General features: G+C 46.3%; 54 protein-coding genes and 2 tRNA genes (2 of these 56 cut by a window edge). 26 read left to right on the top strand and 30 right to left on the bottom strand.

Annotation, left to right across the window (positions count from 1 at the left end):
* The 9 genes from C943_RS14215 to C943_RS14155 all read left to right on the top strand — a co-directional run.
* On the top strand, nucleotides 1-459 hold the end of the coding sequence (locus tag C943_RS14215; protein ID WP_008629070.1) for a DUF1254 domain-containing protein. 966 nt of this gene lie to the left of the window's left edge; 459 of the gene's 1,425 nt are visible here — the last part of the coding sequence; its start codon lies off the left edge, out of view; its stop codon occupies nucleotides 457-459.
* A 190-nt stretch (nucleotides 460-649) separates the two neighbouring features.
* A complete protein-coding gene (locus C943_RS14210; protein WP_008629067.1) occupies nucleotides 650-1,900 on the top strand; it encodes a DUF1254 domain-containing protein in 1,251 nt (416 codons plus the stop codon).
* 996 nt (nucleotides 1,901-2,896) lie between these two features.
* The gene (locus tag C943_RS14205; protein WP_157198550.1) at nucleotides 2,897-3,934 is read left to right on the top strand and encodes an alpha/beta hydrolase family protein; all 1,038 of its coding nucleotides are present in this window, start codon (nucleotides 2,897-2,899) and stop codon (nucleotides 3,932-3,934) included.
* A 449-nt stretch (nucleotides 3,935-4,383) separates the two neighbouring features.
* Nucleotides 4,384-5,475 (top strand): endo-1,4-beta-xylanase, encoded by a 1,092-nt coding sequence (locus tag C943_RS14195; RefSeq protein WP_008629061.1) that lies wholly within the window; start codon nucleotides 4,384-4,386, stop codon nucleotides 5,473-5,475.
* 227 nt (nucleotides 5,476-5,702) lie between these two features.
* Nucleotides 5,703-5,963: a BrnT family toxin gene (locus C943_RS22645; protein ID WP_008629059.1), complete on the top strand. Its 261-nt coding sequence runs from the start codon at nucleotides 5,703-5,705 to the stop codon at nucleotides 5,961-5,963.
* The gene (gene brnA, locus C943_RS14185; RefSeq protein ID WP_008629058.1) at nucleotides 5,935-6,171 is read left to right on the top strand and encodes a type II toxin-antitoxin system BrnA family antitoxin; all 237 of its coding nucleotides are present in this window, start codon (nucleotides 5,935-5,937) and stop codon (nucleotides 6,169-6,171) included. Before C943_RS22645 ends, brnA begins: the two co-directional genes overlap by 29 nt.
* A gap of 1,421 nt (nucleotides 6,172-7,592) precedes the next feature.
* A complete protein-coding gene (locus C943_RS14170; protein WP_040480768.1) occupies nucleotides 7,593-8,267 on the top strand; it encodes a hypothetical protein in 675 nt (224 codons plus the stop codon).
* Between the two features lie 34 nt (nucleotides 8,268-8,301).
* Entirely contained in the window at nucleotides 8,302-8,925 is a 624-nt protein-coding gene (locus C943_RS21495; RefSeq protein ID WP_008629054.1) for a hypothetical protein, read from the top strand.
* A gap of 945 nt (nucleotides 8,926-9,870) precedes the next feature.
* Complete coding sequence (locus tag C943_RS14155; RefSeq protein WP_040480711.1) at nucleotides 9,871-10,314, top strand: D-Ala-D-Ala carboxypeptidase family metallohydrolase; 444 nt, start codon at nucleotides 9,871-9,873, stop codon at nucleotides 10,312-10,314.
* Nucleotides 10,315-10,609: 295 nt separating this feature from the next.
* Here C943_RS14155 and C943_RS14150 read toward each other — a convergent pair whose 3' ends face one another.
* From C943_RS14150 to C943_RS14135, 4 genes are all read right to left on the bottom strand, one after another.
* Nucleotides 10,610-10,903 (bottom strand): Bor family protein, encoded by a 294-nt coding sequence (locus C943_RS14150; RefSeq protein ID WP_008629049.1) that lies wholly within the window; start codon nucleotides 10,901-10,903, stop codon nucleotides 10,610-10,612.
* Nucleotides 10,904-11,077: 174 nt separating this feature from the next.
* Nucleotides 11,078-11,656 (bottom strand): hypothetical protein, encoded by a 579-nt coding sequence (locus C943_RS14145; RefSeq protein ID WP_040480709.1) that lies wholly within the window; start codon nucleotides 11,654-11,656, stop codon nucleotides 11,078-11,080.
* A 93-nt stretch (nucleotides 11,657-11,749) separates the two neighbouring features.
* Complete coding sequence (locus C943_RS14140; protein ID WP_008629038.1) at nucleotides 11,750-12,313, bottom strand: Crp/Fnr family transcriptional regulator; 564 nt, start codon at nucleotides 12,311-12,313, stop codon at nucleotides 11,750-11,752.
* 700 nt (nucleotides 12,314-13,013) lie between these two features.
* The gene (locus C943_RS14135; protein WP_040480765.1) at nucleotides 13,014-13,823 is read right to left on the bottom strand and encodes a phytanoyl-CoA dioxygenase family protein; all 810 of its coding nucleotides are present in this window, start codon (nucleotides 13,821-13,823) and stop codon (nucleotides 13,014-13,016) included.
* Nucleotides 13,824-13,959: 136 nt separating this feature from the next.
* Between C943_RS14135 and C943_RS14130 the strand changes: the two genes are divergently transcribed.
* Nucleotides 13,960-14,796 carry an AraC family transcriptional regulator gene (locus C943_RS14130; RefSeq protein WP_008629033.1) on the top strand — a complete coding sequence of 279 codons (837 nt, stop codon included), beginning with the start codon at nucleotides 13,960-13,962 and terminating at the stop codon, nucleotides 14,794-14,796.
* 321 nt (nucleotides 14,797-15,117) lie between these two features.
* Here the strand turns inward: C943_RS14130 and C943_RS14125 are convergent, their stop codons facing one another.
* The 3 genes from C943_RS14125 to C943_RS14110 all read right to left on the bottom strand — a co-directional run bounded on the left by C943_RS14125 (nucleotide 15,118) and on the right by C943_RS14110 (nucleotide 20,941).
* Nucleotides 15,118-16,842 carry a sodium:solute symporter family protein gene (locus C943_RS14125; protein WP_008629025.1) on the bottom strand — a complete coding sequence of 575 codons (1,725 nt, stop codon included), beginning with the start codon at nucleotides 16,840-16,842 and terminating at the stop codon, nucleotides 15,118-15,120.
* Between the two features lie 87 nt (nucleotides 16,843-16,929).
* A complete protein-coding gene (locus C943_RS14120) occupies nucleotides 16,930-19,392 on the bottom strand; it encodes a PIG-L family deacetylase (protein WP_008629023.1) in 2,463 nt (820 codons plus the stop codon).
* Between the two features lie 583 nt (nucleotides 19,393-19,975).
* Complete coding sequence (locus C943_RS14110) at nucleotides 19,976-20,941, bottom strand: tryptophan 2,3-dioxygenase family protein (protein WP_008629020.1); 966 nt, start codon at nucleotides 20,939-20,941, stop codon at nucleotides 19,976-19,978.
* Nucleotides 20,942-21,057: 116 nt separating this feature from the next.
* On the opposite strand from C943_RS14110, the gene C943_RS14105 reads away from it, so the two are divergent.
* Nucleotides 21,058-22,266, top strand: a complete 1,209-nt coding sequence (locus C943_RS14105) for an acyl-CoA dehydrogenase family protein (RefSeq protein ID WP_008629018.1) — start codon at nucleotides 21,058-21,060, stop codon at nucleotides 22,264-22,266.
* 253 nt (nucleotides 22,267-22,519) lie between these two features.
* Here C943_RS14105 and C943_RS14100 read toward each other — a convergent pair whose 3' ends face one another.
* The 6 genes from C943_RS14100 to C943_RS14080 all read right to left on the bottom strand — a co-directional run bounded on the left by C943_RS14100 (nucleotide 22,520) and on the right by C943_RS14080 (nucleotide 27,922).
* A complete protein-coding gene (locus C943_RS14100; protein ID WP_008629015.1) occupies nucleotides 22,520-24,310 on the bottom strand; it encodes an adenylate/guanylate cyclase domain-containing protein in 1,791 nt (596 codons plus the stop codon).
* A gap of 1 nt (nucleotide 24,311) precedes the next feature.
* Nucleotides 24,312-24,644 carry a hypothetical protein gene (locus tag C943_RS14095; RefSeq protein WP_008629013.1) on the bottom strand — a complete coding sequence of 111 codons (333 nt, stop codon included), beginning with the start codon at nucleotides 24,642-24,644 and terminating at the stop codon, nucleotides 24,312-24,314.
* Between the two features lie 406 nt (nucleotides 24,645-25,050).
* The gene (locus C943_RS21775) at nucleotides 25,051-25,200 is read right to left on the bottom strand and encodes a GIY-YIG nuclease family protein (protein WP_081610493.1); all 150 of its coding nucleotides are present in this window, start codon (nucleotides 25,198-25,200) and stop codon (nucleotides 25,051-25,053) included.
* A 42-nt stretch (nucleotides 25,201-25,242) separates the two neighbouring features.
* A tRNA-Thr gene (locus C943_RS14090) sits at nucleotides 25,243-25,315 on the bottom strand.
* A gap of 133 nt (nucleotides 25,316-25,448) precedes the next feature.
* On the bottom strand, nucleotides 25,449-27,296 hold the full coding sequence (locus C943_RS14085) for a DUF349 domain-containing protein (RefSeq protein WP_040480706.1): 1,848 nt from the start codon (nucleotides 27,294-27,296) through the stop codon (nucleotides 25,449-25,451).
* A 56-nt stretch (nucleotides 27,297-27,352) separates the two neighbouring features.
* Nucleotides 27,353-27,922 carry a YqgE/AlgH family protein gene (locus C943_RS14080; protein WP_008629009.1) on the bottom strand — a complete coding sequence of 190 codons (570 nt, stop codon included), beginning with the start codon at nucleotides 27,920-27,922 and terminating at the stop codon, nucleotides 27,353-27,355.
* A gap of 87 nt (nucleotides 27,923-28,009) precedes the next feature.
* Here C943_RS14080 and pdxH point away from each other — a divergent pair, with 87 nt between their 5' ends.
* On the top strand, nucleotides 28,010-28,642 hold the full coding sequence (gene pdxH / locus C943_RS14075) for a pyridoxamine 5'-phosphate oxidase (RefSeq protein ID WP_008628997.1): 633 nt from the start codon (nucleotides 28,010-28,012) through the stop codon (nucleotides 28,640-28,642).
* 2 nt (nucleotides 28,643-28,644) lie between these two features.
* On the opposite strand, the gene bshB1 is transcribed toward pdxH, so the two are convergent.
* The 8 genes from bshB1 to C943_RS14035 all read right to left on the bottom strand — a co-directional run bounded on the left by bshB1 (nucleotide 28,645) and on the right by C943_RS14035 (nucleotide 37,459).
* Nucleotides 28,645-29,370 carry a bacillithiol biosynthesis deacetylase BshB1 gene (gene bshB1, locus C943_RS14070; RefSeq protein ID WP_008628996.1) on the bottom strand — a complete coding sequence of 242 codons (726 nt, stop codon included), beginning with the start codon at nucleotides 29,368-29,370 and terminating at the stop codon, nucleotides 28,645-28,647.
* 31 nt (nucleotides 29,371-29,401) lie between these two features.
* Nucleotides 29,402-30,442, bottom strand: coding sequence for a M23 family metallopeptidase (locus C943_RS14065; RefSeq protein ID WP_008628995.1), 1,041 nt, complete (start codon nucleotides 30,440-30,442; stop codon nucleotides 29,402-29,404).
* A 9-nt stretch (nucleotides 30,443-30,451) separates the two neighbouring features.
* On the bottom strand, nucleotides 30,452-31,396 hold the full coding sequence (gene trxB, locus C943_RS14060; protein ID WP_008628994.1) for a thioredoxin-disulfide reductase: 945 nt from the start codon (nucleotides 31,394-31,396) through the stop codon (nucleotides 30,452-30,454).
* 199 nt (nucleotides 31,397-31,595) lie between these two features.
* Nucleotides 31,596-32,459, bottom strand: coding sequence for a sigma-70 family RNA polymerase sigma factor (locus C943_RS14055; protein WP_008628993.1), 864 nt, complete (start codon nucleotides 32,457-32,459; stop codon nucleotides 31,596-31,598).
* An 88-nt stretch (nucleotides 32,460-32,547) separates the two neighbouring features.
* Nucleotides 32,548-34,689 (bottom strand): polyribonucleotide nucleotidyltransferase, encoded by a 2,142-nt coding sequence (gene pnp / locus C943_RS14050; protein WP_008628992.1) that lies wholly within the window; start codon nucleotides 34,687-34,689, stop codon nucleotides 32,548-32,550.
* A 108-nt stretch (nucleotides 34,690-34,797) separates the two neighbouring features.
* Nucleotides 34,798-35,073, bottom strand: a complete 276-nt coding sequence (rpsO, locus tag C943_RS14045) for a 30S ribosomal protein S15 (RefSeq protein ID WP_008628991.1) — start codon at nucleotides 35,071-35,073, stop codon at nucleotides 34,798-34,800.
* Between the two features lie 64 nt (nucleotides 35,074-35,137).
* A complete protein-coding gene (locus C943_RS14040) occupies nucleotides 35,138-36,991 on the bottom strand; it encodes an LptF/LptG family permease (RefSeq protein ID WP_008628989.1) in 1,854 nt (617 codons plus the stop codon).
* Nucleotides 36,992-37,063: 72 nt separating this feature from the next.
* Nucleotides 37,064-37,459, bottom strand: a complete 396-nt coding sequence (locus C943_RS14035) for an START-like domain-containing protein (protein ID WP_008628987.1) — start codon at nucleotides 37,457-37,459, stop codon at nucleotides 37,064-37,066.
* Between the two features lie 92 nt (nucleotides 37,460-37,551).
* Here C943_RS14035 and C943_RS14030 point away from each other — a divergent pair.
* Nucleotides 37,552-37,625, top strand: a tRNA-Met gene (locus C943_RS14030).
* Between the two features lie 336 nt (nucleotides 37,626-37,961).
* Here C943_RS14030 and rplT read toward each other — a convergent pair.
* From rplT to C943_RS14010, 4 genes are all read right to left on the bottom strand, one after another.
* Nucleotides 37,962-38,306: a 50S ribosomal protein L20 gene (rplT, locus tag C943_RS14025; protein WP_008628985.1), complete on the bottom strand. Its 345-nt coding sequence runs from the start codon at nucleotides 38,304-38,306 to the stop codon at nucleotides 37,962-37,964.
* Nucleotides 38,307-38,410: 104 nt separating this feature from the next.
* Nucleotides 38,411-38,605 carry a 50S ribosomal protein L35 gene (gene rpmI, locus C943_RS14020; RefSeq protein WP_008628983.1) on the bottom strand — a complete coding sequence of 65 codons (195 nt, stop codon included), beginning with the start codon at nucleotides 38,603-38,605 and terminating at the stop codon, nucleotides 38,411-38,413.
* 21 nt (nucleotides 38,606-38,626) lie between these two features.
* Complete coding sequence (gene infC / locus C943_RS14015; protein WP_008628981.1) at nucleotides 38,627-39,184, bottom strand: translation initiation factor IF-3; 558 nt, start codon at nucleotides 39,182-39,184, stop codon at nucleotides 38,627-38,629.
* Nucleotides 39,185-39,516: 332 nt separating this feature from the next.
* Nucleotides 39,517-39,972, bottom strand: a complete 456-nt coding sequence (locus tag C943_RS14010; protein ID WP_040480702.1) for a cold-shock protein — start codon at nucleotides 39,970-39,972, stop codon at nucleotides 39,517-39,519.
* 197 nt (nucleotides 39,973-40,169) lie between these two features.
* Between C943_RS14010 and C943_RS14005 the strand changes: the two genes are divergently transcribed.
* On the top strand, nucleotides 40,170-41,282 hold the full coding sequence (locus tag C943_RS14005; RefSeq protein WP_008628974.1) for an XdhC family protein: 1,113 nt from the start codon (nucleotides 40,170-40,172) through the stop codon (nucleotides 41,280-41,282).
* Nucleotides 41,275-41,886 carry a nucleotidyltransferase family protein gene (locus C943_RS14000; RefSeq protein WP_040480700.1) on the top strand — a complete coding sequence of 204 codons (612 nt, stop codon included), beginning with the start codon at nucleotides 41,275-41,277 and terminating at the stop codon, nucleotides 41,884-41,886. Before C943_RS14005 ends, C943_RS14000 begins: the two co-directional genes overlap by 8 nt.
* Before the next feature lie 75 nt (nucleotides 41,887-41,961).
* Here C943_RS14000 and C943_RS13995 read toward each other — a convergent pair whose 3' ends face one another.
* From C943_RS13995 to C943_RS13985, 3 genes are read right to left on the bottom strand one after another with little or no spacing between them, the layout of a single operon-like run.
* Complete coding sequence (locus tag C943_RS13995) at nucleotides 41,962-42,570, bottom strand: Uma2 family endonuclease (RefSeq protein WP_008628968.1); 609 nt, start codon at nucleotides 42,568-42,570, stop codon at nucleotides 41,962-41,964.
* Between the two features lie 60 nt (nucleotides 42,571-42,630).
* The gene (locus C943_RS13990; RefSeq protein ID WP_008628966.1) at nucleotides 42,631-43,782 is read right to left on the bottom strand and encodes a cysteine desulfurase family protein; all 1,152 of its coding nucleotides are present in this window, start codon (nucleotides 43,780-43,782) and stop codon (nucleotides 42,631-42,633) included.
* A 9-nt stretch (nucleotides 43,783-43,791) separates the two neighbouring features.
* The gene (locus C943_RS13985; RefSeq protein WP_008628963.1) at nucleotides 43,792-44,139 is read right to left on the bottom strand and encodes a winged helix-turn-helix transcriptional regulator; all 348 of its coding nucleotides are present in this window, start codon (nucleotides 44,137-44,139) and stop codon (nucleotides 43,792-43,794) included.
* 119 nt (nucleotides 44,140-44,258) lie between these two features.
* Here C943_RS13985 and C943_RS13980 point away from each other — a divergent pair, with 119 nt between their 5' ends.
* The 7 genes from C943_RS13980 to C943_RS13950 all read left to right on the top strand — a co-directional run bounded on the left by C943_RS13980 (nucleotide 44,259) and on the right by C943_RS13950 (nucleotide 50,807).
* On the top strand, nucleotides 44,259-45,023 hold the full coding sequence (locus tag C943_RS13980) for a type 1 glutamine amidotransferase domain-containing protein (protein WP_008628960.1): 765 nt from the start codon (nucleotides 44,259-44,261) through the stop codon (nucleotides 45,021-45,023).
* Between the two features lie 13 nt (nucleotides 45,024-45,036).
* On the top strand, nucleotides 45,037-45,837 hold the full coding sequence (locus C943_RS13975; RefSeq protein WP_157198559.1) for a DUF481 domain-containing protein: 801 nt from the start codon (nucleotides 45,037-45,039) through the stop codon (nucleotides 45,835-45,837).
* Between the two features lie 4 nt (nucleotides 45,838-45,841).
* Nucleotides 45,842-46,777, top strand: a complete 936-nt coding sequence (locus tag C943_RS13970; RefSeq protein ID WP_008628946.1) for a bestrophin family protein — start codon at nucleotides 45,842-45,844, stop codon at nucleotides 46,775-46,777.
* A gap of 27 nt (nucleotides 46,778-46,804) precedes the next feature.
* On the top strand, nucleotides 46,805-47,422 hold the full coding sequence (locus tag C943_RS13965) for an NADPH-dependent F420 reductase (protein ID WP_008628945.1): 618 nt from the start codon (nucleotides 46,805-46,807) through the stop codon (nucleotides 47,420-47,422).
* Nucleotides 47,419-48,150: an SDR family oxidoreductase gene (locus tag C943_RS13960; RefSeq protein WP_040480698.1), complete on the top strand. Its 732-nt coding sequence runs from the start codon at nucleotides 47,419-47,421 to the stop codon at nucleotides 48,148-48,150. The genes C943_RS13965 and C943_RS13960 overlap by 4 nt, the downstream gene beginning before the upstream one ends.
* A 157-nt stretch (nucleotides 48,151-48,307) precedes the next feature.
* Nucleotides 48,308-48,655 carry a hypothetical protein gene (locus C943_RS13955; RefSeq protein ID WP_008628942.1) on the top strand — a complete coding sequence of 116 codons (348 nt, stop codon included), beginning with the start codon at nucleotides 48,308-48,310 and terminating at the stop codon, nucleotides 48,653-48,655.
* Nucleotides 48,656-48,770: 115 nt separating this feature from the next.
* Nucleotides 48,771-50,807: a glutamine--tRNA ligase/YqeY domain fusion protein gene (locus C943_RS13950; protein WP_008628941.1), complete on the top strand. Its 2,037-nt coding sequence runs from the start codon at nucleotides 48,771-48,773 to the stop codon at nucleotides 50,805-50,807.
* Between the two features lie 184 nt (nucleotides 50,808-50,991).
* Here the strand turns inward: C943_RS13950 and C943_RS13945 are convergent, their stop codons facing one another.
* Together C943_RS13945 and C943_RS13940 are read right to left on the bottom strand one after the other, a co-directional pair.
* Nucleotides 50,992-53,154, bottom strand: a complete 2,163-nt coding sequence (locus C943_RS13945) for a xanthine dehydrogenase family protein molybdopterin-binding subunit (protein WP_008628936.1) — start codon at nucleotides 53,152-53,154, stop codon at nucleotides 50,992-50,994.
* Between the two features lie 2 nt (nucleotides 53,155-53,156).
* The gene (locus tag C943_RS13940) at nucleotides 53,157-53,615 is read right to left on the bottom strand and encodes a (2Fe-2S)-binding protein (protein ID WP_008628933.1); all 459 of its coding nucleotides are present in this window, start codon (nucleotides 53,613-53,615) and stop codon (nucleotides 53,157-53,159) included.
* A gap of 381 nt (nucleotides 53,616-53,996) precedes the next feature.
* Here C943_RS13940 and C943_RS13935 point away from each other — a divergent pair, with 381 nt between their 5' ends.
* The 4 genes in view from C943_RS13935 to C943_RS13920 are tightly spaced (each overlapping or abutting the next) and all read left to right on the top strand, a layout consistent with a single transcriptional unit that may run on beyond the window.
* Complete coding sequence (locus tag C943_RS13935) at nucleotides 53,997-54,830, top strand: DUF5675 family protein (protein WP_040480696.1); 834 nt, start codon at nucleotides 53,997-53,999, stop codon at nucleotides 54,828-54,830.
* Complete coding sequence (locus C943_RS13930) at nucleotides 54,827-56,608, top strand: N-acetylmuramidase family protein (RefSeq protein WP_008628931.1); 1,782 nt, start codon at nucleotides 54,827-54,829, stop codon at nucleotides 56,606-56,608. The genes C943_RS13935 and C943_RS13930 overlap by 4 nt, the downstream gene beginning before the upstream one ends.
* Nucleotides 56,605-57,240, top strand: a complete 636-nt coding sequence (locus tag C943_RS13925) for a DUF4230 domain-containing protein (protein WP_008628930.1) — start codon at nucleotides 56,605-56,607, stop codon at nucleotides 57,238-57,240. Before C943_RS13930 ends, C943_RS13925 begins: the two co-directional genes overlap by 4 nt.
* Nucleotides 57,237-57,671 carry the 5' portion of a DUF4230 domain-containing protein gene (locus C943_RS13920; protein WP_008628929.1) on the top strand. Its footprint extends 1,725 nt past the window's final position, so only the first 435 of its 2,160 coding nucleotides appear in the window; it begins with the start codon at nucleotides 57,237-57,239; the stop codon falls past the right edge of the window. Before C943_RS13925 ends, C943_RS13920 begins: the two co-directional genes overlap by 4 nt.

The raw sequence follows: 57,671 nt of genomic DNA, 5'->3' as shown, positions 1-57,671 counted from the left end.
GGTTTCGACAATGCCCATTTAATTAGAGCCGTAGGGGCTTATTTGGGAATTTACGGCAACTCTGCAGGAGAGGCTGCATACCCCATGTATTTAACCGATGGCGAGGGACAGCCACTTGATGCCTCAAAGAATAAGTACACCCTTACTTTTGACTCTGGACAGATGCCACCTGTCAGGGCGTTTTGGTCTCTTACTATGTACGATGGTAAGACCCAACTGTTGGTTGACAACAAACTGGACAAATACTTGGTAAACTCCACGTCAATGAGTGATTTGGTGAAAAACCGAGACGGTTCCATTACCATTTTTATTCAAAAAGAATCACCGGGAAAAAATTTGGAGCCTAATTGGCTTCCGGCGCCCGACGGACCATTCTATTGTGTAATGAGACTTTATGGACCTGAGGAATCCGTATTGAAAGGAGCCTGGAAAAATCCTCCTATGATTAAATCCAACTAAAAATTAACCAGATATGAAACCTCTTTTTTATTTACTCGCAGCATGTTTGCATTTACTGATTTTCTCTTGCAGCTCAAAAAAACATTCTCAGATTACATCTGACCCAGACGAAGCAAAAAATATAGCCAAAGAGGCCTATATCTTTTCTTATCCGCTCCTAATGGGCTATCAGGCCCAATATTTTACCACTATGCCTGGAAGCCCGGGATACCGGGGTCCTTTGAATAAGATCACGAATGATACCGTACCTGCTGACCATACCAGAAAAGATGTGGTGTCTATGAATGGAGACACACCGTATTCTGCATTTGGCTTGGATTTAAGGGCGGAACCTATGGTGTTGTCTGTCCCAGAGATAAATGACCGGTACTATGTTTTTCAATGTATAGATCTGTTTACCCATAATTTTGCTTTCATCGGAACCCGCAGCACGGGAACCGAAGCGGGAGATTATCTTTTTGTGGGTCCAGGGTATGAAGGTGAGATACCAGAACAAAAGTTCAAAAAGGTTTTTCGCAGCGAAAGTCAATTTGTGACCATTGTGGGAAGAACCCAGCTAAAAGGAAAAGCTGACCTGCCCAATGTCCTTGCTGTTCAGAAAAAATACAAACTACAGCCTTTGAGTGAATTTATTGGTGAAAATCCTAAATCAGCTCCAAAACTCAATTGGATTCCTCTGAATCCCGAAGAATTTGGAGACGCCCGATTCATAAAATACACCAATTTTTACCTGTCTATGAGTGAGCCTTTTCACCCACAAGATACGGCAGCACTGAAGAAGTTCGAGAAAATTGGTATTGTGTCTGGTGGAAGTTTTGATTCCGCGAGCTATTCCCCGGACGTTTTGAATGCCATCAATGAAGGTATCAAGGAGGCTCAAATGGAAATTAAAAACAAGGCCGAAAACATTGCAGAGCGGGTGAATGGCTGGAATATGCTCAATGCTTTTGGCACACGAGAGTTTTACAAGGAGGATTGGCTTCTCAGAGCAGCCGCAGTGATGGTGGGCATTTATGGCAACGATAAGGTGGAAGCTTTTTACCCGGTTGCCTATGTAGATTTGGATGATGAAGTGTTGGATGGAAGCAAGCACCGGTACAAGATTAAGTTTACCAAAGATGAAATCCCTCCAGCCAAATATTTTTGGTCCATCACCCTGTACAATAAACGTGCTGACGGGGTTGGGGGATATATGATTGAGAATGAAATCAACCGGTATTTGATAAACTCAACAACAGATGGATTAAAATACGATGTGGATGGTGGATTTACGGTATACATCCAACATGAAAAACCTTCCAATGAAGATGAAAAATCGAATTGGTTGCCAGCACCCGATGAACCATTTTACCTGGTGTTGAGAGTATATGGCCCAGAACCATCGGCTTTGGATGGGTCTTGGGAACCGCCTGGTATTGTCAAAAATGACGCAAAGAAATAATCGTGATAGTCACCACGCTCCTTGCAATCTGCATCAGGAATGGCAGGGCGAGTGCTTAATTTCAAGGTCTATCGTCTAGTCGACCTGCGGGGTTGCTTGCCAAAAAACAATCACATTATCTGTCGCCATCTTGGCCAGAGTCGTTTTTGTCTGCGTTCTCCACCATGGTCTGTGTCGCCATAGACCATTTGAATATTCCAGAGCATATTGCCTCCGTTTTTTTCTTCGTGACTTGGCATGTAATTCGTTTCAAGCAAAGACACAGAGCGTGCAAAGATCAGGGGGCATTGGACTAGCCGCTCGTGAAAAAAGAAGGTGCGAAGAGCGCGAAAAAAGCCGCTCTCGCAATGAACGGGAAGTTGAAAAGAACACGAAAGGAGTTTTATTGCCATAAAGGGACCAAGACACTAGGTTGAACGTGATTACTGCCCCTGCACTGAGACTGCTCCCTGATCTCTGCTACTGCCAACTGCGACGGGCTACTGACCCCTGTACCAAAGCCAAAGTATCCTCGTATCAAAGTAGATGATGTCCTGATGATAAGCTAGGAATGACCCTACCATGACCCGATGGTGAGGGGATACTTCTCCAGTCCAACTCCTGTCCAACTCCTGTCGGAGACTGTGCATACAATGTCCCAACACACTTCGAAACCTGTGTCAATCGGTATTCCCATGGTCTATGTCCGCCGTGGCCTGTGTCCTCACGGATCATTTTGGAAAAAACATGTTGAACACTCGTAATTCCTTCTCCAAGACTCAATGGAGAGTCTTTTTTCCTCGATAAAGCATATTGGACTTTCGCAAAGATCTCCGAAACGCCCGAACAGTTATTTTTTTGTTTTATTGCTTGTGTTTCGGCGGGGTACTTAGGATTTTCCATGGGCCGTCGGAATAAAACCTGACCCTCCCTTTAAGAGTAGAAGGAATTGGGCTTGGGAAAAAAGAGTCCTTTCCCGTCATAAAGCTTCCCATGATTTTCTTACTGTAACACACCATGATGCGCGTACTTTTTATCTGTATCCTACTTTTGATCGGCATCCCTTCGGCCGCCAACAGCAAACAGGAGGTCTTTGAATTTGAGTTCGAAGGAGTCAGGCTGAATGGGATCTTGAATTTCCCAACCGATAGCATCCCCAAAGGAATTGTACTGATCGTACATGGTTCAGGCCAAACCAATGCCGTGGCACAGAACTGGTACAGCGATGTCCGGGAATCCATCCTCCTATCGGGATATGCTACCTATATGTGGGACAAGATGGGCTGTGGCGCAAGTGGCGGCAGGTTCGACTACAACCAAACTGTGTACAACAGTGCCTTGGAGGTCATCGCGGCAATCATGGCCCTGAAGGAAAACAAGGTCGCCGGATCATCCGCTATTGGCCTTTGGGGCATCAGCAGGGCCGGTTGGATCAATCCCATCGTCATCAGGGAATACAAGGACATCAAATTTTGGATTTCCGTAAGTGGTGTGGATGGACAGGAGAACTTCAAATACCTGCTTGCCGAAAACCTGAAAATCAATGGACATCCTCCCGACAGTGTAGACTTACTGGTAAATGAGTGGTTGATGGGCACCAAAATCACCCACGCTGGGGGCAGTTTTGAAGCCTACCGGCAGGCTACAACCCATCTCGCCAAGAACCCATTTTGGCTAAGGTTTACCAATGGTGGAATTTCCGAACAGGGATTCTATACCTACCAACAGACTTTCAAAAAAGAGGTCCTGGATCCCGAGACCGGCCTACAGGTGTACATTGAAGATTTCGGCTCCATCCTTTCCGGCATTACCTGCCCGGTATTGGCAGTGTTTGGAGAAAATGACCGAAATGTGGACTGGACCAAAACCAAGCGCCTTTATGAAAATACCTTGGGTAAAAATACCGACTTGAGCGTGGTTTCTTTTCCAAACTGCAACCATAACCTTTTCCAAGGCCAAACGGGCGGGTTCTATGAAATGGAGGATGGAAATTTACCCTATACGCGGTGTATTGATTTCCTGGATGCAATGGAAGCCTGGTTAGCAAAAATCTGATTTTCTCCTACCGTGGTCTGTTTCATTCTAGACCATTTTTCATATCCTACCTCTCCCCGACCCTCTCCTTTAGGAGAGGGAGAACACCGCAGTCGAAGGAATATTTGATCAGAATAAGGTCCGTGAGCCCCAACGGGGCGTCATCCCACAGCGAAGGGTGCAGCCCTTCGCGAATTGGCAGGATCACAAAACAATGGGGATCCTGGGTTCGGAAACGTGGGATAACGGGGTAAACAAAAAAAGAAAAAGATTCCTCGTGCCTCGGAATGACAAAGAAAAGCCTTGGTGCGCGGGCGGACTTTCATTCCCAAACAGGATGAGGAAGACCAATTCAAACGAAGCGGGGGAAAGGGTTGAGTCCCTAAACAATTGATAATCTATTCATTGGGGCAGATTGCCTCTTCTGGAAAACCTGCTCGACTTTTGGGCAGGTTTGGTTATTTTTCAACATGAGATTTTCCCTGCTACTGCTCCTGATTCTTGGCTTTTTGTTTCCCAATCCGATTCCTTCCGAACCGGGACTGAAGGACCACTTTAAGAATGAGTTTCTCATTGGGGCCGCGGTAAACCTGCGGCAGGTTAATGGGACTGAAAAGGGTGCAGACTCCTTGCTTTTGCTTCATTTCAATTCGATCACCTCCGAAAATGGACTTAAATGGGGTCCGGTACAACCCAAAGCCGGAGAATACCGCTTTGATTTTGGGGATGCTTTTGTGGAAATGGGAGAAAAGATGGGTGCCTATATTGTCGGTCATACCCTAGTTTGGCATCAGCAGACTCCGGATTGGGTGTTTCAGGATGGTGAAGGGAAATTTTTGGATAGGGAAAACCTCATCCATCGGATGGAGAATCATATTTCAACCTTGGTGGGAAGGTACAAAGGAAGAATCCATGCCTGGGATGTAGTCAATGAGGCTTTTGAAGACAATGGCAACTGGAGAAAAACCCACTGGTACAATTTGATCGGGGAAGACTTTGTCGAACGGGCGTTTCGCAAAGCCAATGAAATCGACCCTAAGGCCGAATTGATTTACAATGATTACAATGTCTGGAAGCCGGAAAAGAGAAAGGCTATTCTGGAAATGGCCAAAAGGCTTAAAGCAAAGGGAGTTCGGATAGACGGAATCGGTATGCAGGGCCACTACCGACTGAATTCGCCCTCCCTAGATCAGATTGAGCAGGCCATTTTGGATATCCATGAGGCGGGCTTTGAGGTCCATATCACCGAGTTGGATGTGGATGTGTTGCCGAGGCCAACGGATGTCGAGGGGGCCGATTTATCATTCAATTTTGCGGAATCAGCCGAATGGAATCCCTATAAGGATGGAATATCTCCTCAAGTGGAGAAAGAGTTGGTCGCGCGTTATGCCTCCTTATTTGCCCTGTTCAAAAAGCATGGAGACAAGGTTGCAAGGGTTACTTTTTGGGGACTTCATGATGGAAGCAGCTGGCTAAACAATTGGCCCGTACGGGGCAGGACTAATTATCCCCTGCTTTTTGATCGGGAGAAGAGCTTGAAAAAGGGATTTATCGAGGATTAAGGTGGTGATGGGAATTAAGTGGGTTCAGATGTCACGGGTTGATGGGGAAATCCGCCTTGGAGCGGGTGGAACATTGAATCGTCCCGGGGTAGTGGCAGTGGGCAGTAGCAGGATTCAACTTGGCGGATTGGTGCTTTTGTGGCAAACCGACGCCCATAAGCCAACTTACAAGTAAAAAAAGCGTAAAAATTAAGCAATTTCCACTTGCCTATTTGTAAAATTGTATTGTGTTCGAGTTTGACTCTACAAAAAGCGAGTCCAATAAACTGAAGCATGGAATTGACTTCGTCCAGGCCCAGGAATTGTGGGAGGATGCGAATAGGGTGTTGATCGCCGCAAGGACAATAGATGAGAAAAGGTATTTACTGATAGCCGAATACAAACAAAGTCTTTGGTCTGCGATATTTACGTTAAGGAGTGGAACAATACGGATTATTTCTGTAAGAAAATCGAGGGAAAATGAAAAAGCAATCTATAACGGCTTCTGAGTTTGATCAAAAGTTTGAGGAAAATGAGGATTTGACCGATTTTCTCGTGAAGGAGTCAATATCCAAACCTGGCCTAAAGCCAAAACGTGTGAGTGTAGACTTTCCAGAGTGGATGGTACATCGCTTGGACATGGCAGCCCAAAAACTGGGAATTACCCGACAAAGCTTGATCAAGGTTTTTATTTCCGAGAAATTGAAGGAAAGCTGAAGTAAACTGGCTTTTCTTATCACGTTTTTTTCTCGCGAAGACGGCGAAGATCAGTTGGCAGTGGTCGGTTGGCAGAAGCAGTAAGAAGCTTTATTCGTGCATTCGTGGCTTTTAGATGCTTTTTTCACCACATAGTTCACAGGGCACACATAGTTCGTCGCGGATCAAAAGCTATGTCGACCCGGGGGAAAAAAGGCAGCCACGTTTCGGATTTTTGGGAGCGGGAAGTTTGAGATTGAATTTTGGTTTCCACCAAAAACTAGGAAGAGTTGTAGGGGACTGTTTTGGTCATTCTCAATGCTCAAAAAGTACCTTGATCTCTTTTTCACTGTTACTTTTTTCTTGATAAAAAAGTAACCAAAAAATCAAGAAAGTCCGATCCTATCAGCCCGCAAGGCCCTGGCCGGCCCGGCGGACTTTCATTCCCCCGCGCGATCGAATAAAGTACTTTGTGCAGATCAAGGTACGAAAATGGACTGGCCTCTTGCTCACATTCGGAAACGCGGGATAACGCCGCATTTTTTATTCTTGGCGGCTTGGCGTCCTGGCTTGCGTTTCTTTATTCTCCAGCTTTGCGAGAGCCGCTTTTTACCGGCAGGGTGGACTTTCATTCCCCTCGCGCGATCGAATAAAGTACTTTGCGCAGATCAAGGTACGAAAATAGACTGTCCGCTTGCTCAAATTCGGAAACGCGGGATAATGCCGCATTTTTTATTCTTGGTGTCTTGGCGTCCTGGCGTGCGAGATTTATTCGCGAGCTTTGCACCTTTATTTCCTTTGCGAGAACCGCTCTTTCTCGGCCCGGCGGACTTTCATTCCCATCGCGCGACCTAACCAAATGCCTTGTTCAGTTTAAGGTTAGAGAGTCCCGCGAAATCTATGACAAGGTCATTTGTTTACAACAGGATTAAACTTAATGCCCTTACGGCTATTTGGTGCTTATCTTACCACATAGTTCACAGAGCACACATAGTTCGTCGCGGATTAAAAGCTATGTCGTTTTGTGGGCTATGTTGTAGAACAATCATCCTCAGCTCGTCTATGGGCTGTATCATCACAGACCATTTCTTGTTACCCCACCTCACCCAGACCCTCTCCTTCAGGAGAGGGCGACAGCACAACCATGAGGAATGATGTTCAGGTTTTGTTTGACGAAGCCCCTCCGTGGCACTTTGGTTGAAGCAGAAGGTGTTTTTTCGGGATATCGAGCCACCGCGGCCGCGGGGCAGTGGGCATTTTTTTAAGGCAATGAAAAAAATAGATTTTACATGCAAAATCAGTATTTTGGTATACATCGTTGAGACCAAGTTGACAAGGCCGCCATCGTCGCAGGTGACGCCAGGGCCAATTGGTACAAAGGAGTCCAGTTGATTTTGGTATATGTTATCATTTGCTATGATGATCTGTTTTGTGCCATCACCATGAAAAATAACGAATATTGGAAACAAGTAATCAAACAAACAGCGGTTCTGAGTCCCGTTGATAGAGTTGCGGAGGTATTGTTTGGGTTGATTATGGTCTTGACATTTACAGGGGCAATCAGTGCCAGTACAGACAGCGAAGAAGATGTCAGGCAGTTGTTGTGGGCTGCACTGGGCTGCAATGTGGCTTGGGGATTGGTAGATGCCATCATGTACCTGATGAATTTGGCGGTGGAACGTGGCCACGCCATTTCAGTTATCCGAAAAATAAGCAAATCAGAAAATCAAAAAGTCATGGGCGATATCTTAAGAGCAGAATTGCCACCCGGTATTGCTGGATTGATGAAACCTGAGGAATTGTCAAAACTTGGGGAAAGATTCAAGGAAATACCAGAACCCAATGGCCGCAATCTCATCACCAAGTACGACCTTTTTGTGGGGCTACAGATTTTCCTCTTGGTGTTCCTTTGCACCTTTCCGGTCGCACTACCATTCGCCTGGATTGACGAACTGAAGCTGGCGATGCGGATTTCAAATGGGATAGCTTTGATCATGCTTGGAGTCGGAGGCTATCTGTTGGCAAAATATGCAAATTTCAGACCTTGGCTCACTGCTTTGATTTACTCCTTGATTGGGGTATTGTTGGTAGCATTGACCATGGCCTTGGGCGGATAGACTCAGAAGTGATGGATATGAGAAAATTGAACACATGAAATCCCGAATATTGGCCCTTCTTTTCTTTGCTGCTGTAAGCATGCCTTCATTTTGTCAGGAAGAGGGCACTGGGCCTGATAAAAAATGGAACTACAATGTTGCGTCAAATTTCTACATCTTTTCCGATGATTTTTTTGTGCTTCCGGTATTCAAAGCCGATGAAAACCGATTGCATTTTGAGGCGCGTTACAATTATGAAGACCGAGAGACTTTCTCCGCCTGGGCTGGATATAACTTTTTCGGTGGCGATGCATTCACTTATGCCGTTACCCCGATGGTCGGCGCTGCCGTAGGTCGCACCAAGGGACTGATCACCGGGGCAGAGTTTGAGTTTGGATGGAAGCGGTTTGAATTGTATTCAGAACTTGAGTATTTGTTTGATGCCGAAACCAATGAAAACAACTTCTTTTATGGCTGGACAGACCTCACCTTTTTGCCGGCTGATTGGTGGTGGCTTGGAGTAAGTGGGCAAAGAACGAGGCTTTTTGAAACGAGCGTTGAAATTGAACATGGGATGCTGGTGGGTGCGGCTTGGAAAAGCCTGGAGATATCCACTTATGTATACAATTTCACCGTCGGTGAGCCTTTTGTGCTGGTGTCACTTGCTGCGAATTTTTAACAAAGGAGCTGTTTTGCAGCAATTGATAAAGTTGGCAGTAGCAGAGATCAGTTGGCAGGCAGCAGGTGTATTCGAGGCTATCTGATGCTTGTTTCAACACATAGTTCACAGAGCACACATAGTTGGTCGCCGATCAAAAGCTATGTCGCTATGTGCGCTATGTTGTTCAACATTGGTCCTCACAGACTATTTGCAACACGATCCCCTCGCGCGATTGATTGAGGTAATTTGTGCAGTTTGAAGAATTGACCACCTCAGCGCCAGTTAGGCCTCAAGTTAAAAAAAGGCCTCAATTTGTCACCCTAGTGCCGATAGCTATCGGCAGAGGGGTCAATTATCCGGGCCAAATTAGATTCCTCGTGCCTCGGAATGACAAGGAAAGGCCTACGCGAAGTCACACGATTGAACGGATAATCATCGTTCAATGGGTGTCCAGCCATTGGAAACGCAGGATAGCGAGGAAAACTGGGCATACAAAAAAAAGATTCCTCGTACCTCGGAATGACAAATTGAAGCATTGTTACTGTTTAAGTTACGGCGTATTGAAAGGCTTTACATTGTGACCCGCACGACGGAACCAAGTGCTTTTTACAAATCAACATTAAAGAGCCCTGAAGGGGCGGCATCCCACAGCGAAGGGTGTAGCCCTTCGCGAATCGGCAGGATCACAATACAATAGGGATTCTGGGTTCGAAACGCGGGATGGCGCGGCATTTTTTTTCTTTGCGACTTGGCGTCCTGGCGTGCGATTCTTTATTCGCATTTTTTGCACCTTTGCGTTCCTTGTGAGAGCCGCTTTTCCCAAGCTTTGCATCTTCCTTTTCTCTCCGGAAGATCCGAAAATTATCCCTTCCAAATCATTGCAAATGGCGGAAAGTGCTACTACCTTTAGGTAATTGATTTTTAGTACTTTATCGTTTTTCACATTAACTCTTCTTTTAAAAAATGGACTTAACAAAAAACTTCCCCCTTCGTGAAATGCTCCGCAGCCAAACAGCGACCCGATTGGGTTTTGATGAGCAGTTTGCGCCGTCCCAGGACGTCATCAACAACCTCCGCCTGCTATGCGAAAATGTCCTGCAGCCCCTGCGGGAAAGCCTCGGTCGTGGCGTCTTTGTCAACAGTGGCTATCGTGCCCCCCGCACCAATGAGGCGGTGGGCGGTTCCAGGACCAGTCAACACCTCACCGGTCAAGCCGCGGATATTGAGGTCGGGCACCTAACCATCGAGCAGCTGTACCAAAGGATCAAGAACTCAGGCCTACCATTCGACCAGCTGATCCAGGAGTTTGACCAATGGGTCCATGTCTCTTACACCGCCGCCGGTGGGCGCAAGCAGTGCCTAAGAGCCGTAAGGGAGAATGGAAAAGTGAAATATATTCCGGATTGAAAAGAGACATGAGATGTGAGACCTAAGATTTGAGACTTGATCCCGAACACTGTATGGATGGGTTTCAAATCTGGTGCTCGCAGAGAACGCTGAGGGGCAAAGAGCGCGGGGATTAGTCGGCAGTAGCCAGAAGCAGTGGGCAGAGGTCAGTTGGCAGTTGCAGTTGGCAGGTTTGTTCGCGTACCTTGTGCTTCTTCGGAGATTGGTCGGTTTCCTTCAATTAGGGTATTTTGGAAAAAAAGAGCCCGCCGCAGGATTGGTTTTCCTGGGCGGGCTTTTTGTTGGCTGGGGTTGGCTATTTGGTCACTTTGGTAGTCGTGGGATTATAGATCCCGAGTGTCAGCATGGAAACCAGGCCATCCACAAAACTGTGGGAAATGTTGACCTCGTAATCCACCGCATCTCCAGCCATCTTGACGGGATCGGACGTTTTGCCTTTGGCGAGGCCGTAGACGAAGAAGTGGTTTTTCTCCTTGACTTCAATGCCCCGCTGTGGGCCTTCGCCGACCGCATAGGTGAGGGAGTAACAGGAACTCATCCCGGATGCAAGGCTTAGCCATAGTCCGAGGTACAAAACGGTTTTTTTCATGGAAATTGATTTGGGGGTTTAGGATTGGGAAAATCATTGTAGAAGGAGTATCGACTGCTGGGATTACCCATGCATGCGCGGGCATGCAACTCTGCGGGATATGGCTTTGGGAAATGCCGATGCGGGGAGGATGCCGGAGAAGTACACCAAGGGTCGACTGCCGGGCTGCTGGAATCAAAATCTCAGACCGAAGTTCAGCGTGCCGACATAGAATGGCGACTCACCCGTTGAGTTTTTGATAGGATGGGGATTGCTTTGGGCAGCGAGGTAGTAAAAGCCCTGTTGTGTGCTGATATAGGGACTGTAGCGCATACGGTCCCTTTTCTCTTTGGAAAAAAGTTCAAGTCTGTATCCCAACAAGAGGCCGACTTCATAATCCCAGCTTTCATAGTCCTGGCCAGTGATAACGTTGTTTCGATTAAAACCAGGCCCAATGGCCTGATAGATTTCCGCGTGAAGACCTTTCCAGAAAAACTGCCGGTAACCGAAAGTGAGGGCATAGTTGGCGAAATCGCCCTCGTCCTCCCGGAATTCAAAGGGTCGGATGTGGAAGCCGGCGTAGACCTCACCTGCATAGTGGCCTTTTCGCCAGGTTTCGTAGGTGACTTGTCCCTTGTAAATGTTTCCGGGGAAAATCGGCCAAAGGATGTTGATTTCAGCGCCCCACCGTTTGGGGGGGCGTGTTTCCTGCTGCGCAATGGCGGTGCCAACAAGGCAACAGAAAAGGGCAAGGATCATTGTGGTTTTTTTCATCGTACCAATACTTTTGATGTTGAACTTGGTACGAAATTGGGGTGCCGATCATGGTTTTTCATTGACCAAAGTCAATAAAGCCAAGAGCTGGCCTTATTTTCTGGCGCGGATGCGGCTGAGTGTTTCGGGCTTGATGCCCAAGTAGGATGCCAACATGTATTGGGGAACTTCCTGGAGGAGCTTGGAGTTGCGCTGCACCAACTCCTGGTATCGGTTTTCGGGGCTGTCATGCAAAAAGGAATCAAGGCGGCCGGCAACGGTCAGATAGAGATTTTCGGCGATAAACCTTCCCAACCGCTCAAAGTTCTTGTGCCTATCATACAGCGCAAGGAGGTCATTTTTATAAATCTTGTAGATGACCGAAGGCTTGAGCGATTCTATGTAATGTTCGGAGGGGTTGCCGCGGAGGAAGCTGCGGTAGTTGGTGACAAAATCCCCAGGAAAAAAGAATGCGGTGACGTGCTCCTCCCCTTCCTGTACATAGTAAAACCGAAAAATCCCCTCACCGATAAAGGCAATATAATCGCAAACTTCCCCCTGCCGGAGGATGAATTCCTTTTTGGGAACAGGCTCTTTGTGGCAACAGGCGACGAAATCGGCCCATTCGCTGTCGTTGAGTGCCAGAAAGCGGTTAAAATAACTCCTGATTTGATCCATGTTCAAAAATCGGGGAAAGTATACCCAAGGATGAAGGTACAAAAAAAGGTGGGAAACAATGGGTAGTGGCAGTTGCCTGCTTGGCTATTCGATGCTCGCAAAGACGGCGACGGCGCGAAGAGCGCAAAGATCAGTTGGCAGTGGCAGTGGGCGGTTGCAGAGGTCAGTAGCAGTTTGCAGTAGCAGGAAAAAACCATTCGTGCAGGCGTGGCTATTTGATGCTTTTTTCACCACATAGTTCAGATAGCACACATAGTTGGTAGCGGATCAAAAGCTATGTCGCTATGTGCGACCTCCTATCACTGCCGATTTGTAATTGGCTCAACACCATTCCCGACTCTCCGAGCTGGACGGGATTACTATTCTCTCTTTCTCTTGTCACTTTTTTCTTGATAAAAAAGTGACCAAAAAATCAAGAAAGTCCGATCCTATCAGCGCGCAAAGCCCTGGCCGGCCCGGCGGACTTTCATTCCCCTCGCGCGATCGAATAAAGTACTTTCTGCAGATCAAGGTACGAAAATAGACTGTCCGCTTGCTCACATTTGGAAACGCGGGATGGCGCGGCATTTTTTTCTTTGCGTCCTAGCATCCTGGTGTGCGATTCTTTATTCGCGTTCTTTGCACCTTCCTTTCCTTTGCGAGAGGTGCTTTTTCCGTCTTGGCGAGCATTTGTTTCCTTTGCGAATGGCTTGCTTTTGGTTCAGGCCAACTCGACCAGCACCGGATTGAGGGGGGTGTCGATAATTTCCCCAACTTTGGCACCGGGGCACCAGGTTTCCCAATCCCTGATTTGGTTTTCATTGTCCGGATTTTTCAGCACCATGTCTTTGTCCATGTAGATCACGGTCATGACCTTGCGTGTTTGATCACTGCGGTTGGCACCGGCGCGATGGAAAACCCATCCCGAATGGAAACTTACCTCCCCGAGTTCAAAGGGCTCTACCACATGCCGAAAGTCGGTCACCCGTAGACGTTGTTGGATTTTTTGCTCACTTTCGTCGCTGATCGAAAGATCCCTGCCATCCACGATGACATGGCTGCCGGCACTGAACTCCAAGGGGCCCATCTCCAAGTCGATTTCCTGAAGCGGAATCCAGGCGGTTATGGTCTTGTCCGAGCTCAGGGGCCAATAGTATTGGTCCGCATGCCAAGGCGTGATGCCCCCTCCCGCCTCCTTGTAAAGGGCTTGGTCGTGGTAGATCCTGACGCCTTCGGTTTGCATCAGGCCGGCTGCAATGCCCGCGAGGCGCTTGCTGAAGACAAAATCCTTGATGTCCTCACTTTCCCGCCATAGGTTGAAAATCTGCAGGAAGGCTTTGCCGTAGGTATCCCTTTTGTCCAGGGGATCAGACTGTCGGTTGAGTTCGGAGACCTTCTCGGAGATCAGTTTATCATAATGGGCCAAAGTGTCGGCATCGAAGACATTCTTGAGTTTGATGTAGCGGTTGCGCTGGTAAAAGGCAATCGCCTCCTGCGTCAGTGGATAGGCTTGGTCGAGTGGGTATTTCATAGCTTGTTGGTTGAATGGAAAATACTTTGCAAAGGAGCAACAATAATCCCCGCCTGTCTTGGACTTGGTTTTCAAGAAATTGTCTTATTTTATCAAAATGATTTATTAGTGGTAATTATTGAGATAATATGAAGCAATGAAAGCCGTATTTGAACAAGTTTCGGCCGGGCCAAGGACCTCCTTTATCCACAAATACTTGGACTTGCCCGCCTTTGACGCACCCTACCATTTCCATCCTGCCTATGAGTTGACCTGGATATGCCGAGGGAAAGGCATGCGCTACGTGGGGCGCGGATCGGAGGCTTTTTCGGATGGGGATTTGGTTTTTTTGGGCTCCAACCTGCCCCATTGCTGGATCAATCAGGATACGATGGAGGGCGTTTCGGCACATGTCATCCAATTTGAGGAAGACTTCCTGGGGAGGGATTTCTTTTCCCTGCCGGAGATGGAAGTCGTGAAAAGGCTTTTTGAGAAGTCCAAGGCGGGCTTGTCGGTAACTGGGACGACAAGGCTTGCCGTGCAGGAAAGAATCGGGAAATTTCCCGGCGCAAACCCCATTGAAAGGATTGCGGGGTTGTTGGAGATCTTGGGGATACTAGGCCAATCGGATGAATTGCTGCCCTTGGACGGTGTTTTTGTACAGCTTCGCGGGGATATGCCGGAGACCGTTCGGTTCAACACGGTGATGTCTTACCTGATTGCCCATTTTAGGGAGGACATCAGGCTCGAGCAGATCGCCGATATTGCGCACCTGTCACCGACCTCTTTTTGCAGGTATTTCAAAGGCATGATGCAAAAGACACTCTCGGAAGTGGTATTGGAATTTCGGATCCGTCATGCCTGCCAATTGCTCGCCAATACGCAGTTGCCCATCTCCCAGGTCGCGTTTGAAAGCGGCTTCCAGGACCTGCCCTATTTCAACCGGAAGTTCAAGCAAATGCTGGGTGTCAATCCGAAGGCGTTCAGGAAGTAAGGGCGGGAAGGGATGGCTTGGGCTTAGATTCGTGGAAGTAGATTTATTTCACGCAAAGACAGCAAAGGCGCAGAGAACGCAAAGACCAGTGGGCGGAAGGCAGTCGCAATAAACAGGAAAATTCGTGCATTCGTGGGTATATGGTGCTCGCAAAGAACGCTGAGGTGCAAAGGGCGCAAAGATTAGTAGGCAGACTTACGTCCAATCTTCATGGCTTGCCCAGCGCTTTTTCATTTGCGTGCTTTGCACCTTTATTTTCTTTGCGAGAGAACGCTTTTTTCTCTTAAAGTGAGGTTGTCTTGTTTTTTATTGGCCTTGCGATCACTTCGTGGTTACACGCTCGCTATTCCTTGCTCCCATTTGTACCAAGGCCGCTATCCCCATCACCAAAATACAACCGATGGCATTGTACCAAAGGAATCCGATGTTGATCGGGATGCCGAGGAGGCTGCTGCCATTGTTCCAGTGGATCAGTAGGATGATGGCTTGCGTGATAAAGGCTGCGATGAACACCGCATTTCCTTTGACCCACTTCATGTAAAATCCTACCATAAAGATCCCCAAGATCGTACCGTAAAACAGGGAACCGAGGAGATTGACGGCTTGGATGAGGTTTTCGAACAAGGAAGCGTAGATCGCAAACAGGATTGCGAAACCGCCCCAAACTGCTGTGAAAAGCTTTGACGAAACCAAATAATGGTATTGGGAGGCTTTCTTTACCAACGAGCGCCGGTAGATATCAATCGTCGTGGTACTTCCGAGTGCATTGAACTCGGAAGCGGAACTCGACATGGCAGCGGAAAAGATCACCGCAAACAACAAACCCACAATGCCCTTGGGCAGATAATCCATTACAAAGCGCATGAAGATGTAGTCCGTATCCCGGGTTTCGGCCTTGGGATCGTTCATTTTGATCAGCTCCTTGGCTTCCTTGCGGATGCTTTCCTGGTATTGGGTTTTCTTTTGGATCCCGTCCTGGGCTTGGGCAACCGCCGCTTCGTCGCCAGCGTTCACGGCAGTTAGAAGTTCTTGGATATCCTTGTTTTTCTCCTGAAAAACCTGTTTGTATTCATCCTCGAGAAATGCATAATCCTGCCTAAAGGCAGACTGCTGCAATTGGTCGGTCTGCACCTTGTTGAACACGACGGGTGGCTGCACAAATTGGTAAAACACAAATACCATCACGCCGATAAAAAGGATGATAAACTGCATGGGCACTTTGAGCAGTCCGTTCATCATCAGGCCCATGCGGCTTTGGTTGAGGGAGCTTCCAGCCAGGTAGCGCTGCACTTGGGATTGGTCAGTACCGAAATAGGAAAGGAAAAGGAAAAGTGCGGCGGTCATACCCGACCAGAAATTGTAGCGGTCAGCCCAGTCAAATTCAAAGTTGACCACATTCATGCGGCCCATCTTCCCGGCCACGTGGAGCGCTTCGGTAAACCGAATGGGCAGCATATAGATCACGAGGATGCCCGCTAAAATCATCCCGCCCATCATGACGGCCATCTGTTGCTTTTGGGTGATGGAAACGGCCTTGGTTCCTCCCGATACCGTGTAGATAATCACCAAGACTCCGATGAAAATGCAGGTAAACGTCAGGTTCCAACCCAGCAAGGTCGACAGGATAATTGCAGGTGCGTAAATGGTGATCCCGGCTGCCAAACCCCTTTGCACCAAAAACAAAAGTGCTGCGAGGGTACGTGTCTTCAGGTCAAAACGGTTTTCGAGGAATTCGTATGCCGTGTAAACCTTCAACTTGTAAAACATCGGCAAAAAGGTCACCGACAGGATGATCATGGCCAAGGGAAGACCGAAATAAAACTGCACAAAGCGCATCCCGTCCTCGTATGCCTGTCCCGGCGTACTCAGAAAGGTGATGGCAGAAGCCTGCGTGGCCATGATGGACAGACCAATCGTCCACCAGTTCATATCCCCACTTCCGCGGATATAGGATTCCATGTCCCGGACCCCGTAGGTCCTGTAGATTCCGTACCCCGCTATCAGCAGCAGGGTGCCGAACATCACGATCCAATCCCAGCCGCTCATGAGAAGTGGACGGTTAGCCAGTAGAAAAACAGGACCGTGACGCCCAAGGCAATCATCAATCCCCAATACCAGCGGTTCCAGTTTACCTTATTTTCCACCGCCTTGCTCGATTAGGTTGACGAATATCTTCACTGCGCCAGGTACTCCGGCGGGCAAATGCCTGAACCAGGAAATGCCGCTATAAGTATAAGTGCCATTTCCATACTTCGTATGCAACAGTGAACCGCGGAGAAAGCTTTCACCGGGATCTTGGAAGGCGATGGGCGTCGCGTAGTTTTTATCCCAATCCGAGGTAAAATAGAGTCCCCGCTCCTGCACCCAGCCTTCAAAATCTTTGGCAGTTACAGGGTTTGGTCCCTTCAGGATGGGATGGTTGAAATCCGCTTCGAAAGGGGAATTCTCCACCGTTACCCTTTCCCGGGAAATGCCGAATGGATAGGGGCCCAATTCACGCGTCAGCAGCGGCGAGCCCGTATTGTATTGGATAATGAGGTTGCCCCCTTCCTTCACATATTCCATCAACTGGTCCACATGCGATGCCAACTCCTGGTTGATGTTGAAGGCACGAATGCCGACGACGACTGTTTGGAACTGTTTGAGGCGATCTTTGCGGATGTCTGCGTTTTCGATGAAGCTCACTTGGTAACCCAGGTTTTTAAGTACATCGGCGACCTCGTCCCCTGCCCCATTGATATAGCCTACCTTTTGGTTACTAAGCTTCAGGTCCATTTTCACCAGGCCAAAGCTTGTATTGGTGAAATAGGTCAGGTTGGGAATATGTTTGTAAATGATCCTTTTGGTGTCCTGGTTGAACTTCCGGCCGTCTGCCGTTTGGAATGATACGAGCACTTCCTTTTTCATTGCATCAGACTCGAGGATTTCAACCACGTAAATGCTGCGCTTGCGGCGTTCGTCATTTTCCTGGGAAAGAATTCGGTATTGGTTAGGCTTCAGACCATCCATGGCAAGTTTGCCCTCGAGAATGGCATTCCTGAAAGTCACCTCGACGCGAAGTTTGTTGTCGGCACCCTTGATCAGGAAAAGGTTGCCTTTGTCAAGATTTACATTGACTTCAGGCACCAAGGTAAATGGCTGCTTCACCTCCCCGTCGACTTGGTCGTTGTATTTGTATTGCAAAGGCAGGTCGAGTCCAATTTTTTGTCCACCCAAAGTCAGGGTAACGGTACCTGCGATGCTGGAACCGTTGACAGGTTTCCCGATTTTGGCAGGATCAGAAATACCGAACAAGCTACCATCCAAGGAATTTTCCAACCAAAAAGGTTGGGATACAGGATAGTCTTGGGGGATTTTGATTTCGATGTTTTGGGTCAATGGAACATTTCCTTTCAGTTCACGGCCGGGTGCAATCTTGAACAAAGGACCCTCGAAGCTTTCCACTTTGAGCGCCCGCGAAGACGCATTGTTCAATACCAAATCTGCCGTGATAGTCTCGCCAGGATATCCGATTTCCTTTTTGATCACAAACTCGCCCTTGAAACCCATGGATTGGAGGATGAGGCGGTCGATGGCCTGGACTTTCTCCAAAAACCAACGCTCCGTGGACTTTTCCTTGGAAAGCAGGGATTTGATGGCGAGTAGGTTGTCAATGTTTTTGTCTGGATGGATAAAGTCAAATTCCTTCAGCGCCTTATCGATAGCGGCTTGGATTTGTGCTCCGCCTGTAAGCTTGTTCCAGCGGTTTTCGATGCCTTCAAAAGGTGAACTAGAGAAAGACGGCCCTTTCACCAACTCCACGAAATCCACTCCTTGACCAATTTGGGAAGTCGATCCGAAGCCTTGGGACTTGTGCATGGTGCGGCTGTCGGCAGCGATCTGGGAATAGGTCGTACCCAAGAGCGGGTTGAATTCTCCGACAGGGAAACGAAAGTAGGTTTTCCCCTCTTGGGGCTCGTATTGTCCGCCCCAGTTGTAGGCATTCCAAAACAATCGCTTGGGTTGCCAAGGTTTGGTTTTTGACAGTTGCTCGGGGAAGGAAGTTTGACTGGCAGCGAGGTCAAAAGCCTCCGTAGACAGAATTGCCGAGCTGGTATGATGTCCGTGTGTGGTGCCGGGAATTGTATTGAAGCGGTTGATAATGACGTCGGGTTGGAAATTGCGGATGATCCACACCACGTCGGACAGCAGTTTTTGACGGTCCCAGTTATTGAAGGTTTCGTCAGGATTTTTGCTGAAGCCAAAGTCCAGTGCCCGGGTAAAAAGTTGCTGGCCTCCGTCCGTCTCGCGTGCCCTGAGGAGTTCATGGGTACGGATATAACCCAACTCGATGCCGAGTTCCTTGCCGATGAGGTTTTGGCCTCCGTCGCCCCGGGTGAGGGACATGTAGGCCACCTCTGCATGTTCGGCATTGGCCAAATAAGCAATCAGGCGGGTATTTTCATCGTCCGGGTGTGCCGCGACAAAGAGCACGCGCTTAGTCTCCTTAAAGCGAAGGAGTTGGTGGTACAATTGGGAAGATGGGTGTGGATTGGCAAAAAGCGGGGAAACAAGCAGGCAGAAAACGTAAATGAGCCAGTGTTTTTTTGTGGTCATATGTCGTTGGATTTGGGTCAAAAGGTAGAGGAAGGCAGCAATATTTGAAACTGAAATTTATACCAATGGGTTTGGGGGATTGTTAAAGATGGTTAAAAGAAAATACGCACTGTAGATTGAGCCAGGGCAGGTCATTGGAGTATTTCAGCCGTTTTTTCGGGCATTTCAAGCGATGCAGTAAATTGTGGGTTTTGACCCGAATTTATGCGGGGAGTTTAATGCTGGGATTCAAATTTATGGGAAAAAGAGGCTCGGTGCGACTTTTAGCGACTCAGCCTAGAAATCCAATTGCCTCTACGGGTCATCAATTTTCGTCTATATCGAAGGGGAATGAGAAAAGTGGGTTCACGCAGCGGCGCCGCGATGTCGCAGCGATCGCCGCGAGAATCATAATTTCTTTATCGGCAAGCCAAAACGCAACTTGGATATTGTATGCAAGGATCAAACCGACTTTCTGAAATTAGGAAGCTGTAATAAATAGAAATAGCATTCATCAATTCAATTCCCCAGAATACTGCCAACAAAAAGGGAATCGAAGGCATTCATCATCGTAAATTGATCATTCTGAATTCTTCATTCAAAATCACTCCCCTTCTTCCCCAAAAATCTCCTTCACGACCCAACCTTTGCCCCACTCTTCCATTTCAGTTGGGGTCCACAGGTCGGGGAAAAAGATCACCTTTTGGAATCTTGGGGGCAGGTATTTCTGCCAGTTGGTGCCGCCCGTTGCGGCGATATCCTGGGGACTTCTGTGGAGGTATCGCACGGCCGACTTGTAATGTGCCAAAGGCCAAAACACGTTGGCTTTCAGGTCATAATCCCGCATCATCTTTTGCAGGGCTTCATCCTTATCCATGCAGGATTGATATTTTTTCCAAATATTCTGATCCCTGTAATTTTCGATAAAATCCGAAAGTGGCTTTTTGTATTTTTTTTCGAATGTCTTCAAGGTGAGTGTCTTCTCCCCTGTCGCCAATTCCACCGCACCCTGTTGCCAATACAGGTTGTCAAACAAGAGGTCTGGATTGGGTTCGTTTTTCAATTTTCCCCGCACATCGATGTGTATCAATTGATGTACATCCGTGGACAGGATTTCGATCACGCGGTATTGTGCGCTTTGGAATCCGCTCGAGGGTAGCAGTGACATCCTGAACTTGAGGAACTGGTCCTTTTCCATCCCTTTCCACATCACTGCAAAGGAAGATATCAATTGGTCAAAGTACATGTTGACCCTGGCCAACCTTGCTTTGAAAAACTCCGCGTCCAGGGGATTTTTTTCCGCAATCTGTTCCAATTCCCAAATGATTAGCTTGAAGTACAGTTCGGTGATTTGGTGGTAGATGATGAATATCTTCTCATCCTTGAAGGAAGTCTTGGGTTGCTGCAGGGACAGGAGTATATCCAAATTAATATAGTCCCAATAGGTCAAATAGTCGGCATACAAAAGGCCTTCGAGGTATGAAGAAAGGTCTTGGCCGGATGCTTTAAACTTCTGCTGGAGCAATTCGATTTTTTCCAACACTTCCGGGGAATATTGGGATGGGCTCATCGGCGAATTTTTTGCTGGGTTAGGTAGTATTTTCGCTGCCTTCTTATTTATTTCAGCCTGGATTTGCAGAAGGTGAAGCAAAAATCCGTTTAAATTACCAATAAACCAAAATACCCATGGAGCAGGCAGCGACAGTGCACAAATCCGCCAAACAAGATCAGTTCGAGGGCGTGGATTTTTACCAAATAGACGATTTATTGACAGAGGAGCACAAGCTGATTCGCTCGTCGATCCGTGATTTTGTCAAGCGGGAAATCAGTCCTTACATTGAGGATTGGGCGCAACGGGCGCATTTTCCTTATGAAATTGTCAAAAAGTTTGGCGATGTGGGAGCATTTGGACCTCAGATTCCCGAAACCTACGGCGGGGGTGGATTGGATTATATCGCCTACGGTCTCATCATGCAGGAAATTGAGCGGGGCGATTCAGGGATGCGCTCTACCGCTTCCGTGCAGGGCTCACTCGTGATGTACCCGATTTACAAGTTTGGCTCCGAAGCCCAAAAGAAAAAATACCTGCCCAAGCTCGCATCTGGAGAGATGCTTGGATGCTTTGGCTTGACAGAACCTGACCACGGGTCAAACCCAAGCGGGATGAAGACCAACTTCAGGGATATGGGTGACCATTACCTGCTCAATGGTGCGAAGATGTGGATTTCAAACTCACCGAAAGCAGATATTGCCGTCGTGTGGGCCAAAAACGAGGATGGAAGGATACATGGGCTGATCGTGGAACGCGGGATGGAGGGATTTTCTACCCCCGAAACCCATAACAAATGGTCCCTGCGCGCCTCGGCGACCGGCGAATTGGTATTTGACAACGTGAAAGTCCCGAAGGAAAACCTCCTTCCCGGAAAATCAGGTTTGGGAGCGCCTTTGATGTGTTTGGACTCCGCGCGGTATGGGATCGCATGGGGTGCTATCGGTGCCGCCATGGATTGCTTTGATTCTGCGAGACGATATGCCTTGGAGCGGATTCAGTTTGATAAGCCTATTGCTTCCTTCCAACTGGTACAAAAGAAACTATCCGAGATGCTCACAGAGATCACCAAGGCCCAGCTTTTGGCTTGGAAGCTTGGAAAGATGATGGACGAAGGAAAAGCCACCACATCCCATATCTCATTGGCAAAAAGGAACAACGTGGCCATGGCTTTGGAGATCGCACGGGAAGCCCGACAAATACATGGTGGCATGGGAATCACGGGTGAATATCCGATCATGCGCCATATGATGAACCTTGAATCCGTGATCACCTACGAAGGCACGCACGATATCCATTTGTTGATCTTGGGGCATGAGATCACGGGAATTCCGGCATTTAAGTGACGCTGCTCGCAACGTCACAGCAGGTGCAAAGACCGCTAAGTGGAAATAAATTCACCTGAGAACGCAGGGAAGGGCAAAACATCGGAAAACAATTCCACGAAGGCACCTTACAGGGAAGTTCCTACTTTCGCGTTCTTTGCGTGAAGAAATAGACACGTATGGGCGAATTACACGTGTTACCCAAGATTTCCTCTAAAACCTGTTATTGCCTGCTGAACAATACCTGCTGCGGCTGCCAACTGACCAAGGGAACTCACTTCAAAAAATACATCTTAAAATTCCCTCGGTTTTTCACTTGCATTTCGCCCCGGTATTCGCATTCAAAATGGTCTTTTATGAGTTCATAGGTGGTCTCGGAAAGATTGATTTTTCCCGGAAGTGAACTTGATTCCATTCTTGACGCGATATTGACTGTATCCCCCCAAATGTCGTATTGCCATTTTTTGGATCCCACAATACCAGCGACTACCGGGCCGGTATGAATGCCTATGCGGACATCAAAATGTGGAAATCCATTGTCCTTCTTTTTGGCATTCTCGACCAAGGCGAGCATTTCCTTGGCGGCCTTGGCCATTGTGATGGCGTGGTCTTTGTTTGGTACCGGTATTCCTCCTGCGCACATGTAGGAATCTCCGATGGTTTTGATTTTCTCAAGCCCATATCTGCTGATAATCTCATCAAAACCTTTGAAATAATAATCAAGGCTATAAACCAATTTTTCGGGGGCTATTTTCTCGGCAAACATTGAGAATTCCACGAAATCGGTGAACAAAACCGTGACTTTGTCAAATCTGATGGCATCGATTTTTCCGTTGACCTTCAATTGCCTTGCTGTTTCTGTCGGAAGGATGTTGAGCAAAAGATCCTCTGACCGTTTCTTTTCTTTTTGGATGTTCTTGAAATACCAAAACAAAGTCGACAAGATGATGACGCCCAAGACTATAATGATGGCCAAGGATATCAGAATAATGCGCTGGTTTCTCTTTTCCTGATTGAGTAGATCGACTTCGGCTTGCTTTTGGGACACTTCAAAATCCGTCCGCAGGTCTGCCATCTTTTGGATGGACTTCAGGTTGTTGATGCTATCACGGTAGGCAATATGGTCTTTGTAATACCGGAACGACTCGGCTGTATTCCCAATTTTCTCATAAATTTCCGAGAGCTTGAGGTTGGCATCGGACATCTGCTCCTTGAGTTTGTGTAACTGTGCGAGACTCAGGCTACGCTTTGCATATGCCAAAGCTTTTTCATTTTCACCCTTGCCGGTGTATATGTCGGACATGGAAATGAGGTAGGTGCAAATGGGGTGGTAATTTCCCGAGGCCTCCAAAACCAAGATCGCTTCGTTGATATTGCTTTCCGCAAGGTCACTTTTACCGATGTTGGCGTATACCATGCCCAAATTGCCGAGACTGATGGCTTTCCCAGCGGGATAATCCACCTTGTCAAAAATGATCTTTGATTCCGAAAAATGCACCAAGGCAGAATCGTAGTTTTTCAGATTCATATGTTCATCACCCAAATTGAGGATCGCCGATGCCAAGTTGACCGAATCCGAGGTCATTCTCAGGGTTGAGATTGCTTGGTAATAATAGAGAAGGGCGTTGGCGGGGTTATTTGAGAAAGAATAGATATCTGCAATCGCGATGTATGCACTGCCCTCCCCGACCTTGAAATCTGCTTTTTTGGCTGCTTCAGCACTCTTAAAATAGGCATCCAATGCCTGTTCGAAGTTGCCTTGGTATCTTATTTTGTTCCCTTTTTGCAGGTATCCCCGAGAAAGGTACAGATCGTTGCCCAGCTTCTCGGATAGACTAATAAGTTCCTCGGCATATTTGAGGCCCAGTGAAAGGTCCCGCATTTCGTTGAAAGAGAGGTTTCTGAGCAGTTCGAGCCTTTCCTCGTCGCTGAGGTTATTCTCTCTGTAAATGACGGCAAGGCTATCGGCCAACTTCTGATCTTGTGCGGATATAGACTGGATAAAACCGCAGAAAAAAACTGCCAATAAAAAATAGCGTGCAATTCTTTCAATTGACTTCGGCATATCAGGGATTGACCACGATTTTGGGGTCATGGATTTCCACGGTATTGCTACCATTGCGGACAAAATGAATATCGTACTTCTCCTCAGAGTTCCTCGGGATATTCGGGTCAATCGTTCCTCTCCAGTTGTTGGAGTTTCCCACACGGGAGGGCCCCTCACTGAACACATCTACACCATCGCTTCGCAGGATGTCGGTGATCGCGGATACACCAGAACGGGGATGGATATTCCAAGTGACAGTATCGCCCGGATCAACGTTGGTCTTGCCCTTGTCTGACAAAATGAGAAGTCCATTGTGGTCGATTCCCTCAACGGTAATTGGATGGTTTGCCATAAATCAAAGTTCATTTTATGTGAAAAATCAAAAATTAGCTTGATGTAATTTAGTATAAATAAAGGTAATTAAATCCCCGAAGCCTAAAAAAATTGTGTGCGAAAAACAAAAACCTATGGATGAAACACAACAAAAAGAACTCTTCCCCTTACCTACGCACGAATAAATACAGCAATACCTGTCCGAAAGCTGGCGCTAATCATGGCTACTCATTGTTTTTATGTGTATCCGCTTCGCTGCAAGGAATGAGTCTATGCTATTAAATTGTGGAATCCAGCTACTATCGCCAAATCAAATTTAATCTGGCGTTGATTTGAGCAATTTTCAGGCTTCATACCATCGATTGCAGGTCGCTTTGACTCCACTTTTCTCAACCATAAAAGAAGCAAGAGATAACAAAGGGGCATCAACAACCCAGGCCTATCGTTCTAGTGTGCGAGTCTTTGAAAAAGTGGCTGTTGTGCTGTATCAACCGGTTTTCCAAGTCCATCGTTTGGCCAATGTAGTAGCTACCTGTTGATGGGGAGTAGAGTATGTAGACAAAATAGGTCTCCATAGGCTGAAAATGAAAAAAGGCAACATCTCTGCTGCCCTTTTGAGCCCCCTGCCGGGATCGAACCAGCGACCTACTGATTACAAGTCAGTTGCTCTACCAGCTGAGCTAAGGAGGCTTAACCTATTTTGATTTCGAAAACCGTTGTCTTTCCCGAAAACGTGGTGCAAATATAGATGGATAGAATATTTGCGCAAAAAGTTTTTGAAAAAAATAAGGAGACAATCGCTATCTCCTTATTTGTGAACAAATTAAAATTCTCGAATGATAGACAATTTCTTCTTCAATTTGTCTACTTCGCTTTCCGCCTTCTGAATTTTTTCCTCAAATTGATTCCTAAGCTTATCCGCTGTCCGCGATGCAGCAAAGAATTCAAGGTTGTTTCTCCAAAGCGTGATGTTATTTTCAAGATCAGCAATCTGCTTTCTGATGCCGTGCTCTTTCTTGTTGAGTACCCGATTGCTGTTGGGATCGGCCTGGAGTTTGTTGAGATTCAGCCTAAATAGGAAATCCTCCTTCTCCGCTCCGCTGATGCCTAGTTGCTTGACATAAGCATCGACTGCCTCGTTGAAACGGGACATGATTTCCTTCATGTTTTTTCTCGGGACAAATCCGATTGTATTGTATTGATTGATGAAGGATTCCAACGCAGCGGCGGATAGTCCGGTACCTTTGGCAGCTTCGATAATCTGCTGAATCACTCCCTCTTTTTCCTTGAGGTTGTTATCAAATTCCTTGTTTACCTGTTTGGTCGAGTTCCTTCTGTTTTCGAAGAAGGTATCACAAGCCGTCTTAAATCGTGTGAACAACTCGTCACGAACCTTTTCAGGAGTCGGACCGATCTTTTTCCATTCCTGTTGCAGCGCAATCATCTGATTGGCGGTATTGTTCCAATCCGTTTCGTTCATCAGTGATTCGGCTTTTTGGATAAGCTCTTCTGCAAGGTTTTTGTTCTTGGTCCTGATTTCATCCAATTCCTTGAAGAACAGATTCTTGTGGTGGAAGAACTGCTTGAATAGACCCCAGAAATGCTTGTTGATATCTTTGCCGTTTTCACGAGGAACCGCACCAACTGTCTCCCATTCTTTCTGGATTGCAAGTATATCCTTGGTTTTATTGTTCCATTCCTTGATTTTGGAGGATTGGTAGTCCCGGAATTCCTCCAACTTCTTGATCAAAGCTTCCTTCTTCAGCAGATTTTCCTTGAGGACTTCTTTCTGTCCTTCGTAAAACTCTTTTCTACGGGCATACACCGCATCCGAGGCTGTTTTGAACCTGGTCCAAAGTGTTTCCTGTTCATCCCGAGGTACTGGACCGACATGCTTAAACTCTTCATGGAGATCATTCAACTGCCGGATTGCCTCCTTTAGGTCTGGGAGTTGAACCAAGGCCTCTGCCTTTTCGCAGATTTCGGTTTTATGTTCGAGATTCTTTTTCCTGTCTAGTTCCTTCAGCTCAAAATAAATGCTCCGGTTGTCGTAAAAACGATCCATCAGGGCATTGTAGGAAGCCCAAAGGTTTTTGTTTTGGGCGGCGGGCACAGGTCCGATCTTTTTCCACTCGTCCTGGATTTGCTTGATGGTATTGATGCTGTGGGTCGTCTCCTCTCCGTCCACCAATTCCCTCAGCCTATCAAGAATCGCGTTTTTGGCGATGAAGTTTCTTTCCTTTTGCTTTTCCTGCTCTCGGAGAAAATCCGATTTCTTCTCCCTAAATTCATTCAGTCCTGCCAAAAGAGAGCGATCGACATCCGCAAGGCGGTAATCAAAATCATCCGCAGCACCGCCATTCTTTACAAAAACTTCCAAGGCCTCCTCTTTTTCCTTTTGGAGGACTTCGTCAAAATGGGACTTGATTTGGTTGATTTGGCTTTCGATCTGAAGTATTTTGCCCGAAGAAACCAATTCCTTCAAGGCATGAAGCAATTGATCTTTTGAAAAATTAGAATAATCTACCTCTTCTTCGACTTCATGTTCCTGTTCGGGATGATCGATTTCCGCTGTCGGCTCAATCTCTGTTGCTTTACCTTCCACCTGTAAAATCTCTTCACTGGTTTGGGTCACCTTGTCTTCGTCAGACATTTCTTTTTCTGTGCTCATAATGTAAAACTGATACTTTTTGGCAGGGTCACTGAAACAAAAGTAACAAATTTGGATCAATTTAATCTTGGGTCAATCGGATAATTTGCCATTTGCTGGTATTCTCCACCCATGTTCTTGAGAATGACTCGCCACATTTCTTCCGCAGAATCGTCGAAAATCTCCGCGTAATCCGCAGAGGTACAGACGATCCAAGTATCTTCTTCGAGTTCGTTATCCAATTGACCAGCTGCCCATCCAGAGTATCCGATGAAGAATTTCACCTGATCCGATAACATTTCACCCTGCTTGAGCCTCTCCAGGAGGACTTCAAAATCACCACCCCACCACAGCTCTTCCGCCAAAGAGATGCTTCCTGGAAGGGGGTTGGAATCGTGATAGATGAAATGGAGTGTATTTTGTTCGACAGGACCACCCACGTATACGACTGCATCCAAAAAATCAGCACCGTCCAACAAATCGCTTAGCTTTAGGATCGACTGCTTGTTTAAAACCAATCCAAAGGAGCCATTCTCGTTGTTTTCACAAACTAGGATTACCGAGCGGACAAAATTTTCATCCTGCAAAAAGGGCTCAGATATCAGCAGGTCACCGGATTTCGGTGGATTGGCCGCATTGTTCTTCATAAAAAATCTCGTCTTGATGCTGCGCTTAAGTTAAATCTAAATTTTAAAAATGCAATAAGAGTAATAATTTTAAGGAAAATTACCCCGATGAAGCTAGCTGACATTAGAATCGATTACTCCTTAAAGACACTTGACGAGCATGACGTCCTGACAGACCCCTTGGAACAATTCAGGCTATGGATTGACGAAGCGCACCATGCAAAACTCAACGAATGGAACGCAATGACGCTGTCGACTGTCCGTGCAGATGGACGGCCAAATGGTCGAATCGTACTTCTCAAGGATGTGGACCAGGGGTTGGTATTTTTTACAAATTACGAGAGTGCCAAGGGAAATGAGCTCCGTGAACATCCATTTGCCGCTGCCACGTTTTTTTGGCCCGAGTTGGAGCGCCAGGTTCGTTTCATTGGAAAGGTGGAAAAAGTCTCGGATGATGATTCCGATGCCTATTTTGTGTCTAGGCCATACTCCAGTCAGATCGGTGCTTGGGCTTCCCCCCAAAGCAAGGCCATACCAAGTCGTGAATATTTGGAGGAAAATGAGCGCACATTCCGGGAAAAATTCGAGCATGAGACCCTCAAGCGCCCGTCGCATTGGGGAGGGTTTAGGATTGTTCCGGAGGAAGTGGAATTTTGGCAAGGTAGGCCCAGTCGTCTCCACGACCGGATATTCTATTCTCGCGTCGGGGCAAACTGGAAAATCGAGCGTCTTGCGCCTTGAGTCTACACGAGATCAAAAAGATCCGAGACACCTATCATCCGCTCTACTGTAAATCCCTCACCATACTTTACCATGATGCTGTGGCCCAATTCCTTTCCGCGGGCATCGATGAAGTCTAGAAACTCGGGCGAAGAAATGAAGCTGGCCGGTTCAATGCTTTTTGGATCGTGAAACTGAGAACGGAATGCTTTGATACTTGCCACTTTTATTTCCCAAAACTCACTCACATCCACCACAAAATCTGGTTTGATGTAATTGTTTTGGATGTAGTGGTACACAAATTTGGGCCTCCATGGGTCTTGTTCCACCCCATCGACTTCAGTCAAAATCTTCCTCAAACCGCTCATAAAGCAGGCGTGAGACGCCAAAGATCCTGCCTTTCCATGGTCAGGGTGTCGGTCAGTCACAGCATTTGCGAGGACGATTTCAGGTTTGTATTTTCTGATCGCTTTGATTACCTCCAACTGGTGTGCTTCATCATCCTTAAAATAGATATCCTTTAGGCCTAGATTTTCCCGAACAGACAAACCAAGGATCTCTGCGGCTGCATCCGCCTCCTCGAGGCGCAACTCCGGCGTGCCGCGTGTTCCCATTTCCCCTTGGGTGAAATCCACGATGCCAACCGAATAGCCTGCTGCAATATGCTTGGCGACTGTTCCTGAGCAAGCTAGTTCGGCGTCATCAGGATGCGCAGCCAACACGAGTATGTCTAATTTTGGATAGGCCATATTGATTTAGTTTTTATGTTCGGAAAAAGCATTACTTAATCCTCAGCCGCCTCCCGACACGCAGTACCGTACTTGTCGAAATATTGTTGAGACGTGTAATCGTACTGACCCGGACGCCATAGCGTCGTGCTATGCTGCTTAGGGTCTCGCCGCTTCTTACCCTGTGGTATATTGCCTCCTGGGTTTTGATCACATGATCAAAACTGGAAGAAGTAATCGAATACAGTTGGGATTTAATCTGCCCGATGTTGAAATCAAAAATCTCCGTCGGGTTGATAGAAAGGCCCTGGTACCGTATTTCATAATGAAGGTGTGGCCCGGTACTTCTACCCGTATTTCCTCCCATAGCTATCTGTTCGCCCGCTTTCACCTCCTGTCCAATCTCGACCAGGAATTTGGACAAGTGCCCATATAGGGTCTCAAGTCCATTTTTGTGCCTTATGACAAGGTAATAACCATAACCGTTCCTGTCATATGACCTGATTCGCACGATTCCATCGAAAGTACTGTAGACGGGATCTCCTACATTGAGCTTGAGGTCGGTACCGTGGTGCCAGCGATAGCGCCTGAATCCAAACTCCGAAGTAATTCTGGTCTCATCCAAGGGTAGTTTCCAATCTGTACCAAACAAAGGATCAAAAAGTTTGATACTTACCGTATCCTTGAATTCCTTGGGATTGAAGTCGTAAATATTTATCTTTTTACTGTCCCAAGACGAAAAATACTCAAAGGCGGTAACCCAGATACTATCAATCAGAACCTGTTCGGATACCTCTACGAGTTGATTAGTGGGCGCCCAAATCAAGGAAATTGTATCCTCCGAAACGATACTCAATCGTTTTCGAATATCTACGTGGTTTCTGAACAGGATCGAATCGGTCTCTTTGGTGAGCTCTTGAAGGTATTTCTGTGGGTCATACAGGCGCAAGTCACGCGTAAGCGGATTTGTACGCGGTGCCTCCTTTTGGGCTTTTGGCTTTTTGATGATCTTCGGAAAATTTTGGGCATGGGAAATGGCAGTTCCCATGCCCAAAAAGACCACCATAAATATCAAAATCCCTTTTAGCCTCATTTCAACGAATTATGCCATTTCTTTGGCGGCCATATACCTTTCTGCATCAAGGGCGGCCATACAACCTGTTCCTGCCGCCGTCACGGCTTGTCTGTAGACATGGTCTTGCGCATCTCCGCATGCAAAAACCCCTTCGACATTGGTACGCGTGCTGCCGGGAACGGTTTTGATGTATCCGTTTTCGTCCATGTCAATAATTCCTTTGAAAATATCGGTATTTGGCTGATGTCCAATAGCCACGAAAAACCCTGATACTTTGATCTCTTTGGTTTCGTGCGTCACGTTGTTATACAAACGTGCGCCTGTGACTTCTTCATCTCCAAGGATTTCCTCGGTTTCGGAATTCCAAAGAATCTCAATCTTTGGATTACTCATCACCCGTTTTTGCATAATCTGAGAGGCTCTCATCTCATCCCTTCGGACGATCATATATACCTTATTGCAAATGTTTGCCAAGTAGGAAGCTTCTTCACAAGCAGTATCGCCTGCCCCGACGATCGCAACGTCCTGTCCACGAAAGAAAAATCCGTCGCAAACTGCGCAGGCTGAAACTCCCCTACCGTTTAATCGAGTCTCACTCTCCAATCCGAGCCATTTCGCAGAAGCACCTGTGGAAATGATTACAGTTTCTGCTTCTATTGAGTGTTGGTCATCTACCGTCACTATATGCGGGTGCGAGGAAAAGTCAACTGCTGTCACCAGCCCATATCTGACTTGTGTGCCGAATCGTTCCGCTTGCTTTCGAAAATCCTCCATCATCTCAGGCCCCTGAATGCCATTGGGATATCCCGGGTAATTTTCCACTTCCGTGGTGATGGTCAATTGCCCGCCTGGTTGGGGTCCCGTGTAAAGCACCGGATTTAAGCCCGCTCTGGACGCATATATAGCTGCGGTGTATCCTGCAGGTCCCGACCCAATTATCAGAACCTTCACTTTCTCTCTCTCGGAAGTCATTGGATTTATTTTTGAAGTTGGCAAATTTTGTTAAAATACCTTTTACAACAAAGTTAACGGGTGTTAAAATTCCCTAATGTGCGCAAAGGTACTGGGCAATCTGTAATCAGTCAGGACGTTACATTTTTTCCAACTTGGGGAATAAAAAAAGGGGTTTGATCACCCCTTCTTTGATTCTAATTCACAGAAATTAACTGGATTAACCAAGGTAAGGTTTTAAAGTTTTACTTCTTGAAGTATGACGTAACCTTCTGATAGCCTTCTCTTTAATTTGTCTAACCCTCTCTCTTGTCAGGTTGAATTTCTCCCCGATTTCCTCTAGGGTCATGGCATGCTCACCGTTCAGTCCGAAGTAAAGGGTGATCACATCGGCTTCCCTTTGGGTAAGTGTAGAAAGTGCCCTTTGTACTTCTTTCCTCAAGGAATCTGTCATGAGACCGTCATCGGGCTTTTCGTCACCGTCGTTCTCCAATACGTCCAACAAACTGTTTTCTTCCCCCTGAACAAAAGGTGCATCCATGGATACATGGCGTCCGGAGATCTTCATGGTATCGACCACCTCGCCGGCAGTTACTTCGAGCACCTCCGCCAATTCCTCTGGAGATGGCTCCCTTTCAAACTTTTGTTCGAGTTCACTGAAAGTCTTGCTGATCTTGTTCAGCGAACCGACCCTGTTGAGCGGAAGCCTGACAATCCTGGATTGCTCAGCCAAAGCCTGCAAAATAGACTGTCTGATCCACCATACAGCATAGGAGATGAATTTAAAACCTCTGGTTTCATCAAATCTTTGTGCTGCTTTGATCAATCCGAGGTTGCCTTCGTTGATCAAATCACCCAAAGAAAGACCTTGGTTTTGGTACTGTTTGGCCACAGAGACGACAAACCTGAGGTTTGCCTTCGTAAGTTTTTCCAGGGCCAATTGATCGCCTTCACGGATTCTTTTGGCAAGAATTACCTCTTCATCGGCAGTCAACAAGTCGACTTTACCGATTTCTTGAAGGTATTTATCCAAGGACTGACTTTCCCTGTTGGTGATCTGTTTGCTAATTTTTAGCTGCCTCATTCGAGATTAACAATTTTCGTTTTTGAAACTCACTTAATAACGGAACTGCCTGATTGCAAAGTTCAAAGTAATAAATACTTTATTGAACTCAGTCTTTTTTCTCGGATTTTTCAGGTTTTGGGAGCAACACTTTCCTGGAAAGCTTGAACTTCCCGGTTTTCTTGTCCACATCGATCAGTTTGACCATGATCTCCTCCCCGGGTTCCAATACACCCTCCATATTCTCAAGTCTTTCCCACTTAATTTCGGAAATGTGCAATAATCCATCTTTTCCTGGCATGAATTCCACAAAGGCGCCAAAGGGCATGATGTTTTTGACTTTGCCTGTGTAGGTCTCCCCAATTTCAGGCTGCGCAACGATCGCCTTGATGCGTCGAATCGCTCCATCCATTGATTCTTGGTTGTTGGAGAAGATGTTGATCTTGCCCATGTTGTCTTTTTCCTCGATGACGATGGTAGCGCCAGTATCCTTTTGGATTTCCTGGATCACTTTTCCACCTGGACCGATTACCGCCCCGATGAGCTCTTTCGGAATATTCATATTGTAGGACCTTGGAGCATGCGGCTTCAAATCCGGCTTCGGCGCAGCCAAGGTTTTGGAAATCTCGGCCAAGATATGAAGGCGTCCATCTTTTGCTTGGTACAATGCTTCCTTAAGGACTGCGTAGTCCAAACCTTCGACTTTGAGGTCCATTTGGCAGGCTGTGATGCCTTTTGCGGTGCCCGTTACTTTGAAATCCATATCACCGAGGTGATCTTCATCTCCAAGAATGTCCGAAAGAATCGCATAATTCCCGGTTTTTGCATCAGAGATCATTCCCATTGCAATGCCTGTCACTGGCGCTTTGATTTGCACGCCGGCATCCATCAAGGCCAAGGAACCTGCGCAAACGGTAGCCATGGATGAAGAGCCATTGGACTCAAGAATGTCGGATACAACACGAATTGTGTATGGATTTTCCTCTTCTGGAGGAAGTACCTTCTTAAGTGCCCGCATCGCAAGGTTGCCGTGTCCGACTTCCCTTCTACCCGGACCTCTATTTGGTTTTACTTCACCTGTAGAGAATCCTGGGAAATTATAATGGAGGAAAAATTTACTGTAGCCAGAAATCACCGCTCCATCGATCATTTGCTCATCGAGTTTCGTGCCCAATGTACAAGTGGTGATGGATTGGGTTTCCCCTCGTGTGAATATGGATGAACCATGCGCTGATGGGAGATAATCAACCACAGACCAAATTGGTCTGATTTCATCTGTTTTGCGACCATCCAACCTTTTCTTCTCCTGAAGAGTAAGGTTTCGGGCTGCTTCTTTGTGGATTTTAGCGAAATATGGCCCAATCAGGCTAGCTTCAAAGCCATGTTCAGTACCCAAACCAGCCACAAATTCCTCTTTTATCTTCTTGATGATCACAGATCTTTCGGATTTGTTGGCGATCTGTCTACTTACGGCCTCGTAGCATTTTCCGTATAATTCGGCATGCATTTTTTCATACAAAGCAGGATCGCTTTTCTCGTGACTGTACACCCTCTTTTCGGTCTTTCCGACCGCGATTGTCAATTCTTTTTGGATCAGGCAGTGCTTCTTGATTTCTTCATGTGCAAACTGCAATGCCTCGACCATCTCATCTTCCGAGATTTCATTTGCCTCGCCCTCGACCATCAGGATGTAATCCAATGAACCAGCGACAATAAACTCCAATGCGGATTTTTCCAATTCCGCCGGCGAAGGATTGATCTTCAGCTTGCCATTGATCTTTGCGACACGTACCTCGGAAATTGGACCGTTGAAGGGGATATCTGAAACCGCCAGAGCCGCCGAAGCAGCCAACCCTGCCAAACAATCAGGTAATACGTTGCTGTCGGAAGACATCAAAGTGATATTGACCTGGGTATCAGCATGGTAATCATCCGGAAAAATCGGGCGAATGGCACGATCTACGAGTCTGCTAATCAGGATTTCATAATCGGAAAGCCTTCCCTCTCTCTTCAAAAACCCACCCGGGATCTTGCCCGAAGCGGCAAATTTTTCTTGGTAATCCACGGAAAGTGGCAGAAAATCAACCCCCTCCACGACTTCAGTCTTTGATACGACGGTGGCCAACAACATCGCGTTGCCCATTCGTACCACAACCGAACCATCGGCTTGCTTTGCCAATGCGCCGGTTTCAATAATGATCTCCCTACCATCCTCAAGGACGATAGATTTCGAAATTACATTTGGTAACATACAGTTTTGTAAATGATAATGATGTGAATAAGATGTAAAAGTAAGGCTTAATATCAGGGGGAGGTAAAAAAGTAAGGTCCTCACATTGAGAACCTTACGTCAATCGAATTATTTTCTAATCTCCAACTCTTGGATAATTGATCTGTACCTTTCGATGTCATTCTTGACAAGATAGTCGAGAAGTCTTCTTCTCTTACCTACCAATTTCAGAAGGCCCAATCTGGATGAGTGGTCTTTTTTGTTGGTCTTCAAATGCTGGGTCAGGTGCTGGATTCTGTAAGTGAACAGGGCGATCTGTGATTCTGGTGATCCTGTGTCTTTTTCAGATTTTAACCTGCCATGATTTTTGAACAACTCCGCTTTTTTCTCTGGTGCTAAATACATGCCTAGTTAATGTTATTTGATTTAAACAGGCACAAAGGTAAGATGAAAATTTTGATTATGAAAATCATGATTGGGTTTTGGGGGATTTGCGATTGAAAAAGCTCATGATTTTTTTGAAAAATTCGGTATACGTGTCTGCTTCGAAAAGCCTTGCATCCTTTCTCGCCTGTCTCAAGAAGAATAGCCCAAAAGGCAACAGCACGATATTGGAAAACCAAGTACCGAAAACCGTACCTGTAATGGCTTCCTTGGCCCATTTTTCACCCGTGATCGTCAACATATAATAAATGATGAAAAAGATGATTGACATCAAGACGGGCATGCCAAGACCTCCTTTTTTGATAATGGCACCAAGCGGTGCCCCGATCAAAAACATCACAAAACAAGCGAATGCGGTGGTGTACTTTTGGTACCAAGCAATCTCGAAGCGTCTAAATTCCCGCTCTAGATTGTCTACCTGCAGCATTTTATTGTTCAGGTTGTTTTTTATACTGCGCGCATTGTTGAGCCCCACCGTTGCACCGCGGGAGACATAATTTTCGCGGGCGATCAAAGTGTCCAGTTCTGCCTTTCTTTCCGACGAAAGTTTTCTGCCCTCCTCGGATATTTTCTTGGCTTCGGCAGTCACAGAATCTGATTTGGCGGTGGAAGGCATCGGCTGTAATGCGAATGGGTCTTGGAAAGCCAAAGCCGAATCGATTCCGATAGACTGAAGCTTAATTTCCTTCTTTAATTTCTTGGACACACTGCCTGTTGCTGAGTCTGCTTTTGTATCCTTTCCTCCCTCTGTGACAGACGCCTTTGTTTGGGTTATGCTGGGCGGGGAATCCCTGTTACTGGAAGCTTGTGAACTATCCGATTTGCCAGCGATCGAATCCGCGGACAAGAGCGACGCCAAGGAGTCAGATTTAACCGAATCCGCGGCCGTCTTTCGCATGAGTTTTGCCTTTTCAGCTCGAATTGAGTCATCTCGCTGTTTCCTTTCAGCGATATCCGAAGGAGGAGTGATTTTCCTATTTTTTGTGAAAAACGGATAGGAAGATTCGGTGAAGAGATAATTGTAATAGATGATTTGGTTGATTTCGGCGTTCATCGAGTCGAGGCCAAGCTTCAATTTAGAGATATCCATAATCGATCTATTGGTAGACCAAAGATCCTCGGGTGTTCTACTCAATTGAAATGACTCCAAGCTGAAGATCATTTGATTTTCCTGGAATTTAGTTCGGCTGAAATCCACGGGTTTTTCATTGATCCCTCGCTGTGCCCTTGACTCTTGGTATCGGATTCCATTGTATAAGGTGAGCGACATGTAGCGCTCATCCATAAACTGCTCCATCCTACCGGAGTCTGCCAGAATGATGTTGGTATTGCCTTGGCCGTCTGAATGGTCATAAATGATAATGTCCCTCAACCGTACTTCATCCATCTTTTGGTTTACCTTGATCGCGTAATTTGGGATGCCACTGTAGAAAACCCCTTCCCGAATGTCAAAGGCGGGGGATTTCATCCTAATATCATAGAGCAAGCTAAAAGTTTTGAGGTTGACTTTTGGGACCAAGTAGTTATTTGACAAAAAAGCCAGTATGGTGAGAAATACCACAAATATCCCGATAGGCTGAAGGGCTCTCACGAGTGAAATACCGCTGCTTTTGAGTGCGGTAAGCTCAAAATGCTCGCCCAAATTGCCAAAAGCCATCAAGGATGACAACAGTACTGCGAGCGGCAAAGCCATGGGGGAAATACTGATCAAAAAATAGGAAATCAGCTCCATGTACACCCAAAAACTCAATCCTTTGCCAAAAATCTCGTCAAAATACTTAAGCATATTGACGGTAAGTAGGATAAAATCCACTACGAGAAAAGTCAAAAAGAAGGGTCCGATAAAAGACCCGAGAACAAGTTTATCGATTTTTTTCATGGACAGAAATCTCCCACACTGCTTTTCAACGCGTAAATCTTGCAAAAATTTGCAATTATACCACCAGAAAAATCAACCGCCTATGATTTCCTTCAATGTAGCAATCAACCCTTCCCAAATTGACTCCAACTCCTCGTCATCATAGGAATCACTATAGTCGATGACCTTTAGGAATAAGGTTTGGGTAAGTTCGTTTTCCTCTACTTTGAACTCGATATAGGAATGGTCCCTTTCGTCTATGTTTTGGGGGTCAAAGAACTCAAACTTCACATGAGCATTGGTTCTGATTGAGGCAATCCTAGCCAAGTGATCTTCACCGTCGTATTTAAATATGAAGTTTTTATCCTCATTGATTGTCACATCGTCTGCAAACCACTCGGCCAAACCGCTCGCGGTACTCAGGTAGGGAAACAACATTTTCCTGGAAGTATTGATTTGGTAATCAGCGATAAACTTATTTTTAACCATTTTTTAATTTTTTTTGGGTAGTAAAATTGGCTTTTTTTGAAGTCTTATGTTTGCATTTGAGAGTCTAACCCCTCATATTTGCATTCCGATTTGGCGAGGTAGCTCAGATGGTTAGAGCGCAGGATTCATAACCCTGAGGTCAGGGGTTCAACTCCCCTCCTCGCTACGCAGAGCCCCACTTTTGGGGCTTTTTTATTTTGTAGCCAGGTAGTTTAATATCAACTTTTCCCGATTCCAAAACCGATCCTTCCGACAAAGAGCGCCTGTGGTTAGGGGTTAATCCCGATAACGGACAATCCAATTAACCGATTGTCCGGGAACCCCATCTTTCAAGTCTGGCCATCGAAATTCCCGAACTGGTATCGACGAGATTAGATCAATAGAAAATCCCGCTCTTGTAATTTAGCAAAAAATCCGAAGTTGCCCTTGTCCATTCAAAAAATTGGAAATAAAAAAGCCCTGATTTCTCAGGGCTCCTTCATGTTAAACAAGGCGTGCCTTCTTATTTAACTTTTTCAACTACAGCTTTGAATGCCTCGGGATGATTCATTGCCAAATCAGCAAGAACTTTTCTGTTCAATTCGATATCGGCCTTTTTCAACAATCCCATGAATTGAGAATATGAAATACCATACTCCCTGGCGCCTGCATTGATACGCTGGATCCACAATGCCCTGAATTCTCTCTTCTTGACTTTGCGGTCCCTGTACGCATACTGCAAACCTTTTTCGTACTTGTTCTTGGCTACTGTCCAAACGTTTTTACCTCTTCCGAAGTAGCCTTTTGTTGCCTTCAATACTTTCTTTCTTCTAGCTCTTGAAGCAACCGCGTTTACTGATCTTGGCATAGTAATTTTGATTTTTTGACCCTAGGTGCCATGGTGGTCTTGATAACCTGAGCGTCTGGTGAATAAATAAACCTAAACTTAATTGTCTTTTGAGATTTGATTCGTCAAATTCTCAACATTGCTCTTACGCCCGCCTCATCTGCTGGATGAACCATGCCCATTTGAGTCAGATTTCTCTTTCTTTTAGTGGACTTTTTGGTTAGGATGTGACGCTTGTAGGCATGCTTTCTTCTGATTTTGCCGGTTCCTGTCAATTTGAACCTTTTCTTTGCACCGGATTTAGTTTTTACTTTTGGCATAGCTGTTTGTATTAGTTGAAATTATTTCTTAGCAGGTCGAGGGGCCAAGAACAAAAACATCCTTTTTCCCTCCAATTTCGGAAGTTGTTCCACCTGTGCATAATCCTCCAGTTCCTGTGCAAACTTCAACAATAGCATCTCTCCTCTTTCTTTGAAGACAATCGATCGGCCGACGAAATGCACGTAAGCCTTGACTTTTGCTCCTTCTTTCAGGAAGTTGATAGCGTGCTTCAGTTTGAAGTTAAAATCATGGTCGTCAGTATTGGGTCCGAACCTGATTTCTTTTAGAACAGTCTTTGCAGCGTTGGCTTTGATTTCCTTCTGCTTTTTCTTCTGTTCGTACTTAAACTTTGCGTAATTGATGATTTTGCAAACTGGTGGGACTGCATTGGGAGAAATCTCTACAAGGTCAAGTTCGTTATCCTCCGCAAGCTTGATCGCTTGGGCCAACGGCAGAACTGCATTGCCTCCTTCTACGAAATCTCCCACGACTCTGACCTCCCTTGCCCTGATACGATCGTTGATTTTATAGGGCTCTTCTTGTCTTTGTCGATTGGTGACAGGCGGTTTTCCTTTCAAATTTTATGGCTGTTTTAATGAAATCGACTGCAAATATCTGAATTAATTTCCGATTTCAAAAAATGGATCCAAATAACTGATTTTGCCCAAACGTGGGATTTTAAATTCCCACGATAAAATTCCCTTTATAGCCTTTCACGACATCGAAAGGATATCTTTGGTGTCCATGCTAGGGATTCCTAGAAATACAACGCCTCGTCCCCTACCTGTCGACCAACATTCGAGACAGCTTGTCCAATTTATTTTATAACCAGCAACATGGAGTTGATCCCCGACAATTCTATCGTATCTCGTGGCGCATGGTTAAAGAAATGGCAAAATTTGGTTTGGACTTAGGTAGCAAGTTTGACGCCTACGGCACTTGGACCCTTAGGGGACTTCTCCGTAGTAAATGTCACTTTGTCGTTTTCCTTGATGGGATCAAGGCATTTGTTGATGTGGACAAAAATACTCTCTTGGCTTTGTTCGTCCCTGATGAAACCATAGCCCTTACTGGAGTTGAAAAATGTAACCTTGCCCCTTCTGGTTTTGTCTTCAGGTTCTTGCGGAAGTGCCTTTTTGACTCCAACTGATATTGTCTCTGGGTCAATTTCGACCTTTTTGCTTCTATCCGGCGGAGTGGACGTAATATTTCCAAATTCATCCACGTAGGCAATCATATCTTCGAAATCCTTTGCTTTCTCCTGATTAGCTTTCCTTGCCTCTTTCTTCTCCAGCTTTTCCTTTTTTTTCTTCAGCCTAAGCTTTTCCTTTTCGTCTTTTTCGAAGTTGTCTCTTGATTTTGCCATATGCACAAAAATACAATCAAATTTTGGGGATTTCCTACCAATAGCAAACAAGAATTTTAACAACTTTTAACGGAATTAATATTTTGGGTTTCCACTGTCTATTTTATTGTGCAACTGGTCCCGGAAATACTGCCTGAATTGGATATTCAGGTCTAATTTTGGACAAAAAACGATAGATTACCCCAAATTTCTAAGGTATGAAGGAATTCGACAGCATTGTAGATGCATATAGAAACAGCAAATCCATGAACCAAAGGGTGGCTTTGGCGACTGTGGTGAAAGTGGACGGTTCGGCCTATCGGAGACCGGGGGCAAGGATGTTGGTGACGGAGTCAGGCGAATTAGTCGGTGCCATTTCGGGGGGGTGTTTGGAAGGTGACGCACTCAGGAAAGCGCAAACAGTGATTTTCCAACAAAAATCCATGGTGGTCACTTACGATACGACGGACGAGGATGACCAAAAATTCGGTATCGGACTGGGTTGCAACGGTATCATTCAGGTTTTGATCGAGCCCGTGGATTTCGATGACCCCAATAATCCCGTCGCACTTTTGGAAAAGACCATACAAACGAGATCCGTTTCTTGGATCGTGACCACCGTTTCACTGGAAAACCAGCGGTCGGAGCAAATTGGGACATTCGGCATTTTTCTCGACAATGAGTTCATCGGAAAGCCTGAAACGGTATCCAAAGATCTCCTCAATCTCGTATTGGAAAAAGTAAAATATTTAATTGGAAATCAGGAATTTGCTACTCAAAATATAAGTAACACTGATGGATTTTTCACCTTTATAGAACCAATCAGGCCGGCTATACGCATACTGCTTTTTGGTGCGGGTAACGATACGATACCGGTGGCAAAAATGGCGGATTTGTTGGGCTGGCAGGTTGTTCTTTTTGATGGAAGAAAAAACCATGCGACCAAGCAAAGGTTCGGAACTGTGAACCAAATCGTTGTAGGACCTGCGGATTCGGTACTTGACGCCCTTGATTTTGATCCATTTACAGTCGCCTTGCTCATGACCCATAATTTTGACTATGAAGCGGTTATTCTTGAAAAACTCCAGTCAGAAAATCTCCCCTACATTGGCATCCTGGGTCCAAAAAAGAAATCCCAAAAGCTAATCGAACGATTGGCGGGAAAAGGTATTGCCGTGTCACAGGAAAACCTTTATGCCCCACTCGGCCTAGATATCGGGGCGGAAGGCTCGGAGGAAATCGCGCTTTCTGTCCTGAGTGAAATCCGCACTGTCCTCAATCGAAAGAAACCCATTCATCTCAGGGAAAAGGATGGCCCTATCCATGGATAAAACTGCGATCATGCTCTTGGCTGCCGGCGGCTCCTCCAGATTGGGTCAGCCAAAGCAGTTGTTGGAGTACAACGGAAAAACCCTACTTCAACACATTATCGATGAAGCATTGTCGACAAAAGCAGCGTCTGTGGTAGTTGTCCTTGGCGCCAACCATGAATTGATTGCGGAAAAAACCAAACTGGATGGCACTGTGGTCATCATCAACGAACAATGGCAAAGTGGCATGGCTTCAAGCATCCGGGCGGGCGTTGAAGCTTTGGCCGATGATAGGCGGTTCGACAGCGTGCTGATTACCCTTTGTGACCAACCGCATGTGGATCATTTTCTGATGAAAGAATTGGTCAAAAAGCAACAAGATAGTGGAAGCACAATTGTCGCTTGCTCGTATGGAGAAACCGTGGGCGCGCCCGCCGTTTTTTCGCGGGAAATGTTTCCTTCATTGCTCTCGCTCCAAGGACAAGAGGGAGCAAGAAAACTGATCGCTGCCAACCCTCACGTCGTAGAAAAACTAGACTTCCCAAAAGGTATCATCGACATCGATACCCCTGCAGACTATCAGGGTTTGCAGAATAAAAAGAAAAACGAACCAGGTGAAGTCTGAGGGATTGAGTTGGATTTTTTTGCTCTCTGAATGACAGCCTGAAAGCCGACGGGATTTTGAAGCTGGGTTTAGGTTTCAGTCGATATCCTTGAAAAAGTCCTCTAAATCCAGTTTGAACCCGCTGATAGCCATAGATTCCACGATATCTCCGGAAGTAAGCAGGCGGGTTGTCTGATACTTTCCCTCAACCAGTGTGTAGATCAGTAGATTCTGGTTTTCGGGATGGATGATCCAGTATTCTTTCACGCCCTGGGATTCATAGAGTCTGAATTTGTGCCTGAGCTCGGTTTCGCTGTTGCCAGGAGAAAGGATTTCCACGATCAAATCCGGCGCACCGATACAGCCACGGTCGTCGAGCTTTTCTGGATCGCAAATGACACAGATGTCAGGCTGCACCACATCATGAATCTTACGGTCATCTTTTGATTTCTTTGGAAAACGCACGTCAAACGGGGCAGTATAAACTTCGCATTTCTTACCCTTTAGAAATCCGGACAATCGAAATGAAAGCTCACCCGATACCTTCTGATGAATTCGCTTCGGTGCAGCAGCAGCTTTTTTGAAAATCTTTCCCCTGATAAGCTCGACTACTTCATCAAACTGCCAAGTCAAATAATCGGCGTACGAATACATTCCATATTCGGCTTCGGGTTCATTGACAATATCTGGCTTTTTGGTTTCCATACCTTAAATATACTGAACCTACATCGCTTGTGTTCTGTATTTTGTAAAATCGATTCTTTGTTATGAGCCAGGTGAAAAACCTCCCCTTACCACCTCTCTCACCCAATCCAAAGCGGATTGGATCTCTTGCTCCGAAGTGTTTGTTCCGAGGGAAAAACGTACGGACGATCTGCCCAAGTCAGCGGGAAGGCCCATGGCGGAAAGGACGTGTGATGGCTTTGGTGAAATACTCGTACAGGCCGAACCTGAACTCACGGCGATTTTTCTGTTCAATTGTTTGAGCAATTCCTCACCTTCTACACCCTCAAAGGCTATGTTGGAGACGTGGGGCAGTCTGTTTTCGCGACTGCCGTTTAAATATGTTCCAGTTATTTTTAGAAGCTCGATTTCCAATTTATCGCGCAGAACACGTAGCCTCTCCCCTTCTTTCACCATTTCTCTCAATCTGATTTTGGCAGCTTTCCCGAAGCCTACAATTCCCGGCACATTGAGCGTACCGCTTCGGAAGCCTTTTTCATGCCCACCCCCGAGCATGATGGGAAGAGGTTTTGGCAATTCATGGTTGTGGCGGATGTATAATGCACCGACGCCTTTTGGCCCATACATCTTGTGTGCCGACATAGCCATCAGGTGGATTCCCTGCGTATGGACGGGGACTTTTCCCGCAGCTTGTACCGCATCGGTGCAAAAAATGATCCCGGCTTCCTCCGCGATCTCGGCGATTTCCGAAACCGGATGGAGGTGTCCAGTCTCATTGTTAGCCCACATCAGGCAAATCATTTTAGTATCAGGCTTAATTTGCCTTTTCAATTCATCCAAATCAATGGTACCCTGGCTATCAACGTCAAGGTAGGTAACTTCTGCGCCAAGTGATTCGAGTTTTTGGAAATTGTCCAATACTGCCTTGTGTTCTGTTTTGCAGGTGATGTAGTGTTGCCTTTCATTTGAATAGTGTTCAAAGGTCCCGCGTATGGCCAAATTCAGTGATTCCGTTGCCCCTGAGGTGAAAATGATTTCTTTGGTCTTGGCTCCTATCAGCCTTGCGATCTGTTCGCGCGCACGTTCTACCGCATCTTCTGCCACCCATCCGTAAGCATGGCTTTTGCTCGCTGCATTTCCAAAATTTTGTGAAAACCAAGGCAACATCGCTTCCAATACCTCAGGATGGCAGGGAGTCGTAGCATTGTAGTCCAGATATATAGGGTAGTCCATGGCTTTCGGTTATTTATGATCAATTCCAAATTCATTCATCAACTGTAGGCCATAGTTGCGGATCGTGTCAATGATCGGAATGGCGGATAGTCCACGCTCTGTAATCGAATATTCCACCTTCGGAGGCACGACGGGATAAACTTTTCTGACAATAAAACCTTCCTCCTCCAATTCCCTTAGCTGGCTTGTTAGCATCTTGTGCGTAATGTGAGGAATATCCTTCTTCAACTCTCCGTAGCGCATCACGCGATTTTTCAATCTCCAAAGTATGGGCATTTTCCAGGTCCCTCCTATCCTGTCCATCGCAAACTCGACAGGATTGTAGTACAGCTTCTTATTAAATATAAAATCAGGCATAATGAGTCATTTTTCCATTTCTCACCAAAAGGTGCATATCGTGAATTTGGGTAAGTATATTGTTAAAGGTAGTGTAAAAACCAAACTTTGTTCATCCTCAACACAAAAAAGTTACGATCATGACCCAGATTCAAGAAAGACAAAACTACGTGCACTTTCACGGTGCGCCATCCAAAGGAAAAATTCTCATGGTGGCTAGTTCCCCATCCGTCTCCAAACAAACAGGTTGGCCGATTGGCTTTTGGATCGCGGAGTTGACCCATCCTTTACGGGTTTTCCAAGAGGCAGGATACGAAGTGGAGTTGGTGTCCACGGAAGGTGGCAAACTGGAAATGGACAGCTACTCCAATCCTACCGATCCGAGCGGTTACTCAGCCCATGACGTGATTTCACTAGGCTATATGCAGAAGCCTGAATTCAATGCCATGCTGGAAAACACCAAAAAGCTTACAGCGGTAAATCCGGCAGACTTTGATGCTATTTTCCTTGTTGGTGGACAAGGCCCGATGTATACATTCAGAGGAAACGAAGAATTGGAAAAACTATTTGTCGCTTTCTATGAAGCCGGCAAACCAAGTGCAGCTGTTTGCCATTCCACTACCCTGCTCTTGGAGGCGAAAAAGTCCAACGGGGAATTGTTGGTAGCTGGAAAAACCTGGACAGGATTCGCAGATGCGGAGGAGGAATTTGCCGATCAGGCGGTAGGTATGAAAATTCAGCCCTACCGGATAGAAAACGAGGCCAGAAAAATCAAGGGAACAACCTTCAAAGTATCAGCACCCTTTGCCTCTTATGCCATCAAAGACGGCAACCTAATCACCGGCCAACAACAAAACTCAGGCGCTGCTGCGGCTGAAATGGTCGTGGAAATGCTTACCAAATAATTTCATGCAAGGAATGGAGGCAAAGGATTTACGTTTTTTGAAAGACAAAAGGCTACTGATTTGCCTTTTCCTCTATTCCCTTACCTTCCTTGCCAAGGCCCAATTGAATGAAAGCGACACGGCAAGTTTCCAACTTCGTACAGGTGTAACCGGGGCTTTGCAAAAAGGAAACGTGGATTTGCTGATTGTGAGTGGCAGGTTGGATGTCGTCAGCAATACCAACAAAGCCTTGGTATTCAAAAGCCAAAACAACAGCCTTTACCAAGAATTCAGTGGGTTCAAAGTTGACAATGATATCAACAGCAGAAACTACCTGTATTTCAAACCTTTTCGCAAATACTACCCGTTTGCCATGGTTTTTATTCAGACCAATTTTCGGAGGGAAATCAAAAATAGGTTTTTCGGGGGTGCGGGATACACTTGGCAGGTAATCCAACATTCCAAAAACAATCTCAAGCTATCAGGAAGTCTGATTTATGAAAATACTTCCTTTAGAGACGATCAATTCAATGAAGGCTTTTACAATGGGCGAAGCTCCATCCCAATCTGGAGGGGAACGGTCTATCTGGCTGGTTGGCATAGATTATTTAAGCAAAAAGTAAGGCTTTACTATACTGCCTATTGGCAACCAGGCATCGAAGATGTACCCAACAACCGCGCTTCCTTGGAGATGGGAATCGACTTGCCTGTTTGGAAGGGTCTCGCCGCCGCTTTGCAATATACCTACACCTACGAGCAGGTAGTCACTTCAAAAGTCCGGCAGGTGGATCGAATTCTCACCTTCGGCCTGAGCTATCAAATCAAGAAAAATTGACGCTATGATCCTCAAAAGAAATTTCAACCCAATCAAGGTTTTCGGGTATGTCCACAGGGAAATAATCTTTTCATTGCTGGTTTCCATGCTGGTCTGGATAATTTTTGAATTTAAGATAAGCGCTATTGCATTACCCTTTTCCATTTCAGCTATCCTCGGAAGTGCTTTAGCGATTTTTATTGCCTTTCGGAACAATAGCTCCTATGGACGCTGGTGGGAAGCAAGGACCCTTTGGGGCGGAATCGTTAACTCAAGCAGAATCTTGGCGAGGTTGATCATCACGTTTACGGACAGTCACTCACATCAAGCCAATTACGAAAAGGAACGAAGCGAATCCTTCAAAAAGGAAATGGTGGAGTGTTGCATTGCTTGGGCACACGCGCTTCGGCTACACTTGAGAAAACAGGATAATTGGGAAGAACTCCAAACTTATCTTTCTTCAGATGAATTTGATACTTTAACCAATAGTCAAAACAAGCCCAATTTTCTTCAGCTGATGATGGGAAGAAAAATCTATCAGGCCATGTCCAATGGCACATTGGGAGGATTTGATTCCTTTCAAATGGAGGGCCAACTGCTCGCTTTGGCTAACTACCAGGGAAGTTGCGAGCGGATCAAAAACACGCCCCTACTCCGCCAATACGATTTTTTCACAAGGCTATTCCTTTACGCCTTTATGCTCCTGCTTCCGTTTTCATTGATTGGCGACTTCGGCCGTATGGAAATTGGCTATCTAGTAATTCCCGTTACGCTGATCATTTCCTTCGTATTTGCGATCCTGGCCAAGGTCGGCGAAGTCAATGAGGATCCATTTGAAAACCGAATCACAGATGTGCCATTGACGGCACTTTGCATAACAATTGAACGGGACTTGAGAGAGATGCTTGGCGATAAGGATCTTCCCGCACCTGCTAAGCCTTTTGAAGGGTATTTGTACTAAATTAAACATCAATCAACCGACCATCATATGAAAATCGCAATCATCGGAACCGGAAATGTAGGCGGCGCACTTGCAACAAAATGGGCCAAGGCAGGGCATCAGATCTTTTTGGGTGTGCAGGATCTTACGAACTTCAAGGGAAAAGAACTGCTGAAAAATCCAAATACCACTGCACATACCGTGGGCGAGGCTGTAACAAAAGCTGACATCATCTTGATCGCAACGCCCGCTCCAGCCGCCGCCGAGGTTGCCCAATCCTTAGGGGACACCACCGGCAAAATCATCATTGACGCCATGAACATTGTCATGGGACGTGGACCACAGGGATTCAAAACTACCGCAGCGGCAATTCTGGCGAATACCCAGACCAGAGATATTGTCAAATGCTTCAATACTACTGGTTTCAACAATATGATCAATCCTGTTTATTACAATCAGGCCATTGACATGTTTGTTGCCGGAGACAGTGAAAAGGGGAAAGCCGCAGCCATCCAATTGGCTAAAGACGCGGGATTTGGGGAATGTTATCCTATCGGTGGCAATGACAAATTCGAGTTGATGGAACAATTCGCCTGGTTTTGGATCAACTTGGCCATGTTCCAAGGACAAGGACGGGAAATCGGATTTAAACTTTTGAAAAGGTGAAAATAGCCTTGGTGACCGGCGCCTACAAAGGGCTTGGATTCGAATGGTGTAGGCAATTGGCAAAAGGCGGCTACAAGGTCATCCTGACGGCAAGGGATTTTGAAAAGGCTCGTGAAGCGGCAGCAAACCTCAATGATCAGGATTTAGTAGTGTATCCGAGGGCTTTGGAAGTCACCGACGAAGGCCAATTGGCGCAATTGGCGACGTGGTCGGCCGGAATGTTTGGTAGGATCGACCTGATCGTGAACAACGCTGGGGTCAATCCAAAGGATTATGCTGATAAAGATAAAATGGCCAAGGCCTTTTACCTGGACCAATTGGATGCCGAGGAAATGCTCAAAGTCATCCATATCAATAGCATCGCACCCCTGCTAGTCGTAAAACACTTCCGTGGGCTTTTAAAAAAAGGCCAACAACCTGTGGTCTTGAATATTTCAAGCTGGTTGGCATCGGTCAACAATCTCCGCTTCGGTGGACACTATGGCTACGTCGGCAGCAAAAACCTGCTGAATGTGCTCAACAAATCAATGGCATTTGAGCTAAAGCGCGATGGTATTATCTGCCTCAATGTGAATCCCGGCTGGGTCAAAACAGATATGGGAGGCCAAAAGGCGGAGTTCACTCCCGAAGAATCCGTCAAATTGATCATCCAAAATGTACTCGAAAAAGCTAGGCTAGAGAATTCAGGAAGTTTTGTGAATTACGACGGCACACCGCATCCATGGTGAAAAGACTTTCTGAGCCAATTTCCAAGCCCTTGTTTTTCGGAAAATCGTATGGGCCGAGCAGTTTTGATGTTCAATCCGCCTTTTTGCGATTATTACAAGGGCGCTAAGGTTAGTTTTGGTAATTTTGGCTTAAGCAAAGCCTAACCTTTTAAAATAAATGCAAGAAACCTGGACATTTGATTTTCCCTTTGATAGCACTTCCGAGCGATCCATCTCCAAGCTATTGTGCGAAAAGGAAATGGATCTTGGGATTTTTCTTTCCTATTATTATAAAAAGCAAGGTGCTGTCGCTGAAAACGTCAAACTCAAATCGGTACCCCATTTTTCTTCTCGCACAAGTGGGTCGTTGATCTTGGATTTTGATTTGGTTTTTTTCAACGCCTGTCTTGCCATCCATGAGCAAGAGCGCGACAGTGTCCAGGTTCAATTCGAAATCGACGAGGCCAGCAGTAAGCTCAAGTTGATTGGTCCCTATTGGCCGGAGCGCGGGATGGATGAAATCTGAGAATTGAGACGTGAGATATGAGATGCTAGACAAAAGAAAATTTAGGATTTGTCGGGGATGGTTTTTGGTTGTAATTCCTAGCATTTGAAGTATTTTTGGCCCATTATTTTCGACCATGAAAGAATCTACAGAATCCCTGAATTTCATTGAACATATCATCGAAGAAGACTTGGCAAACGGTTTTCCGCAGGAAAAGCTCCGTTTTCGATTCCCTCCAGAACCCAACGGTTATTTGCATATCGGTCATGCTGCTTCCATTTGCCTGAATTTCGGTTTGGGGGAAAAGTACGAAGCGCCTGTCAACCTACGCTTTGACGACACCAACCCTTCCAAGGAGGAACAAGAATACGTAGACGCCATCAAGCGGGATATTGCTTGGCTTGGTTTCAAATGGGCCAATGAATGCTATGCCTCGGATTATTTCCAACAGTTGTATGATTGGGCTTTGCAGATGATTAAGGATGACAAGGCGTATGTAGACCATCAAACTTCCGAACAAATCGCTGCGCAGAAAGGCACGCCGACAAGTCCGGGAACAGCAAGCCCCTTCAGAAATCGCCCAATCGCCGAGAGCTTGGATCTTTTCAACCGGATGAAAAACGGGGAATTTCCAGCGGGTAGCTATGTACTGAGGGCCAAGGTCGATATGGCTTCGCCCAACATGCACATGCGTGACCCCATCATGTACCGCATCATCAATGCCCATCACCACCGCACAGGTGACAAATGGTGTATCTATCCCATGTACGACTGGGCACACGGTGAATCCGATTATGTCGAGCAGGTTTCGCATTCCCTATGTACCTTGGAATTTAGGGCACATCGGGAGCTGTATGATTGGTATTTGGATCAAATCTATGACCCATCGTTGCTGAGACCAAAGCAAAGGGAATTTGCAAGGAGAAATCTGAGCTATACGGTGATGAGCAAGCGAAAGCTTCTTGAACTTGTCCAAAAGAATATTGTCTCAGGTTGGGATGACCCACGCATGCCAACCATTTCGGGCCTTAGAAGAAGGGGCTACACGCCGACTTCCATCCGCAAATTCAGTGATTTGGCGGGTATCGCCAAACGGGACAACGTAACGGATGTCTCTTTGCTGGAGTTCTGCATCCGAGAGGACTTGAACCAAACCGCTACCCGTGTGATGGCGGTGCTCAATCCTGTGAAACTGGTTATTACCAATTATCCAGAAGGCCAAACAGAAATCCTGCATTTGGAAAACAACCCGGAAGAGGCCAATTCAGGTAGTCACGAAGTCCCTTTTTCTAGGGAATTGTACATCGAGCAGGAGGACTTCAAGGAAGATGGCGGCAAGAACTTTTTCCGTCTTTCGCTTGGCAATGAAGTCCGTCTAAAAAGTGCCTACATCATCAAAGGTGAGTCAGTCGTGAAAGATGCGGCAGGAAATATCCTGGAAATCCATGTCACCTACGATCCGGATTCCAGATCTGGAAGCGGAACCGAAGCCAGTGAGCGAAAGGTGAAAGGAACGCTCCATTGGGTTTCCATCGCCCATGCCATCACCGCAGAAGTCAGGGAATATGATCGCCTGTTTTTGGATGAGGCGCCGGATGCACACGAGGAGAAAAGTTTCATGGAGTTTATCAATCCCAACTCACTGAATGTGATCAAAAAAGCTTACTTGGAGCCATTTCTGGCAAATGCCACGATGGATAGCAAGTACCAATTCCAGCGACTAGGCTACTTCACACTTGACCCGGATTCAAAGAATGGGCATCTGGTATTCAATAAGACTGTTGGACTAAAGGACACTTGGGCAAAGCAAAACGTCCAAACGCCAACCCAGGCCCAACCAAAACCACAAGCACCAGCTCAACCCCAAGGACAAAAAAAGGCTTTGAACGAGATTCAACAAATTGGGAAGAAGCTCACCAATCTTTCCGGCGATAAGTTGGAATCTGCGATCAATTCGATCAAAGTATTCGCAGAGGAAGTTAGCTATGAGGAACTTGAGGCGCTTTTTGACACGCCCGCCAAAAAAGTCGGGACACGTATCGCGGTAATGTTGGCTTTGGGCGTGCTGTTGAACAAAGGTCAAGCAAAAACACAGGCAGCCCTGGATTTTATCCTTGCTGGAAAAGCGGATGAAAATGAGCTACTTCGGGTTGAAGCGGAAAAGTTGAATTGAGAGATTTCAAAGTTGGAAAATTACAAAATTTGAAGGTTGAAAAATCAGGGTTTTCCGAGAGCAGAGAAAAAATATAAAAGTAAAGAAAAAAGCCTCCAAATTAAACTTGGAGGCTTTTTTGCATTTCAACAATTGGTTTGGTTCAAAAGAAATTTCGAATTTTCCAATCCAACAAATTTCGAATCTAAGCTCTTCGTATTTCCAGTCGGATATCAGAAAATTCCTTTTGCTCGATAAATGGCTGGCTTCTCAACCTTCTACCCGTTGCTTTGAATATTGCATTGGCAATCGCCCCACCTGTCGGAGGAAGCGCCGGTTCACCCAATCCAGTTGGATCAAAACCGCTATCCACATAGTGAACATCTATTTCTGGAACTTCCTTTAGACGAATCAAGCGATAGGTATCGAAATTCCGTTGTTTCGGTAAGCCATTCTCGAAGGTGAGGTTGCCATACATTGCATGTCCCATGCCATCTACGATGCCGCCGCGCACTTGATGGTTTGCACCAGTGGGATTGATGACCATCCCACAATCCGTCACTGCGGTGATCTTCTTCAAAGTTGGTGTATTGTTTTCCATCACGATATCCGCCACTTGGGCAACATAGGATCGGTGTGAGAAATAAACACTGAATCCTTGTTGCACATCAGGATTTTTACCCCAATTCGACTTTTCAGCAGCTGTTTTCACGACGCCGATCATACGGTCCACATCATAGCCCAATTCGCCAACCGGGTTTGTTTTTGCTCTTTGCAACAAATCCAACCTGAATTGTACGGGGTCTTTTTTGGCGGCTAAGGCGACTTCGTCTAAGAAAGACTGCTCCGCATAAGCCAAGAAGTTGGTAATCGGCGCACGCCAAGCGTTGGTTGTGATGCTGGATTTGTGGTCGATGGATTCGATCAGCACGTTATCGACCGCGCCCGATGGGAAGTTGTTCTCCCGAGTGGAGTTCCCGGCATTCATACCAACTCCCCTGAGTTTGTAGCCGATCATATTGCCCTCAGCATCCAATGCAGCTTCAAACCTGTACCGTACCGCTGGTCTATAGGCACCTCCTGTCAATTCATCTTCCCTGCTCCAGGTCACTTTCACCGGTTTTCCTGTAGCTTGGGAAATCTGCGCGGCCTCCAAAGCAAAATCAGTCCGAAGCCTTCGGCCAAATCCTCCTCCAAGTCTCGTGATCTGAACCGTTACGTTTTCTGGTGGGATTCCCAACAATTGCGCTGTGTCCTGTCTTGCCCGGTCCGGGGTTTGGGTAGGCCCAACCAGTTCCACTTTGTCGCCTTGTACATGCGCAAAGAAGTTCTCCGGCTCCATGGGCGAATGCGCCAGGAATGGACACTGATATTCTGCCGTGACAACTTGTGCCGCCGACTTGAATGCTGCGTCCACATTTCCATCTTTCCTCTTGACATCAGCTTTTCCCGTTGCCAATAACTGTTGGAAAAGCCGGTCATGGTCTGCTGTACTTTCTACAGAGCCATCGGGTTCGTATTCGACTCGAAGCAGTTTCTTTGCTTTCATCAGCGGCCAGGTCTTTTCACCGACCACAGCAACACTGTTGCCGATGACCACCACGTCGGATACTCCTGGAACCGCCCTAGCTGCAGACTCGTCCACAGCCTTAATCTTCATTCCGAACGGTGGACGTTGGATCATGGCATTGACCATTCCTTCGCGGTAGAAGTCCAATCCGAACAGGGGCTTGCCAGTGTACATGTCCTTGGAATCCACGTTTTTGACCGGAGTTCCAATGATCTTGAAATCCTTCTTTTCTTTAAGTTTGACATCCTCAGGAGCTGTCATTGTGGATGCTTCTGCCACAAATTCCCCAAAATGTCCCTTTTTGCTACTTCCTTTGTGGGAAATAACCCCGTTTTCAACGGTGATTTCTTCGGCTGAAACTTGCCAAGTTTTGGCCGCTGCTGCCACCAAAAGATGTCTCGCGGTCGCACCTGCTTTTCTGAGTCTTTCCCAAGAATGAGGCATCGCACCAGAACCGCCGGTCAACTGCCTGTCATATTTTTCAGTATCCAAGTTGGCTTGGAGTACCCTGACTTTGGACCAATCCGCATCCAATTCCTCCGCAACGACCATGGGAAAAGAGGTCTTGATGTTTTGTCCCAATTCGGGGTTTGGAGAATAGATCACTACGTCTCCGGTTGGGGAAATGGAAAGATAGGCATTGAAGTTCTTGGCTTGTGCCAGAATCTCGTCTGTGCTAAGCACCTTCACCTTTGGCGAGTCGCAGCTCGACCAGCCGAAACCAATGAACAAGCCTCCCGTGGCCGTAGCAGCCAATTTCAGGAAATCCCTTCTTTTTGTATCTGTGATTGTTGCCATGATTATTTCGATTTAGCTGCCATTGCCACTGCTTCACGAATTTTGTGGTAAGTGCCACACCTACAGATGTTCCTGTTCATCGCATTCTCGATTTCCTCCATCGTAGGTTTGGGGTTTTTTCTAAGAAATGCTGCCGCTGTCATGATCTGACCTGCCTGACAATAACCGCATTGGGCTACATCCACTTCTTCCCAGGCCTTTTGGACAGGATGGGATCCTTCCTCGGACAAGCCTTCTATCGTCGTGACTTCATCGCTTCCAACGCTCGACACTGGGAGTGTGCAAGAAAACATTGCTTCTCCATTGATATGTACCGTACAAGCACCGCATTGGGCTATTCCGCAGGAATACTTCGTGCCTACCAAGCCCAAATGGTCTCTGAGCACCCATAGCAGCGGGGTATCATCCTCAACGTCAACCTGATGGTCGGTGCCGTTGATTCGAAGTTTAAAGTTTGCCATTGTGAAAAGATTGTTGTTTAGACTTTCAAGTTAGGAAAATAGAATGGCGTGTTTAAGTCTTTTGATCAAAAAATTGATTCATTTTTTACAAAAAGTGATTTGCGGATTTAAATGGAAGGGGTTTATTATCCGAAAGTTTTCGAGAGAATGCCAATCTTGGCGAAGTATGAATTTTTTTCCATCTTGATTTTTAAAACTATCTGATTAGAATATAACTGGATTTCAACATTACTAGAATCCGCTTCAATAAATATAAATTTTGATATTCCATTATTTTCTTGATTTTAACAAAGTGATTTTTTAAATTTTAGAATTCTTAGAGAGTTTTTTGAGTACTGGTTTTAGTAATTGATTCCTTCAATAACGGGTTTTTGGATTTCTATGAAAAATTTTGCGGCACTTCTTGTCATTGCATTGTTGGCGGTAGTCGTGTTGATTTTTGTGACAAACCCCGATTTACTGGGCAAAATTTGGCTGTACCTCATCGGATTCATCGGCTATATTTTGGCGCTTGCGGACAAAGGGATTAAATCCATTGGGAAAGCATTTAAAGGAGAATCGGGAAAGCAGGTTGAGTCAATTCCGGCATCTGCGCCGGCAAAAGTTCTTCCCATCCAAGGCACGACTACAGTTAGCGAAACCGAAAAATCAGAACTCCAACAAAAAATCCATGAGCTAGAGAATCAGCTGCAACAGGCGGGCGACAAATTGGGTGAGCCGCTTGGCAAAGCTACGCTTACTTTGTTGCGGTACATGGATGACGGCGAGACGACCTTGGGAATGTTTTTCCTCAGGAACAAATTTTTTGCCTATGCCCTCGAAGATACCCATCGGGATGAAAAAATCAAGGGAAAAACGCGGATTCCAGAGGGATTGTATGAGGTGGGCTTCAGTCCTGTCAATCCCGCAGATTCGCGAATAACACGGGATTACCAAGCCAAATACAACTGGTTTACTAAGCACATCCACCTAAGAAACGTCCCTGGCTATGAGGGAATCTACATCCACATCGGAAATACCCACGAGCATACTGACGGGTGCATCCTGATTGCTGATGGCATCAATGTCGACGTCAAAATGGCGCTCAAGTATTCTGAAAAGGCCTACGAAAGATTTTACCGGATTGTCTCAGCCCTGTTGGAATCACATGAACAGGTGACAATACAAGTATTGAATGAGAATTGGTTTGAGAGAAGTAAACTGATAAAGACATGAATCAACTAACCCAAAAAAAGATCAGATTGATCATCAAGGTTGCGGCTGTTTTTGCCCTTGGAATTGTTGCCACGTACGGCATCTATATGGCTTTGGACTCCAACGACGAGCTGCAGTTTTTGGCCTATATCATTCCAGCTTTGCTTGTGGTAGGCCTATTGTATGCCATTTTGGTTCGGCATTACAGAGGTGAGGACGAGGCAGGTTCCTACTACGTCAACAAATACCACGATGTCTTTTTCAAGGGCACCATTGTCTTCTCCATCGTATTGGTGGCATTGGCGATGGTGTACAGCTTTGTAATGTACCTCAATCAAAACAATCTCTTTGCGATTATGGGCTTGCTCATCATGGTCGTTTGGATTGCGGTGTTCATGATTTATTTCGTTTGGTCTGTATATCACTACAATATCAATTTTGGGATTACCGATGGGGAATGGAAAGAAATCGCGAAGGCGAAAAAAGAAGCTAGGGAATTCGGAGTCGATCTGCCGAACAGCGGCGTAAGGGAGCCTACCCATAATCCCTACCGCAGCCAAACCTTTGGGCTACCGCCCGGAACCGTACGAGGGATGATCGCATTTACCCTGCTTTTCGGTGGCATTTCCTTGCTCATCAGCAGCATGGGCAATACCGATGTCGATCCAAATCTATTGCAGCTGCGCATACAGCAATTCGAGTTTTTTGAAACTGCCTTTCTGATGATGATCGCTTTCTACTTTGGCGATAGGTCTCTGAAATACTTCCGGGAACGCTGGAGAAATCCCAATGCCGGCACCGGAACGACTGCGCCAGGCGCATCTCCCGAAGGTGAAATGCGAGCAACCGAGCAACCCGGAACCGGTCCCCGTCCAAGTTCACAGCCTGAGGTTATGGACGAGTTGATGGAAGAAGACGCTGAGTTTGAAGAGGAGGACAAGGCTTTTGGCTTGGATTCATCAAAGCCAACCGCAGTACCTTCTGGTTCCCCTGCAACCGAGTTGAAAAATGCGCTGATGCTTTCAAGAGGTGAAGAAGTGCCCACCACCAACCTTTTCCCATTTGTACAGATTCAGGACAATATCAACAGGAAAATCCTCAATGACGATCAGATTCAAGAGGAACTGGAAAACCTCGCCAATGGCCCCAAAAAGATCCTTCTCAAGATGCCTGTCATTAAGGCCGTCGTCTCGGTGGAATCCTCTGGCCGGGGTCATTTGAGTGACGGTAGAGCCAAGATTCTTTTTGAAGGGCATTTGTTTTGGAAACACGTGTACAACGACATATACACCAAATTGCCAAAAGAAGGCAAGACCGAAGACCAACTCAAGGCAGAAGCAAAGGGAAAAATCGAAGTGCTCTCAAAATCCAATCCAGACATACTCTATAAATTCTGGACAAGGGACTATTACAAAGGCGGTTTTGGCGAATACGATAGGCTCAACAAGGCCAAAGCCATCAACGAAAAAGCCGCTGTTTATTCCGCGTCTTGGGGGCTGTTTCAGATATTGGGTGAAAACCTTGACCACAATATCAAATCGAGGAACTATGCTGATTACAAAGATTTTGAGAAAAAGCAGCATGAAAACGAGCTCTACCATTTTCTCGATTTCTTGGCCTTCATTATGACCAAATCCCACAAGGGCAAAAAGCTCTATGAATACATTCAGGGCGAAGACGAATCCGCCTACAACTGGGCAGCCTTTGCATTTGGATACAACGGTCAAGGCTACAAGGCCAACAAGTACGATATCAAGTTGGCCGAATCCTACGCGAAATTCAAGAAAATATATTCATGAACACACTCATAGACAGCCGGAGGTTAAGCGTCTTTTTCTTGGGAATCAACCTCCTGTTTGCATCCTGCAAGAAAGACGATCGGGCCCTTGTAGTGGGAAAAATTCAGAACGCGGCGGATTTGGCTACAACTGAGTTTGTGGTGGACAAGATCGTTTTTGGTACGAAGACAAAAAGACTCGCCTTCATCAAAGTCAGCGAAGCCACCTTCATGGCCTACTCCCAAGCCAAAATCAAAACAGGGATTGACCTGAATAAGATCAAAGAAAATGACGTCAGGATAGATGGGAGTAAGATTTTTCTCCGCCTCCCTCCGATTGAGGTGATCAATTTCTCCTATCCACCTTCAAGCTTTGTCGCTGACTCAACGATATCCGACCCTAAGGTTTTCCTCAACCGGATCAACGTCCGTGATCAGGAACAGTTCTTCCGCGATGCCGAACTGGACATTCGGGACAATCTACAGTACATGGGCATTGTCAAGACTTCCCAAAACAATACCAGACAATTGTTTCGGGTATTGCTTTCGACGTTGGGATACGACGAAATCTACATCACCTTCGAAAGTGATGCGCTCATACTTTCCAAAGTCAACCTCCTCGCCGCACCGGATTCGCTAGCCACTACGCCATGATATTTTCATTTCTCAAAAACTGGAAGTTCATATTGGACGTGATCATCGTCTTGGTGGTCATTGTGGCTTTATTTATTTGGAACCCATTTGGGATTTTTGGAGGAAAAGCAAAGCTTCTCGATACGGCAAACATGGTAACTGAGATCCGAAGTATCGGCCAATTGGTGACGGCGGAATACTACGGTGAAGTCATTTCTTCGCTCGAAGAGGCTAGAATGGAATTTATTGAAGATGAAAACGTCCAAGAAAGGGCCAAAGCGGTATTCTCAGACTTGGTCGCCGCCATAGATAATCTGAGGAAGTTTGAGGAAAAATCTACAGCCGAGCGCGAGCAATTTGTCCTCAACTACACTGACATGGATCGGCGACAACGGCGCAGGATCGTACGGCAGGATGTGGATCGGAACAACATCCGGGAAAAAATGGATTAT

Source organism: Mariniradius saccharolyticus AK6, from assembly GCF_000330725.2.
GTDB lineage: Bacteria > Bacteroidota > Bacteroidia > Cytophagales > Cyclobacteriaceae > Mariniradius > Mariniradius saccharolyticus.
The sequence above is the reverse complement of the archived record's forward strand: the minus strand, read 5'-3'. Positions and strand labels throughout refer to the sequence as shown.

Coding starts and splice junctions, on each gene's coding strand:
- C943_RS21495 (WP_008629054.1), top strand. CDS start 8,302: ATGAAATCCCGAATATTGGCCCTTCTTTTCTTTGCTGCTGTAAGCATG.
- C943_RS14100 (WP_008629015.1), bottom strand. CDS start 24,310: ATGCCGAAGTCAATTGAAAGAATTGCACGCTATTTTTTATTGGCAGTT.
- C943_RS13925 (WP_008628930.1), top strand. CDS start 56,605: ATGAACACACTCATAGACAGCCGGAGGTTAAGCGTCTTTTTCTTGGGA.
- C943_RS13955 (WP_008628942.1), top strand. CDS start 48,308: ATGCAAGAAACCTGGACATTTGATTTTCCCTTTGATAGCACTTCCGAG.
- C943_RS14040 (WP_008628989.1), bottom strand. CDS start 36,991: ATGAAAAAAATCGATAAACTTGTTCTCGGGTCTTTTATCGGACCCTTC.
- C943_RS13965 (WP_008628945.1), top strand. CDS start 46,805: ATGAAAATCGCAATCATCGGAACCGGAAATGTAGGCGGCGCACTTGCA.
- rplT (WP_008628985.1), bottom strand. CDS start 38,306: ATGCCAAGATCAGTAAACGCGGTTGCTTCAAGAGCTAGAAGAAAGAAA.
- C943_RS14120 (WP_008629023.1), bottom strand. CDS start 19,392: ATGACCACAAAAAAACACTGGCTCATTTACGTTTTCTGCCTGCTTGTT.
- C943_RS14010 (WP_040480702.1), bottom strand. CDS start 39,972: ATGGCAAAATCAAGAGACAACTTCGAAAAAGACGAAAAGGAAAAGCTT.
- C943_RS14105 (WP_008629018.1), top strand. CDS start 21,058: ATGGAGCAGGCAGCGACAGTGCACAAATCCGCCAAACAAGATCAGTTC.
- C943_RS14135 (WP_040480765.1), bottom strand. CDS start 13,823: ATGAAATACCCACTCGACCAAGCCTATCCACTGACGCAGGAGGCGATT.
- trxB (WP_008628994.1), bottom strand. CDS start 31,396: ATGACTTCCGAGAGAGAGAAAGTGAAGGTTCTGATAATTGGGTCGGGA.
- bshB1 (WP_008628996.1), bottom strand. CDS start 29,370: ATGGCCTATCCAAAATTAGACATACTCGTGTTGGCTGCGCATCCTGAT.
- C943_RS14110 (WP_008629020.1), bottom strand. CDS start 20,941: ATGAGCCCATCCCAATATTCCCCGGAAGTGTTGGAAAAAATCGAATTG.
- C943_RS14130 (WP_008629033.1), top strand. CDS start 13,960: ATGAAAGCCGTATTTGAACAAGTTTCGGCCGGGCCAAGGACCTCCTTT.
- rpsO (WP_008628991.1), bottom strand. CDS start 35,073: ATGTATTTAGCACCAGAGAAAAAAGCGGAGTTGTTCAAAAATCATGGC.
- C943_RS13980 (WP_008628960.1), top strand. CDS start 44,259: ATGACCCAGATTCAAGAAAGACAAAACTACGTGCACTTTCACGGTGCG.
- C943_RS13935 (WP_040480696.1), top strand. CDS start 53,997: ATGAAAAATTTTGCGGCACTTCTTGTCATTGCATTGTTGGCGGTAGTC.
- C943_RS13975 (WP_157198559.1), top strand. CDS start 45,037: ATGGAGGCAAAGGATTTACGTTTTTTGAAAGACAAAAGGCTACTGATT.
- C943_RS14035 (WP_008628987.1), bottom strand. CDS start 37,459: ATGGTTAAAAATAAGTTTATCGCTGATTACCAAATCAATACTTCCAGG.
- C943_RS13970 (WP_008628946.1), top strand. CDS start 45,842: ATGATCCTCAAAAGAAATTTCAACCCAATCAAGGTTTTCGGGTATGTC.
- pnp (WP_008628992.1), bottom strand. CDS start 34,689: ATGTTACCAAATGTAATTTCGAAATCTATCGTCCTTGAGGATGGTAGG.
- C943_RS13930 (WP_008628931.1), top strand. CDS start 54,827: ATGAATCAACTAACCCAAAAAAAGATCAGATTGATCATCAAGGTTGCG.
- C943_RS14085 (WP_040480706.1), bottom strand. CDS start 27,296: ATGAGCACAGAAAAAGAAATGTCTGACGAAGACAAGGTGACCCAAACC.
- C943_RS14195 (WP_008629061.1), top strand. CDS start 4,384: ATGAGATTTTCCCTGCTACTGCTCCTGATTCTTGGCTTTTTGTTTCCC.
- C943_RS14080 (WP_008629009.1), bottom strand. CDS start 27,922: ATGAAGAACAATGCGGCCAATCCACCGAAATCCGGTGACCTGCTGATA.
- C943_RS14150 (WP_008629049.1), bottom strand. CDS start 10,903: ATGAAAAAAACCGTTTTGTACCTCGGACTATGGCTAAGCCTTGCATCC.
- C943_RS13990 (WP_008628966.1), bottom strand. CDS start 43,782: ATGGACTACCCTATATATCTGGACTACAATGCTACGACTCCCTGCCAT.
- C943_RS14055 (WP_008628993.1), bottom strand. CDS start 32,459: ATGAGGCAGCTAAAAATTAGCAAACAGATCACCAACAGGGAAAGTCAG.
- C943_RS14065 (WP_008628995.1), bottom strand. CDS start 30,442: ATGAGGCTAAAAGGGATTTTGATATTTATGGTGGTCTTTTTGGGCATG.
- C943_RS14140 (WP_008629038.1), bottom strand. CDS start 12,313: ATGGATCAAATCAGGAGTTATTTTAACCGCTTTCTGGCACTCAACGAC.
- C943_RS13940 (WP_008628933.1), bottom strand. CDS start 53,615: ATGGCAAACTTTAAACTTCGAATCAACGGCACCGACCATCAGGTTGAC.
- C943_RS14095 (WP_008629013.1), bottom strand. CDS start 24,644: ATGGCAAACCATCCAATTACCGTTGAGGGAATCGACCACAATGGACTT.
- brnA (WP_008629058.1), top strand. CDS start 5,935: ATGAAAAAGCAATCTATAACGGCTTCTGAGTTTGATCAAAAGTTTGAG.
- rpmI (WP_008628983.1), bottom strand. CDS start 38,605: ATGCCAAAAGTAAAAACTAAATCCGGTGCAAAGAAAAGGTTCAAATTG.
- C943_RS13950 (WP_008628941.1), top strand. CDS start 48,771: ATGAAAGAATCTACAGAATCCCTGAATTTCATTGAACATATCATCGAA.
- C943_RS14170 (WP_040480768.1), top strand. CDS start 7,593: ATGAAAAATAACGAATATTGGAAACAAGTAATCAAACAAACAGCGGTT.
- C943_RS21775 (WP_081610493.1), bottom strand. CDS start 25,200: ATGGAGACCTATTTTGTCTACATACTCTACTCCCCATCAACAGGTAGC.
- C943_RS13995 (WP_008628968.1), bottom strand. CDS start 42,570: ATGGAAACCAAAAAGCCAGATATTGTCAATGAACCCGAAGCCGAATAT.
- pdxH (WP_008628997.1), top strand. CDS start 28,010: ATGAAGCTAGCTGACATTAGAATCGATTACTCCTTAAAGACACTTGAC.
- C943_RS14145 (WP_040480709.1), bottom strand. CDS start 11,656: ATGAAAAAAACCACAATGATCCTTGCCCTTTTCTGTTGCCTTGTTGGC.
- C943_RS13945 (WP_008628936.1), bottom strand. CDS start 53,154: ATGGCAACAATCACAGATACAAAAAGAAGGGATTTCCTGAAATTGGCT.
- C943_RS14005 (WP_008628974.1), top strand. CDS start 40,170: ATGAAGGAATTCGACAGCATTGTAGATGCATATAGAAACAGCAAATCC.
- C943_RS14205 (WP_157198550.1), top strand. CDS start 2,897: ATGATGCGCGTACTTTTTATCTGTATCCTACTTTTGATCGGCATCCCT.
- C943_RS13985 (WP_008628963.1), bottom strand. CDS start 44,139: ATGCCTGATTTTATATTTAATAAGAAGCTGTACTACAATCCTGTCGAG.
- C943_RS14000 (WP_040480700.1), top strand. CDS start 41,275: ATGGATAAAACTGCGATCATGCTCTTGGCTGCCGGCGGCTCCTCCAGA.
- C943_RS14125 (WP_008629025.1), bottom strand. CDS start 16,842: ATGAGCGGCTGGGATTGGATCGTGATGTTCGGCACCCTGCTGCTGATA.
- C943_RS14155 (WP_040480711.1), top strand. CDS start 9,871: ATGGACTTAACAAAAAACTTCCCCCTTCGTGAAATGCTCCGCAGCCAA.
- C943_RS14210 (WP_008629067.1), top strand. CDS start 650: ATGCCTGGAAGCCCGGGATACCGGGGTCCTTTGAATAAGATCACGAAT.